The sequence below is a fragment of the Halomicrobium sp. HM KBTZ05 genome, from assembly GCF_041530035.1.
Classification (GTDB): domain Archaea; phylum Halobacteriota; class Halobacteria; order Halobacteriales; family Haloarculaceae; genus Halomicrobium.
Genome location: NZ_CP168057.1, coordinates 551900 through 605205, shown reverse-complemented (window position 1 = coordinate 605205; position 53306 = coordinate 551900). Strand labels below are relative to the sequence as shown.

At 66.2% G+C, this 53306-nt stretch carries 58 protein-coding genes (2 of these 58 running past the window's edge); 25 read left to right on the top strand and 33 right to left on the bottom strand.

Annotated elements, in window-relative coordinates; all coding sequences use genetic code 11:
- The 4 genes from nikR to ACAH01_RS03185 form a co-directional block, all read left to right on the top strand.
- On the top strand, positions 1-209 hold the 3' portion of the coding sequence (nikR, locus tag ACAH01_RS03200; RefSeq protein ID WP_012807829.1) for a nickel-responsive transcriptional regulator NikR. Its footprint begins 202 nt before the window's first position; the window shows 209 of its 411 coding nt (coding positions 203-411); its start codon lies off the left edge, out of view; its stop codon occupies positions 207-209.
- 90 nt (positions 210-299) lie between these two features.
- On the top strand, positions 300-542 hold the full coding sequence (locus ACAH01_RS03195) for a hypothetical protein (RefSeq protein WP_012807830.1): 243 nt from the start codon (positions 300-302) through the stop codon (positions 540-542).
- Positions 543-596: 54 nt separating this feature from the next.
- Positions 597-2483, top strand: a complete 1887-nt coding sequence (locus ACAH01_RS03190) for a PINc/VapC family ATPase (protein WP_372480209.1) — start codon at positions 597-599, stop codon at positions 2481-2483.
- 17 nt (positions 2484-2500) lie between these two features.
- Positions 2501-3217: a hypothetical protein gene (locus ACAH01_RS03185; RefSeq protein ID WP_372480208.1), complete on the top strand. Its 717-nt coding sequence runs from the start codon at positions 2501-2503 to the stop codon at positions 3215-3217.
- Positions 3218-3327: 110 nt separating this feature from the next.
- Here ACAH01_RS03185 and npdG read toward each other — a convergent pair whose 3' ends face one another.
- The 4 genes from npdG to ACAH01_RS03165 form a co-directional block, all read right to left on the bottom strand.
- Positions 3328-3996, bottom strand: a complete 669-nt coding sequence (gene npdG, locus ACAH01_RS03180) for an NADPH-dependent F420 reductase (RefSeq protein ID WP_170092594.1) — start codon at positions 3994-3996, stop codon at positions 3328-3330.
- Between the two features lie 220 nt (positions 3997-4216).
- Complete coding sequence (locus ACAH01_RS03175; RefSeq protein ID WP_372480207.1) at positions 4217-4420, bottom strand: hypothetical protein; 204 nt, start codon at positions 4418-4420, stop codon at positions 4217-4219.
- Positions 4421-4458: 38 nt separating this feature from the next.
- Positions 4459-5340: a TIGR01548 family HAD-type hydrolase gene (locus tag ACAH01_RS03170; protein ID WP_372480206.1), complete on the bottom strand. Its 882-nt coding sequence runs from the start codon at positions 5338-5340 to the stop codon at positions 4459-4461.
- Between the two features lie 28 nt (positions 5341-5368).
- Positions 5369-5776, bottom strand: coding sequence for a UPF0146 family protein (locus ACAH01_RS03165; protein ID WP_170092596.1), 408 nt, complete (start codon positions 5774-5776; stop codon positions 5369-5371).
- Between the two features lie 39 nt (positions 5777-5815).
- Between ACAH01_RS03165 and ACAH01_RS03160 the strand changes: the two genes are divergently transcribed.
- Complete coding sequence (locus ACAH01_RS03160) at positions 5816-6337, top strand: archaemetzincin family Zn-dependent metalloprotease (RefSeq protein ID WP_153554451.1); 522 nt, start codon at positions 5816-5818, stop codon at positions 6335-6337.
- 128 nt (positions 6338-6465) lie between these two features.
- Positions 6466-6678 carry a hypothetical protein gene (locus ACAH01_RS03155; protein WP_018256606.1) on the top strand — a complete coding sequence of 71 codons (213 nt, stop codon included), beginning with the start codon at positions 6466-6468 and terminating at the stop codon, positions 6676-6678.
- 24 nt (positions 6679-6702) lie between these two features.
- Here ACAH01_RS03155 and ACAH01_RS03150 read toward each other — a convergent pair whose 3' ends face one another.
- The 3 genes from ACAH01_RS03150 to ACAH01_RS03140 form a co-directional block, all read right to left on the bottom strand.
- Positions 6703-7059 carry a hypothetical protein gene (locus ACAH01_RS03150; RefSeq protein WP_372480205.1) on the bottom strand — a complete coding sequence of 119 codons (357 nt, stop codon included), beginning with the start codon at positions 7057-7059 and terminating at the stop codon, positions 6703-6705.
- A gap of 113 nt (positions 7060-7172) precedes the next feature.
- Positions 7173-9002, bottom strand: a complete 1830-nt coding sequence (locus ACAH01_RS03145; protein WP_153554454.1) for a ribosome biogenesis/translation initiation ATPase RLI — start codon at positions 9000-9002, stop codon at positions 7173-7175.
- Position 9003: 1 nt separating this feature from the next.
- On the bottom strand, positions 9004-9303 hold the full coding sequence (locus ACAH01_RS03140) for a hypothetical protein (RefSeq protein WP_153554455.1): 300 nt from the start codon (positions 9301-9303) through the stop codon (positions 9004-9006).
- A 202-nt stretch (positions 9304-9505) separates the two neighbouring features.
- Between ACAH01_RS03140 and ACAH01_RS03135 the strand changes: the two genes are divergently transcribed.
- Positions 9506-9772, top strand: coding sequence for a MarR family winged helix-turn-helix transcriptional regulator (locus ACAH01_RS03135; RefSeq protein ID WP_012807841.1), 267 nt, complete (start codon positions 9506-9508; stop codon positions 9770-9772).
- Positions 9773-9819: 47 nt separating this feature from the next.
- Here ACAH01_RS03135 and ACAH01_RS03130 read toward each other — a convergent pair whose 3' ends face one another.
- Positions 9820-10086, bottom strand: coding sequence for a co-chaperone YbbN (locus tag ACAH01_RS03130; protein ID WP_012807842.1), 267 nt, complete (start codon positions 10084-10086; stop codon positions 9820-9822).
- A 117-nt stretch (positions 10087-10203) separates the two neighbouring features.
- Between ACAH01_RS03130 and ACAH01_RS03125 the strand changes: the two genes are divergently transcribed.
- Genes ACAH01_RS03125 through ACAH01_RS03110 form a run of 4 tightly spaced genes read left to right on the top strand, consistent with a single transcriptional unit; the run spans position 10204 to position 12743 of the window.
- Positions 10204-10377: a preprotein translocase subunit Sec61beta gene (locus tag ACAH01_RS03125; RefSeq protein WP_153554456.1), complete on the top strand. Its 174-nt coding sequence runs from the start codon at positions 10204-10206 to the stop codon at positions 10375-10377.
- 37 nt (positions 10378-10414) lie between these two features.
- On the top strand, positions 10415-10789 hold the full coding sequence (locus ACAH01_RS03120) for a hypothetical protein (protein ID WP_372480204.1): 375 nt from the start codon (positions 10415-10417) through the stop codon (positions 10787-10789).
- Positions 10786-12174: a DUF402 domain-containing protein gene (locus ACAH01_RS03115; protein WP_372480203.1), complete on the top strand. Its 1389-nt coding sequence runs from the start codon at positions 10786-10788 to the stop codon at positions 12172-12174. The genes ACAH01_RS03120 and ACAH01_RS03115 overlap by 4 nt, the downstream gene beginning before the upstream one ends.
- 41 nt (positions 12175-12215) lie before the next feature.
- The gene (locus ACAH01_RS03110) at positions 12216-12743 is read left to right on the top strand and encodes a hypothetical protein (RefSeq protein ID WP_372480202.1); all 528 of its coding nucleotides are present in this window, start codon (positions 12216-12218) and stop codon (positions 12741-12743) included.
- Between the two features lie 3 nt (positions 12744-12746).
- On the opposite strand, the gene ACAH01_RS03105 is transcribed toward ACAH01_RS03110, so the two are convergent.
- The gene (locus tag ACAH01_RS03105) at positions 12747-14147 is read right to left on the bottom strand and encodes an LVIVD repeat-containing protein (RefSeq protein WP_372480201.1); all 1401 of its coding nucleotides are present in this window, start codon (positions 14145-14147) and stop codon (positions 12747-12749) included.
- A gap of 214 nt (positions 14148-14361) precedes the next feature.
- Here ACAH01_RS03105 and ACAH01_RS03100 point away from each other — a divergent pair, with 214 nt between their 5' ends.
- Positions 14362-14823: a plastocyanin/azurin family copper-binding protein gene (locus ACAH01_RS03100; RefSeq protein ID WP_206039091.1), complete on the top strand. Its 462-nt coding sequence runs from the start codon at positions 14362-14364 to the stop codon at positions 14821-14823.
- A gap of 214 nt (positions 14824-15037) precedes the next feature.
- Here the strand turns inward: ACAH01_RS03100 and ACAH01_RS03095 are convergent, their stop codons facing one another.
- On the bottom strand, positions 15038-15295 hold the full coding sequence (locus ACAH01_RS03095; RefSeq protein ID WP_372480200.1) for a hypothetical protein: 258 nt from the start codon (positions 15293-15295) through the stop codon (positions 15038-15040).
- Between the two features lie 312 nt (positions 15296-15607).
- Positions 15608-16189 carry an LURP-one-related/scramblase family protein gene (locus tag ACAH01_RS03090; protein ID WP_170092602.1) on the bottom strand — a complete coding sequence of 194 codons (582 nt, stop codon included), beginning with the start codon at positions 16187-16189 and terminating at the stop codon, positions 15608-15610.
- A gap of 114 nt (positions 16190-16303) precedes the next feature.
- Here ACAH01_RS03090 and uvrA point away from each other — a divergent pair, with 114 nt between their 5' ends.
- The 3 genes from uvrA (at position 16304) to ACAH01_RS03075 (ending at position 22425) form a co-directional block, all read left to right on the top strand.
- On the top strand, positions 16304-19324 hold the full coding sequence (uvrA, locus tag ACAH01_RS03085) for an excinuclease ABC subunit UvrA (protein WP_372480199.1): 3021 nt from the start codon (positions 16304-16306) through the stop codon (positions 19322-19324).
- Between the two features lie 142 nt (positions 19325-19466).
- On the top strand, positions 19467-20693 hold the full coding sequence (locus ACAH01_RS03080; protein ID WP_372480198.1) for an MFS transporter: 1227 nt from the start codon (positions 19467-19469) through the stop codon (positions 20691-20693).
- A 910-nt stretch (positions 20694-21603) separates the two neighbouring features.
- The gene (locus ACAH01_RS03075) at positions 21604-22425 is read left to right on the top strand and encodes a sugar phosphate isomerase/epimerase family protein (protein ID WP_372480197.1); all 822 of its coding nucleotides are present in this window, start codon (positions 21604-21606) and stop codon (positions 22423-22425) included.
- Positions 22426-22431: 6 nt separating this feature from the next.
- Here ACAH01_RS03075 and ACAH01_RS03070 read toward each other — a convergent pair whose 3' ends face one another.
- Both ACAH01_RS03070 and ACAH01_RS03065 read right to left on the bottom strand, forming a co-directional pair.
- Positions 22432-23667, bottom strand: coding sequence for a mandelate racemase/muconate lactonizing enzyme family protein (locus ACAH01_RS03070; protein WP_372480196.1), 1236 nt, complete (start codon positions 23665-23667; stop codon positions 22432-22434).
- A 54-nt stretch (positions 23668-23721) separates the two neighbouring features.
- Positions 23722-24804, bottom strand: coding sequence for a Gfo/Idh/MocA family protein (locus ACAH01_RS03065; protein ID WP_372480195.1), 1083 nt, complete (start codon positions 24802-24804; stop codon positions 23722-23724).
- A 230-nt stretch (positions 24805-25034) separates the two neighbouring features.
- Between ACAH01_RS03065 and ACAH01_RS03060 the strand changes: the two genes are divergently transcribed.
- Positions 25035-25826: an HpcH/HpaI aldolase/citrate lyase family protein gene (locus ACAH01_RS03060; protein ID WP_372480787.1), complete on the top strand. Its 792-nt coding sequence runs from the start codon at positions 25035-25037 to the stop codon at positions 25824-25826.
- A 43-nt stretch (positions 25827-25869) separates the two neighbouring features.
- Here the strand turns inward: ACAH01_RS03060 and ACAH01_RS03055 are convergent, their stop codons facing one another.
- From ACAH01_RS03055 to ACAH01_RS03045, 3 genes are all read right to left on the bottom strand, one after another.
- Positions 25870-27366, bottom strand: coding sequence for a CoA-acylating methylmalonate-semialdehyde dehydrogenase (locus ACAH01_RS03055; RefSeq protein WP_372480194.1), 1497 nt, complete (start codon positions 27364-27366; stop codon positions 25870-25872).
- A 73-nt stretch (positions 27367-27439) separates the two neighbouring features.
- Entirely contained in the window at positions 27440-29179 is a 1740-nt protein-coding gene (locus ACAH01_RS03050; RefSeq protein WP_372480193.1) for a thiamine pyrophosphate-binding protein, read from the bottom strand.
- Between the two features lie 63 nt (positions 29180-29242).
- Positions 29243-30220 carry a TIGR03557 family F420-dependent LLM class oxidoreductase gene (locus ACAH01_RS03045; RefSeq protein WP_372480192.1) on the bottom strand — a complete coding sequence of 326 codons (978 nt, stop codon included), beginning with the start codon at positions 30218-30220 and terminating at the stop codon, positions 29243-29245.
- Positions 30221-30390: 170 nt separating this feature from the next.
- Between ACAH01_RS03045 and ACAH01_RS03040 the strand changes: the two genes are divergently transcribed.
- Complete coding sequence (locus ACAH01_RS03040; RefSeq protein WP_170092611.1) at positions 30391-31155, top strand: IclR family transcriptional regulator; 765 nt, start codon at positions 30391-30393, stop codon at positions 31153-31155.
- Positions 31156-31788: 633 nt separating this feature from the next.
- Here the strand turns inward: ACAH01_RS03040 and ACAH01_RS03035 are convergent.
- The 6 genes from ACAH01_RS03035 to ACAH01_RS03010 form a co-directional block, all read right to left on the bottom strand.
- The gene (locus ACAH01_RS03035) at positions 31789-32679 is read right to left on the bottom strand and encodes a glycerophosphodiester phosphodiesterase (RefSeq protein WP_372480191.1); all 891 of its coding nucleotides are present in this window, start codon (positions 32677-32679) and stop codon (positions 31789-31791) included.
- A gap of 4 nt (positions 32680-32683) precedes the next feature.
- Positions 32684-33823 (bottom strand): ABC transporter ATP-binding protein, encoded by a 1140-nt coding sequence (locus ACAH01_RS03030; RefSeq protein WP_372480190.1) that lies wholly within the window; start codon positions 33821-33823, stop codon positions 32684-32686.
- Positions 33824-33828: 5 nt separating this feature from the next.
- Positions 33829-34704: a carbohydrate ABC transporter permease gene (locus tag ACAH01_RS03025; protein WP_170092613.1), complete on the bottom strand. Its 876-nt coding sequence runs from the start codon at positions 34702-34704 to the stop codon at positions 33829-33831.
- Between the two features lie 5 nt (positions 34705-34709).
- Positions 34710-35603: a carbohydrate ABC transporter permease gene (locus ACAH01_RS03020; protein WP_372480189.1), complete on the bottom strand. Its 894-nt coding sequence runs from the start codon at positions 35601-35603 to the stop codon at positions 34710-34712.
- A 29-nt stretch (positions 35604-35632) separates the two neighbouring features.
- Positions 35633-37048, bottom strand: a complete 1416-nt coding sequence (locus tag ACAH01_RS03015) for an ABC transporter substrate-binding protein (RefSeq protein ID WP_372480188.1) — start codon at positions 37046-37048, stop codon at positions 35633-35635.
- Positions 37049-37420: 372 nt separating this feature from the next.
- A complete protein-coding gene (locus ACAH01_RS03010) occupies positions 37421-38734 on the bottom strand; it encodes an MgtC/SapB family protein (protein ID WP_206039094.1) in 1314 nt (437 codons plus the stop codon).
- Positions 38735-39261: 527 nt separating this feature from the next.
- Here ACAH01_RS03010 and ACAH01_RS03005 point away from each other — a divergent pair.
- The 3 genes from ACAH01_RS03005 to ACAH01_RS02995 all read left to right on the top strand — a co-directional run bounded on the left by ACAH01_RS03005 (position 39262) and on the right by ACAH01_RS02995 (position 42450).
- Positions 39262-40503: an AAA family ATPase gene (locus tag ACAH01_RS03005; protein ID WP_372480187.1), complete on the top strand. Its 1242-nt coding sequence runs from the start codon at positions 39262-39264 to the stop codon at positions 40501-40503.
- 24 nt (positions 40504-40527) lie between these two features.
- Entirely contained in the window at positions 40528-40938 is a 411-nt protein-coding gene (locus ACAH01_RS03000; protein WP_153554475.1) for an EamA family transporter, read from the top strand.
- A gap of 624 nt (positions 40939-41562) precedes the next feature.
- Positions 41563-42450, top strand: a complete 888-nt coding sequence (locus ACAH01_RS02995; RefSeq protein WP_372480186.1) for a redoxin domain-containing protein — start codon at positions 41563-41565, stop codon at positions 42448-42450.
- Between the two features lie 9 nt (positions 42451-42459).
- On the opposite strand, the gene ACAH01_RS02990 is transcribed toward ACAH01_RS02995, so the two are convergent.
- Positions 42460-43272, bottom strand: coding sequence for an MOSC domain-containing protein (locus ACAH01_RS02990; RefSeq protein WP_372480185.1), 813 nt, complete (start codon positions 43270-43272; stop codon positions 42460-42462).
- Between the two features lie 86 nt (positions 43273-43358).
- Between ACAH01_RS02990 and ACAH01_RS02985 the strand changes: the two genes are divergently transcribed.
- Complete coding sequence (locus ACAH01_RS02985; protein WP_372480184.1) at positions 43359-44132, top strand: hypothetical protein; 774 nt, start codon at positions 43359-43361, stop codon at positions 44130-44132.
- A 76-nt stretch (positions 44133-44208) separates the two neighbouring features.
- Here ACAH01_RS02985 and ACAH01_RS02980 read toward each other — a convergent pair whose 3' ends face one another.
- Positions 44209-45456, bottom strand: coding sequence for an RNA-guided endonuclease InsQ/TnpB family protein (locus ACAH01_RS02980; protein ID WP_372480183.1), 1248 nt, complete (start codon positions 45454-45456; stop codon positions 44209-44211).
- A 208-nt stretch (positions 45457-45664) separates the two neighbouring features.
- A complete protein-coding gene (locus ACAH01_RS02975; protein WP_153554479.1) occupies positions 45665-45859 on the bottom strand; it encodes a cold-shock protein in 195 nt (64 codons plus the stop codon).
- A 207-nt stretch (positions 45860-46066) separates the two neighbouring features.
- Here ACAH01_RS02975 and ACAH01_RS02970 point away from each other — a divergent pair, with 207 nt between their 5' ends.
- Positions 46067-46264 carry a hypothetical protein gene (locus tag ACAH01_RS02970; protein WP_153554480.1) on the top strand — a complete coding sequence of 66 codons (198 nt, stop codon included), beginning with the start codon at positions 46067-46069 and terminating at the stop codon, positions 46262-46264.
- Here the strand turns inward: ACAH01_RS02970 and ACAH01_RS02965 are convergent.
- The 5 genes from ACAH01_RS02965 to ACAH01_RS02945 form a co-directional block, all read right to left on the bottom strand.
- Entirely contained in the window at positions 46221-47201 is a 981-nt protein-coding gene (locus ACAH01_RS02965) for a 5,10-methylenetetrahydromethanopterin reductase (RefSeq protein ID WP_372480182.1), read from the bottom strand. The genes ACAH01_RS02970 and ACAH01_RS02965 overlap by 44 nt on opposite strands.
- Before the next feature lie 2 nt (positions 47202-47203).
- Positions 47204-47956 carry a coenzyme F420-0:L-glutamate ligase gene (locus ACAH01_RS02960; RefSeq protein ID WP_372480181.1) on the bottom strand — a complete coding sequence of 251 codons (753 nt, stop codon included), beginning with the start codon at positions 47954-47956 and terminating at the stop codon, positions 47204-47206.
- A 90-nt stretch (positions 47957-48046) separates the two neighbouring features.
- Positions 48047-48289 carry a hypothetical protein gene (locus ACAH01_RS02955; protein WP_372480180.1) on the bottom strand — a complete coding sequence of 81 codons (243 nt, stop codon included), beginning with the start codon at positions 48287-48289 and terminating at the stop codon, positions 48047-48049.
- A gap of 163 nt (positions 48290-48452) precedes the next feature.
- Entirely contained in the window at positions 48453-49343 is an 891-nt protein-coding gene (locus ACAH01_RS02950) for a helix-turn-helix transcriptional regulator (RefSeq protein WP_240936918.1), read from the bottom strand.
- Positions 49344-49426: 83 nt separating this feature from the next.
- Positions 49427-49915, bottom strand: coding sequence for a metallophosphoesterase family protein (locus ACAH01_RS02945; protein WP_153554485.1), 489 nt, complete (start codon positions 49913-49915; stop codon positions 49427-49429).
- Between the two features lie 106 nt (positions 49916-50021).
- On the opposite strand from ACAH01_RS02945, the gene ACAH01_RS02940 reads away from it, so the two are divergent.
- The 3 genes from ACAH01_RS02940 (at position 50022) to ACAH01_RS02930 (ending at position 51578) form a co-directional block, all read left to right on the top strand.
- Positions 50022-50327: a hypothetical protein gene (locus ACAH01_RS02940; protein ID WP_372480179.1), complete on the top strand. Its 306-nt coding sequence runs from the start codon at positions 50022-50024 to the stop codon at positions 50325-50327.
- Positions 50328-50436: 109 nt separating this feature from the next.
- The gene (locus ACAH01_RS02935; protein ID WP_372480178.1) at positions 50437-50982 is read left to right on the top strand and encodes a nitrous oxide reductase accessory protein NosL; all 546 of its coding nucleotides are present in this window, start codon (positions 50437-50439) and stop codon (positions 50980-50982) included.
- Positions 50983-51047: 65 nt separating this feature from the next.
- Positions 51048-51578, top strand: coding sequence for a helix-turn-helix domain-containing protein (locus ACAH01_RS02930; RefSeq protein ID WP_170092624.1), 531 nt, complete (start codon positions 51048-51050; stop codon positions 51576-51578).
- A gap of 54 nt (positions 51579-51632) precedes the next feature.
- On the opposite strand, the gene ACAH01_RS02925 is transcribed toward ACAH01_RS02930, so the two are convergent.
- The 3 genes in view from ACAH01_RS02925 to ACAH01_RS02915 are tightly spaced (each overlapping or abutting the next) and all read right to left on the bottom strand, a layout consistent with a single transcriptional unit that may run on beyond the window.
- A complete protein-coding gene (locus ACAH01_RS02925) occupies positions 51633-52463 on the bottom strand; it encodes a hypothetical protein (RefSeq protein WP_372480177.1) in 831 nt (276 codons plus the stop codon).
- Entirely contained in the window at positions 52460-53179 is a 720-nt protein-coding gene (locus tag ACAH01_RS02920; RefSeq protein ID WP_170092626.1) for an ABC transporter ATP-binding protein, read from the bottom strand. The genes ACAH01_RS02925 and ACAH01_RS02920 overlap by 4 nt, the downstream gene beginning before the upstream one ends.
- Positions 53176-53306, bottom strand: the 3' portion of a protein-coding gene (locus tag ACAH01_RS02915) for a NosD domain-containing protein (RefSeq protein ID WP_372480176.1). 1786 nt of this gene lie beyond the right edge of the window; only the last 131 of its 1917 coding nucleotides appear in the window; its start codon lies off the right edge, out of view — the gene reads right to left on this strand; its stop codon occupies positions 53176-53178. The genes ACAH01_RS02920 and ACAH01_RS02915 overlap by 4 nt, the downstream gene beginning before the upstream one ends.

Below are 53306 nucleotides of genomic sequence, written 5' to 3'. Positions count from 1 at the left end.
ACGTCGACGGGATCGCCGACCAGCTTCAGACGATCCAACACGAGATGGCCGACCTGATCACGTCGGTCCAGCACATCCACCTCTCGCACGACACCTGCATGGAGACGCTGGTCGTCGAGGGGGCGGGCACTGCGATCACCGAACTGGCGAACCGCCTGCGGGCGATCGGCGGCGTCAATCAGGTCAAGGTCGTCGTCGTCGGCGACTGATCGCGCCGGGCGTCGGGGAGCGCCGCGTCACCACCGCCCCGAACTGCGAACCCACCAAGCTATTACGACGGCGTGAGCGTCCCGTCGCGTATGCCGGCCAAATCAGGCGCTTCACACTCGACGGGCTATCTCGTCAGCGTCGTCGTCAGCGGACTGTTGATCGAACACATCCTGGCGTTCGCGCCGTCGTTCCGACGCGTGTCCCGGATCGCCGGTGAGCTCCTCACCGCGTACACGAACGTCCCGATCTCCGAGGAGGCCGCCGGAATGTTGCTCGTGACGGCGGTCCTCGTCGGCGTCTGGGGCGTCGGCTACCACCTCTATCGGCACTGAGGGCTGTCGTGCCGCGAGGGACGGGCTTTTTACCACCTGTCCCGAAGGCAGGATATGGATATTGTACCGGACACGAGCGTGGTCATCGACGGCCGCGTGTCCGAGCGGATCGAAGCCGACGCGGATCCCGACTCCGAGGTCGAGGGGACGGGCTTTGCGGGCGCGACCGTCGTCGTCCCCGAAGCGGTCGTGGGCGAACTCGAAGCACAGGCCAACGACGGCCGAGAGACCGGCTGGGAGGGGCTCGAAGAGCTCCAGCGCCTGGTCTCGCTGGACGAGGACGGCACCATCGACGTGGAGTACGTCGGCCGTCGCCCCGACGCCGTCGAGAAGCGCGAGGCCGGCGAAGGCGAGATCGACGCGCTCATCCGGGACGTGGCACAGGACCGCGGGGCGACGCTGGTGACCAGCGACGACGTGCAGGCCGAGGTCGCCAGCGCGAAGGGTATCCCAGTGGAGTTTCTGGATCCGATCGAGCGGACGGTCGATCGCCTGACCATCGAGAACTTCTTCGACGAGGCCACGATGAGCGTCCACCTCAAGGTCGGCGTCGCGCCCTTCGCCAAGCGCGGGTCGATCGGCGACATGGCCTACCAGCCGATCCGAGACGACCCCGCGACCGAGGAGGAGCTGCGATCGTACGCCGCCGACATCGAGGAGGCGGCCCACGCCAGTCCCGAGGGGTTCGTCGAGCTGTCCGAGCCGGGCATGACGATCATCCAGTACCGGGACTTCCGGATCGCCATCGCGCGTCCGCCCTTCTCGGACGCCCTTGAGATCACGGCCGTCAGACCGATCGTCAAGACGGAGCTTGACGACTACGAGCACGCCGACGAGCTGCGCGACCGGCTCACCGACCACCAGCGGGGCGTCCTCATCTCGGGCTCGCCCGGTGCCGGGAAGTCGACGTTCGCCCAGGCCGTCGGGGAGTTCCTCGTCGACGCCGACTACGCCGTCAAGACGATGGAAAAGCCCCGCGACCTCCAGGTCGGCGACGAGATCACCCAGTACACCGAGCTGGGCGGCTCCATGGAGAAGACCGCCGACTCGCTGTTGATGGTCCGGCCGGACTACACCATCTACGACGAGGTGCGCAAGACCGACGACTTCGAGGTCTTCGCCGACATGCGACTGGCCGGCGTCGGGATGATCGGCGTCGTCCACGCGACGCGGGCCATCGACGCCCTGCAACGGCTGATCGGCCGTGTCGAACTCGGGCTGATCCCACAGATCGTCGACACCGTCATCTACATCGAGGCCGGCGAGGTCCACACCGTCTACGACGTGACGACGGAGGTCAAGGTCCCCGACGGCCTGATGGAGGAGGACCTGGCTCGCCCGGTCATCCTCATCCGAGACTTCGAGACCGGCGAGCCCAAGTACGAGATCTACACGTTCAACCGGCAGGTCGTCACGGTGCCACTGGACGACGGGGACGGCGGGCCGGGCACCGACTCGGGCGTCGACCGCATCGCGAAACAGGAGATCGAGCGAGAGATCCGCTCGATCGCACACGGCCACGTCGAGGTCGAACTCAAGAGTCCCGACACCGCCGTCGTCTGGGTCGAAGAGAGCGACATCTCGCAGGTCATCGGCAAGGGCGGCGGGCGCATCACGGACGTGGAGAACCGCCTGGGCATCGACATCGACGTGCGCACGCTGGCCGAGAAGCCGAGCGACTCCTCGGCGTCGAGTACCTCGGGGTCGGGCGCGAACGCGCCGGGCCAGATCGTCACCCCGGAGATCACCTCCCGGCACGTCCAGATCCCGATGGACGGCCACCAGGGCGACACCGTGGAAGTACAGGCCGACGGCGAGTACCTCTTCACCGCGACGGTCTCGCGGGGCGGCGAGATCCAGGTCTCGCGTGGCTCTGCCATCGCCGAAGAACTAGAGCAGGCCATCGACCGCGGCAAGACGATCACCGTCGTTCCGTCCTAGACGAGCGCGGGACACGGATGACGTTCGGAATCGAAACCGCCTACGTCGGCTGTGGCCGAGCCGGTCGGGCGCGGATCCGTGAGGGTCTCGAACGGCGGGCATCGGGCACCGCCGTGACGCCGGACCACGGGGCGAGCCCCGAGCTGCTCGCCCTCGATAGCGGTGCGGACGAGTCGCTGGCGGCGGCGCTCGCGGCGTTCGACGTCGTCGTGGTGACCGGCGAGAGCGCCAGTCGCGACACACGAGCGCAGATGGCGGCGGTCGGACGGGCGTGTCCGGACGACGCGACCTGTGTCGGTGTCGTCACCGGCGCGATGGACCACGGGGTCGAGCGGCTCGGCCGAGCGTGTGACACCGTCGTCCCCGTCGACACCGACGCGCTCGCACGGGAGTTCGCGACCGACCTGTTGACGTGGGCGAGCGAGCCGATGCTGCTGCGAACGGATTCGTCGCAGGTGTACGACGGCCTCGACGGCGGCGGGGTCGCCGCCGTCGACCGTGTGACCGGCGATCGAACGGCACTACGATCCCTCGTCGAGCGGGCGAGCGTCGGCGAGACCACGGACGGCCAGCGGCTCCTCTTTGGCTATCTCGCCTTCGGCGTCGACGTTACCCTGGCCGACGACGAGCGATTCCAGCAGTTCTGTGACCGGCCCGAGGTGGTCACCGGGCGGGCCAGCCTGGCCGAGCCCGACGCGTGTCGGCTGACGGCGGTCCGGCAGGTCTCGGAGTGATGGTCCCAGCGAACCGGCCGCGGCGACTTCCAGAGAGACAATCGAATCAGACGCGGATCGCACGGCCGTGGTCGGAGCGAGCGTGCGTCGACTTGCAACGGCGTCGACGACTACCGGAATCGGACGCCGAGGTCGTGGAGCCCGTCGTTGTGTCGGGCGACGTTGATCAGCAGCGGCGTCAGTCCCTCGATTTCCGCGGCGTTGGCCAGCGGGCCGCCGTCGAGCGCGCGCAGTCCCTCGATCGACTCGGCCAGTTCGATCACGGTGTCTTTGGCGTCGGGCTCGTCGCCGACGACGACGGTGTCCCAGTCGAGGTCGGCGTCGAGGTCGGCGAGTCGGCCGGCCGCGAGGTTGTGGAACGCGCCGACGACGGGTACGTCGTCGGGCGCAGCGTCGGCCGCGAGCTGCGTGACGCTGCCGACGCCGGGCCGGTTGTAGTGGAAGCCATCCTCGTCGCGTTTCATGCCCACCGCGGGGGAGACGAGCACGTCGTCCGGCGAGAGTTCGTCGGCGATGGACTCGACGGTGTCGGTGAGGTGGTAGGCCGGGACGGCAGTGACGATCACGTCCGCGCGCTGGGCAGCCTCGACGTTGCCCAGTCCCTCGACGCTCGCGTCACGGCCGCGCTCGTCGAGTGCCGTCGCGTACTCCGTCGCTTTCGCTGCTGCACGTTCCGGATCGCGCGAGCCGACGAGCACGTCGTGGGCGGAGTCAGCGGCCCACCGCAGTGCCAGTCCCTCGCCGATGTCGCCAGTGCCACCGAGTAGGGCGATTTCCATACCGAAAGGCTGGAGCGAACACCGAATAAGTGTTGTCACACTCCCGCTACTTGCCGATGTCTGGCGCTCGTGTGTCGCCCAGACAGCTGTAGAGAGAGTCGTCGTACGGTCGACCGGGCGAACGGCGACGAGACTCCGTCTCGTACTGCCGGCTGTACCTTCGTGAAGATCTTCGCCACCCGGGGTGGCGAAATCGGTCACAAATGTACAGCCGGTAGTATCAGTCGTCCCCCAGGAGCGGCGGTCCCTGTTCGCCCCGGAGCACGATCAGGTACGCGAGGACGAGCGACAGCACGACCCACTGGACGCCGACGAACAGCTGCGAGGCGGGGTCCGGGGGGACGACGAGTACGCCGAGGACGAGCCCGAACACCGCGAGGGTCACGGTGAGGCCGACGAACCACAGCAGATCCGTTCGATCCATACCGTTCGATCGGTCCCGAACGGGCAAAAAGAGCGACCCTAACGGTCCGTCGACCGCGGGGAGAGCAGGTCGGGGAGGTCGTCGACGCTCTCGACGACGGCGGCCGCGCCGGCACGGCTGAACTTCTGTCGTCCCGTCTCGCCCGTGAGTCCACCGGTGAGGACGCCGATACCGTCGTACACTCGGTCGTCGGCCTCGTTGGCGTTGACGGCCGTTCGCACGTCGTCGAGCGTGTCCCCGGCGAAGGCGATCCGGTCGGCGTCGAAGCGCTCGGCCAGCGTCACCAGCGCGTGGGGGTCGGGCTTGCCGGCCTCCCAGTCGTCCATCGTGAAGCGGTACTCGTCGGCCACGTCGAGGCCGGCCCGTTCCAGCGCGATGTCGGCCTCTGCGGCCGGGCGGCCGGTGACGACGCCCACGTCGTAGTCGGCCTGCAGGGCCGCGATCGTCTCCGGATCGACGATGACCGGCTCGTCGTTGACGAACCCCGGCTCGGCGATGCGGGGCTCGCGGCCCTCGATCTCGCGGTACAGCTCCGCGCCCAGATAGAGCAGCTGGAACACGTCCCGGAGCTGGTCGGGGTCCCAGGCGTCGAAGACGTCCTCGCGGGCGTTTGGCGTCAGCGCCTCCCGGACGATCGCCTCGGCGGCGTCTCGCCCACCGCCCCGCTTGGCGATCCCGTCGGTGAAGGTCTCGACCGTCTGGTCGAGCCCCTCGCGGCTCGCGAGCACGTACAGCGCCCCGGCGTGTGTCAGCTCCCAGTCGTTGTTGAACCCGCCAGCGTCCTTGAACGACTGGATCGCCGACCGGTCGATCGTCTCGCCATACAGCCGCTCGATGGACTCGACGATGGCCCGTCGGTAGGAGTCGGCCACGTCGACGAGCACGCCGTCGATGTCCAGGACGACCGCATCCACGTGCATACCAGCCGGAAGGTGGCCGCCGGTCATTTCACTTGTCTTTCGGACCGTCCTCGCGGACGCGGTACAGCGTCTCGCCGCCGGGCAGTTGCTCGCGGTCGACCGCGACGGCGGGCGGGTCGCCGCCGAGCGTCGTGAAGGAACACGCCAGACCGTGCTCGCGGGCGAGGGCGCGCAGCGGACGGTGCAGTTCGGGCGGGCAGTTCAGCGCGTAGACGGCCTCGGCGTCGTCGTAGACGCCCGGTGCTGGATCGGTCACGTCGTCCAGGACGAAGGTGAGCCCCCGCGGCACGTCTCGCCGAACCACGTCCGTGACGGTCACGTCGACGCCCCGCTGGGCGAGTCGTCGTGCCACGTCCGGCCGTCGGCCGACGCCGACCTCGACGACGCGCTCGAAGTCGGCCAATCGAGCGACGAGAGCGCTGCGTGGGTCGTTCACGGCGGGATGTTTATGTCACATCGGCACATATGGCTTCGCATGCACGTTGACGTCGTGCCGGTGGGAGACGTCTCGGCACGGGTCAAGCGCGAGGCCTCCAAGGGACTGCGGACCGTCTACGACTGCGAGGTCTCGATGCACGAACCCCAGCCGATCCCCACCGGTGCGTACGACGGCAACCGGGACCAGTACCGGGCCGAGGAGTTCATCGATCTCGCCCAGCGGATCGGGAGCGGCGAGAAGAACATCGCGATCACGCCACAGGACCTGTACTACCGGCGGCGCAACTACGTCTTCGGCCTGGCCTACCTCAGTGGCAGCGGGAGCGTCATCTCGACACACCGGCTCCAGACCTCCTCCGACGGCGGCTTCTCGAATCGGTCGGCGAGCGACATCTTCGGCGACCGGGTCCGGAAGGAGGTCGTCCACGAGATCGGCCACACGCTGGGCCTGGAACACTGTGACAACGAACGCTGCGTGATGAAGTTCTCCCCCACGGTCCGCGAGGTCGACGTCAAAGAGCAGTCGCTGTGTGGCTCCTGTGCGACACAGGTGACGTAGTCGCTCTCCTGGGTGCGGTCTCGTCGCTGACTCCCGTCGACGAGCAGCCGCTGACGACGACGAGAGGCGATGGTGCCAACTCAGTTAGGTATCGTCGTTATTGTGCATGTTAACTTATGGCATGGTGTATGAGCAAGACACAGGAGTCCGCCCGTATCGACGAACTCGGAGACATCTTCGTGTCGGTCACCGGTGACGACGCCGTGACCGAGTCACAGGACCGGGCGGCCAAGCGCAGCGACCGCGAGCTCCCAGACGACGGCGGCGGCGTCGACATTGAGGACGGACTGGACGACGCCGTCGACGGGGCAGAGGTCGGAGAACCGGATCCCGTGTCCTAGAGCCGCGGGTCTCTCGATCACCACTTACTCGGCCGGATCGAACCCACTGAGCCCCAGCGCGGTCCCGGCGGTGCTACAGAGATAGCCAAGCACCGTGAGCGGTCGGTTCGGTTCCCCGAAGCACGTGTATCCCAGCTGCGTCTCCTGGGGCCATCCGAAGTAGAAGACGTTTGCACCCCAGTCGTACGCGAACTGCCAAGTCGCGTCCTCCCGGAGCAGCGGCTGTCGACACGCGCCACCGGCGACGCCGATCCAGAACACGAGCACGCCAGCGAACAAGAACGCGGCCGGACGACGGTACCGCCGGAAGCGCGCCAGCGCCGACACACCGAGCGGGAGCGCCGAGAGCAGGACGACCGCGCGGAAGAACTGGCGGCCCACCCCCACTCCGTCCCGAACGTGACGAACAGCGACCCACCGAGCAGGACCGCTGTGAGGACGAACGATAGGAGCAGACGGGCGGGGCGAACGTCACTCGCTTCGCCCGGAATCATCTACGGCGCGTAGTAGTACTCACCGTCGCGTTTCTGCTGGCGGTCGAGCTGCGATCCCGGTTTGTTGATCCGGGGCCGGGAGGTCCGTTCGTCCCGGCGGAAGGTCACGTCGAGGTTCGAGAGGAACTGGTTCATCCCCTCGCGCATCTCGACGGGCGGGCTGGCGTGGCCCTGCTTTGCCGGCTCGCCGTCGAAGACCAGCAGTCGATCCGAGAGGAGATCGATCATGTAGATGTCGTGATCGATGACCATCGCCGTCGCGTCGTGGTTCTCGGCGTAGCGCCGGATGGCGCTGGTCGCGAGCACGCGCTGTTCCACGTCGAGGTGGGCCGAGGGCTCGTCCAGCAGGTAGAGGTCGGCGTCCTCCGAGAGACACGCCGCGATGGCGACCCGCTGGCGCTCCCCGCCAGAGAGATCGGTGAGTTGCTGCTCCATCACCGCGTCGAGCTGGAGGGGCTGGGCGATCTCGGTGTTCCAGTACGACGAGCCAAAGTCGTCCGTGATCGAGGACAGGAAGGCGTCGACCCGCATCGGCTGGTCGATCTCGATGTACTGGGGCTTGTACGCGATGTCGAGGTCGGCGTCGACGGTTCCCGCGTCGGGTTCGAGCCGTCCGGCCAGCAGCTTCGCGAACGTCGACTTCCCGATCCCGTTCGGGCCGACGACGCCCAGCACCTCGCTCTCGCGGATCTGGCCGGCCTCGACGTCCAGCGAGAACTCGCCGTCGCCGTAGGACTTCGTGAGGTCGGGGTACTCGGCGACCACGTCGCCCGTCGAGACCGAGCGTGGGGCGTGTTCCTCGAACTCGATCTCCTGCTGGCGAAATCGCATGTTCTCGTTGTCGAGATAGCCAGAGAGGTACTCGTTGATGCCGTTTTTCGTCGACTTCGGGCTGGTGATGATACCGTACGCGCCGGGCTCACCGTAGGCGACGTGGAGCGCGTCGGCCAGCAGGTCCAGGATCGCCAGGTCGTGCTCGACGACCAGCATCGACCGGTCCTCGTCCTCGGCCAGCTCCTGGATCAGCTGGGCGGCGGTCATCCGCTGTCCGATGTCCAGGTACGGCGTGATCTCGTCGAGGAAGTAGAAGTCCGCGTCGCGAGCGAGCGTCGCGACCAGCGCGACCCGCTGGAGCTCCCCGCCAGAGAGGTCGTCGATGTGGTTGTCGACGACCGGGGCGATCCCCGTCCGCTCGATCAGGTCGTCCAGCGCACCGCGTTCGTCCGTGCGTTCGAGCAGTTCGCTGGCTGTCCCGTCGAACTGATCGGGGATCTGGTCGACGTACTGGGGCTTGCGTGCGACGGTCATGTCGCCGTCCCGCAGATCTTCGAGGTAGTCCTGCAGTTCGGTGCCCCGATACTCGTCGATGACGGCCTCCCAGGCCGGCTCCTCGTCGAACCGACCGAGGTTCGGCGTCATCTCGTCGGCGAGGATGTGGACGGCCGTCGTCTTCCCGATCCCGTTCGGGCCGAGGATCCCAGTGACCCGACCCTCCTGAGGGGCGGGCAGTCCGTACAGCGCAAAGGAGTTCTCGCCGTAGCGGTGGACCGGCTCGTCGCCGAGTTCCTGTGGGAGGTTGATGATCTCGATGGCGTCGAAGGGACACTTCTCGACGCAGATCCCACAGGACTCGCCCAGACAGATCTCCTCGGAGATCCACACCTGGTCGTCGCTGCCGGCGTAGTTGTCGTCCTCGTCGTACGCGTCGCCGCGCTTGACGATGCACTCCTTGCCCGTCCGGTTGGGCGGGCAGAAGTTCATGCACTCGTAGTTACAGCGGTCGGGCTGACATCGGTCGAGGTCGACGACCGCAATGCTATCGTCGGCCATGTTAGAGTGTCGCCGTTGTCAGGAGGATTCCCCACGAGACGAACCAGAGCGAGAACGTCATGAACGCGACGAACAGGTAGTCCTTCGCGGAGAAGTCGTCGATGTCGACGCCCAGTACACTCAGGATCGGGAACTGAACGACGATCGCTGCGATCAGCACGGCGACCGCGAGTCGATCACCCGCGCCGGCCGCTATCTCGTTGGCCGCGACACCGGCGGCTAACCCAGAGAGGGCCGCCAGTGTCGTGACAGTGAGTCCGCGCAAGTGCGAACTCATGCCCTCGACCGTGTCCGTTGCCATACGCCATGGTCCGCCGTCGGGGACCAAAAGCCGCCCGGTTCGGGCACGCTCGATGGCGCGGTCACAACGGGTCGGCGTCGAGCACGGTCGCGAGTCGAGCCCCACCCAGAACGCCCGCGATACGGAGCAGTACGGGCAGCACAGTTCGTTGCTCGGCCCAACTCCTCAATCTTTATGGAGCCCGCGCCACTCGTGACAGGTGATGACCGAAACCGACGGGGAGGCCATCGCGGACCTTCCACCGAGCGCGAAGCTCGTGTACAAGGTTCTGGAGTACGACGGTCCACTCACCCAGAAGGGGATCGTCGAGGAGTCGATGCTCTCGGCGCGGACCGTCCGCTACGCGCTCGAACGCCTCGACGAGGTCGGCGTCATCGAGGAAGACGTCTACTTCGCAGACGCGAGACAGAACCTCTACGAGATCACTGACTCCGGAGCCGAACAGGCCGACGCAGCCGTCTCTGACTGACTCGTTTTCGCGGCCGGACGTGTACGTGAACGGTGAGAACGGGGAGACTACGCCGAAGCCTGCTGGAGGGCGTCTTCGAGATCTTCGCGCTGGGTGACGCCGACGAACCGTTCGACGATGCCGTCGTCGTTCTCGACGATCAGCGTCGGCAGCGAGCGGACCTGATACTCGTTGGCCACGTCCTGCTCTTCGTCGACGTTGATCTTCTCGAAGCTCACGTCGCCCCAGTCGGCTTCCAGTTCTTCGAGGATCGGATCCTGCGTCTTGCACGGACCACACCAGTCTGCGTAGAAGTCCTTGAGCGTGACTGTCATCGGTACTCGTTGGAGGTAGCCGGTGGGCCCAGATAAGGATTGTCACCACGACGGATCCTGCCCGTGGCGAGGGACGAAAGGGAAAGGCTTACTCGGCGGGACCGACGACGGTTCTGTATGAGCAGCAGCGACAGCGGCGGACTGATGTCCAGTGCCGGACTCGTCCGGTACTTCGACGCGGAAGACAACAACACGATCCGAATGGATCCCCGGTCGGTCGTGGCATTCGGCGTCCTCTTTGGCGTGTTGATCCTCATGCTCAACGCGCTGTTCATGCTGGGCGCAGTGTAACAGCGGGCTTTTCATCGCTCCGTCGCAACGGCCGTCCATGCACTTCAGCCAGCGCGAGCAGCAGGCACTGGCCGAGGCCGGCCTCTCGACCGACGAGATCGCCGCCGCCTCGGAGGCCGTCGTCGCGGCCACCGACGAAGCCGCAACGGCTCTAGAGGCGTTTTTCGCCGACCGAGAGACGATCTACTCCGACATGGAGATGGCACACAGCGCCAGCGACGTGCAGGAACACGCCCTGGCGTATCTCGACCTCTTTACCCACGCCGACGACATTCGGGGCTACCTCCGCTTTGACTCGTGGGGCGTCCCGGTCGAGGGCGGACGCGTCCTGGGCGAGGACGTGGTCGAACTGACGCTCGGTCCGACCGTCGACGACCGCGTGCGCTTCGCGCACGACGACGACGCGCTATGACCGTCCGGATCAGGGGGATCTACACGACCGCACTGACCGAGTTGTTCCGGGACGAACCCGGCGTCGTCCAGCCCTCGCCGCCGATCGTCGACCGGTTCGACGCCGAGTTTACCCACGAACCGGCGACGGCGACAGTCGAGACGACAGCCGACCGGCAGGGCGTTCGCGTGACCGGCGAGCCCGACGCCGTCGAGACGGTCTCCGAGCGCCTGGCGGACGTGGGTCGGGACGCGCTGGTCTGGCCGGATCCGACCCCCCGCGGCGCGGTCTACGACGGAGCGGTGACCGAGACGCTGGGCGGGGGCGCGATCGTGTCCCTCGGAGACGGCGAGGGGTACCTGCCCTACGGCGAGACCGATCACCGGATCGAGGACGGCGATCGGCTCCGCGTCCAGGTCGACGAGCCGAGCCCGCCCTGGAGCGGCGACCGCGCGACGCTGTCCACGACGATCCGGGCCCACGGCTCGCTGGTGACGCTCGTCCGCGGCGAGACGATCGAGCACACCGGCCCGGAACTTGCCGACATCCTCCCGGCCGATCCCGTCGACGGCTGGGGAAGCTCCTGGCACCGCCACAGCGACGACGCCGGCCTCGACGCGCTGGGCGATGCGCTGGAACGGGCCAACGACCGCGCGGCGGCGCTGGACGACGCCCACGCCGACGCGCCGGCACCGGCCGACGACGCACCGCAGCGCCACGCCGCCCCCGAGTCGACGGCGTGGGTCTGGTTCGGCCGCGAGAGTCGCTTCGCACTGGACGACGCGCGGGACGCGGTGACGGCGACGATGCCGGGCCACCACCGGATCAAGGCGGGCTCGCGGAGCGCCTCGGCCGGCGTCGACCTGGCCGAAGCGGTCGCCGACGGCTTTCGGACCGGCGAGCAGGACTTTCCCTTCACCGCGGTCGCGAGCCAGTTCGGCCCCGCGGCCGGCGACACGGTCCGCCTCGATCACGGCAAGCCCGACGGTCGGCTGTACACGCTGGGCGACGCGGCGGTCCAGTCCGTCGAGCCCGACGGCACGGTGACCGTCGAGCGGGAGATGTCGCCGGGGGGCACCTACGACGCGCTCGGCGTCGACCGCCAGGCCGGCGACGTGGCGACGACGAAGGTCAAGGAGGGACGCTGGTGGTATCCGACCGTCTACGAGGGCGCGGACGGGACCAAACGAGGCACCTACGTCAACGTCTGTACGCCCGTCGAGGTGTTCCCCGACGCGGTCCGCTACGTCGACCTCCACGTCGACGTGGTCAAGCACGCCGACGGCCGCGTCGAACGGGTCGACGACGACGAACTCGACGCCGCGGTCGAGGCGGGCCACCTCTCTGAGGCACTGGCCGAGAAGGCTCGCAGCGTCGCGAAGGCCGTCAAACACGGCCTATCGTAGCTGGCGATACGCTTTTTCCCGAGACAGTCGAAGCGCCGTCTGTGCCCTCCACCGATCGCTTCGAAACGAAGCGCGGCGAGTGTCGGATCGAAAACGAGGAACTGGTACTAGACGAATCACGGCTCAAATACCTCGAGAGCCTGTACAGCGGCTACTGGCAGGCCGACGAATGGTGGCGGAAAATCGTGTTTGTCGGGATCATACTCGCGGTCCCGACTGGCGTCGCGAGCATCGTCCTGTCCGCACTGGATGGATCACTGGACACCCGGACGGTGGCAGTCGGTCTCGCAGTGATCGTTGGCCTCGTCGCAGCGCTCCAGTGCTATCAGCGCTGGGTCCGAGGATTCACGAGTCGGTCGACGATTCCGCTGGACGCGATCACCACCGTCTCGTTCGAACGGGGAACGCTCGGTCTCACCCGCCCACGGTTCGTCGTCCGCTACGAGACGGCCGACGGAGAGAGTCGGCGGTACATCTTGCTCCCGTCGCTATCGATGCCACACGGAGAAGATGTCGTGGCACGAGCACAGAGGGTGTTAGAAGACCACGGAATCGAGATCGAGTCCTAGCGCCTACTCCGAGCGGCGTCGGTACCACGCACCGGCACCGAGCAGTCCGAGCAGGCCCGCGCCGACACCAGCGCCGGCCCCCGTCTCGCTGGTGGGCGTCGACGCCTGTCCCGACGGGGTGTCGGTCGTCGGCGCGGCGTCGGTCGGGCGCTGGTCCGGAAACGCGAACAGCGCCGACTCCAGGGGCGAGTCGTCGTCGGTGTTGACCCCGAACGCGCCGATGCTGGCCCCCAGGAAGAACTCGCCCGGCGCGGCAAGCTGTGCGGTCCAGAACTTCCCGCGGCCGGCGTCGCGCCAGTGGAACCGCTCGATGGGCTCTGTCGCGTCGGTCACGTCGTGGACGGTGACCCCGCCCTGGTACCAGGCGGCGTAGCAGCGCCCGTCGACGAGGTCGAAGTTGTGGGCGGTCGTCCAGACGCCTCCGCGGGTGGGATCGGGCGTCGGCGGCGGGTCGATCGCCCCCAGCCGCCTGGGCGCTGCCGGGTCGCTCACGTCGTAGAACGCGATCCCACCCGGACCGGTCGAGCCCGAGGCCGCCGCCCAGGACTCGGTCCCGATCCCCAGCAGGTCGCCGGTCTCGTCGACGGTGACGAAGTGGTCGTTGCCCGGCGGCTCCGTGCGCTCGCGTCGCCTGTTGGCAACGTCGAGCAACGCTTCGAGCGGGCGGCCACGCACCCGCGAGACGAGCGTCGGCTCGTCGGGATCGGACACGTCGAGACACCACGTGCCGGCGTCCCAGTAGGCCAGATACGCGCGGTCGTCGTGGACCCACACGTCGTGGAGGTTCACCATCCCGAAGGGCAACTCGCCCCAGCGGTCGTCGACGTCGACGACGCTCCAGCGGGCCAGTTCCGTCCCGCTCTCGGGATCGACGACGACCAGGGGCGAGCCGTCGATCCCGCCGCCGGTGAAGTAGCCGACGCCGTCCGCGAGCACGCAGTTGTGGGTGTAGAACTCGACCTCGTGTTCGGCGAGGACCTCGGGATCGGCGGGATCGGACACGTCGACGTAGCCAAAACCACGGACCGAGTCGCGCCCACCGTTTGCCGGGCCGGCCACGAGCAGCCGGTCGCCGTCACAGTGCAGGTCCCAGATCCCCGACAGCGGCCCGTCGGCGTGGTCGGCCAGGAGCTGCTCGCGAGCCAGCACCCGCATCTCGGTCGGGTCGGCGACGTCGACGACGGTGAAGCCGTCGACGGTGGCGACGTAGGCGACCGTCCCGTCGGGGCTCAGGACCATCTCGCGGACGTTCTCGATCGAGACCGTCCCGAGGGGCTGGCTGTCCGGCGTCTCGGTGGGCGGCGTCCCGTCGCTGGTGGCAGTCGGGTGGGCGCTCGCGAGGCCGGCACACGCCCCGAGTGTCCAGCCAGTGCCGGCTGTTCGGAGGAACGTCCGACGGTGCATACATTCGCTAGAGAGTGCGACAGCAGAAAGGTTGTGTTGGTTCTATCGACGTTGTCAGGGAGTCATAGAAGACAGTCCGAAAGATGTCGAGTAATCCATCAAGACCGAATCGAGGGACACAGCGAAGACGCTCAACTGAAGCAATCACCCCTGGACGGCACGAGCATCACGGTATGCGAAGAGTTCTAATGGTATCCCACCCGACACGACACATATGATACGGCGACGGCGTTTCCTGACAGCAGTCGCAGGCGGGACCGTTGTGGGCCTGGCGGGCTGTAACTCGGGAACATTCGGACCGAACGAACGCCAACTGGACGCTCAACGGACGGAGCTACAGGAACGAAACGACGCCGTCGTCGGAATGAAAACACCCGACAACGCGTTTGCGCCGACGACAGTGACAATCGGCGTCGGCGAGCGCGTCGGCTGGATAAACGACTCTGAGTGGAGCCATACCGTCACGGCCTACGAGGACGGTCTCCCTGACGAAGCTGCATTTTTTACCACCGGAGCGTACGACACGGAACAGGCGGCACGAGATGCGTGGCCGGACGGCGATCTCGAAGTCGGCGAAACATACGAACACACGTTCGAGGTTGCCGGCGAGTACGACTACTTCTGTGTCCCACACGAGGACGAGATGGTCGGCACAGTGATTGTCAAGGACGAGTGATAGTCCGGCGTTCGTGAACCGGGCCATCTGAGGCCAGAGCGAGCGCTGGTTGGCGACCACACCAGCGGAGAGTGTGACCCGAGTGTCGGGTTCGAAACCGCAATCAGACTAGTACCATCAAATCGCCGCAAAGTCGGATCCAAAGCCACTGGCCGCTGGCTATGATTTGGACAGTGAAGTCCCTCGCTCTTCGTCGTCGGTCGATCTCGCAGTGTTATGTGGCCCCCTGCGACCCGTTCGGGGAATCGAAATAGCCACGCGCACCACCCGTCACGAGTACCACGACGAGATCGAACACGAGCGTCACGACGACACCGAACACAACGAGTACCACGAGTCCCAAAACGATTCCAGCACCGGCGAGGAGAGCCCTGAAACCGACTTGCAGCCCCTCGAAAGAACGAAACACGGAGTAACCGACGCCAATCTGAATGAAGAGTAGTACGATCGCAAACAAGGAGAAGGCGGCCATACGGACCGTGGAGATTCACAGACTAAATTTTTGTGTAGTAGCCTTATCTTCAAGATACAGGAAAGCAGTTAAAATATCGAACGGCCATCTTTTCATCGCTACGGTTGCTCGACACTGTCCGGTGACGAGCGATCCGAGAGAGGCTTGAAACAGCTGTTTGGGAGTATATGTAGCTCTTCCAACCCAGATCGTTTTGAGGTCACCCGACCGCTGTTCGTGGATTAGGTAGCCTCATACTGTCGGCTGTACATCTGTAAACGACTTTGCCACCCCGCGGTGGCGACTATCGTCACGACGTTACAGCCAACAGTGTCAGTTCCCCTGGATCGCGTCGATGACCATCGCAGCGGCGATGACGGCCTCCTTGGGGACGTTGCTGGCGTTGTCGATGGTGATCTCGTAGCGGTCCCGCAGCGAGAACTGTCCCTCGATGGAGCCGACGTGGTTGCCGTCGACGTCGGTGATCTCGTACTTGTGGGGAATGATCTCGCCGAACGGGAGGAGGTTGCGCGCGAGCGTCACCGCGGCACCCCGAGAGTCGATCTTCGCGATGGCGCGCTCGTCGCCCGCGTCGCGGATCGTCCAGGTGTCCTGCATGATCGAGTAGTCGTTGTCGAGGACAACGAGGTCCTCGCCGGTCTGGGCGTCCGAGAGCACGTAGTTGCCGGCCACGTCGATGATGCCGCCGGCCTTGACCGTGAAGACCTCGTTGCCGTCCCCGTCCGTGAAGGGGAACTCCTCTTTCATCTTGAGCATCTTCTGCTTGCCGCGGACGACGACGTTGCCGGCGGCGTCCATCGCCTTGTACTTGTTGCGGACCAGCGACTGTTCGACGGTGTAGCTGTTGTCGGTCAGATCCAGTCCCTGGATGTCGTACTTCGAGAGGGCACTCATGTCCGGACGCTCACGCGATTTCGCCATTAATTTTGTGTCTGATGGTGACAGAGCCAACGAGTGCCAGCGACGGACCGACAGCGTTTCACGCCCCCAGACCTCAGGGGGCCGTAGATGACACGAGAGTACATCGAGGTCCGCGGTGCGGAGGAACACAACCTCAAGGACATCGATGTTGAGATCCCGCGAGAGGAGCTGACGGTCGTGACGGGGCTGTCGGGATCGGGCAAGTCCTCGCTGGCCTTCGAGACGGTGTACGCCGAGGGACAGCGCCGCTACATCGAGTCGCTGTCGGCCTACGCCAGGAACTTCCTGGGCCAGATGGACAAGCCACAGGTCGAGACTGTCGAGGGCCTCTCCCCGGCCATCTCGATCGACCAGAAGAACGCCGCCAACAACCCCCGCTCGACGGTCGGGACCGTCACCGAACTCCACGACTACCTGCGCCTGCTGTACGCCCGCATCGGGACGCCACACTGTCCGGAGTGTGGCCGCGAGGTCGGCGAGCAGTCCGCACAGAACATGGTCCGTCGGATGCTGGCCCTGCCCGAGGGGACCCGCGCGAAGATCGCCGCACCGGTCGTACGCGACCAGAAGGGAGCCTTCGAGGAGCTGTTCGAGGAGCTGGTCGGCGAGGGGTACGCCCGCGTCGAGGTCGACGGCGAGCCCTACGACCTGACGATCGACGACCCCGAACTCGACGAGAACTACGACCACACGATCGACGTGATCGTCGACCGCGTGAGCGTCAGCGCGGACGCCCGCTCTCGGATCACCGACTCCGTCGAGACGGCCCTCGAAGAAGGGGAGGGCATCACGAAGGTGATCCTCCCGGACCCGCCGGAAGGCGTGTCCCTCGGCGGGGCGACGGCGCGCTCGACGGGCGATCTCGCGGGGACCGGCGACAGCGAGGACCACAGCGACCGCGACCGCCTCGTCGTCGAGTTCTCCGAGGACCTCGCGTGTACCCACTGCGGGATCGACATCTCCGAGATCGAGACTCGCTCGTTCTCGTTCAACAGCCCTCACGGGGCCTGCCCGGAGTGTGAGGGACTCGGCGAGACCAAGGAGGTCAGCGAGGAACTCGTCATTCAGGACCGCTCGAAGCCGCTCAAGCACGTCTTCGAACCCTGGAGCTACGATCGTACCTACTACTCCCGGCAGCTGGACAACGTCGCGGACCACTTCGGCGTCTCCCTGGAGACGCCCTTCGAGGAGCTTGACGAGTCGATCCAGCGCCAGTTCCTCTACGGAACGGACTCACTCGTCCACTTCGAGTGGCAGACGAAGAACGGCACCCGCGAGAAGACCGAGCGCTTCGAGGGCGTGATCCCGAACCTGGAACGTCGCCACGTCGAGACCGACAGCGACCGCGCCCGCGAACACATCGAGGAGTTCATGGCCGTCACCACCTGTCCCGAGTGTGAGGGCACCCGCCTGAAAGCGGAGTCCCGGCACGTCCTCGTCGGCGGGGGTTCCGCGAGCGATGCGAGCGGAACGTCGTCGGAGGTTTCCTCCGACGGTACGTCGATCACCGAGGTCAACCGGATGTCGATCGGCGACGCGCTGGAACACTTCGACGGGCTGGAAGCGTCGCTGGACGAACGCGACACGAAGATCGCCGAAGAGATCCTCAAAGAGATCCGCGCTCGGCTCGGGTTCATGGAGGAAGTCGGCCTGGAATATCTCACCCTCGACCGAGAGGCGTCGACGCTGTCCGGCGGCGAGAGCCAGCGCATCCGGCTGGCGACCCAGATCGGGTCCGGACTGGTCGGCGTGTTGTACGTGCTCGACGAGCCCTCGATCGGACTCCACCAGCGGGACAACGACCGACTGCTGAACACGCTGGCGGAGCTGCGCGACCTCGGCAACACGCTCCTCGTGGTCGAACACGACACCGAGACGATGCGCCGGGCCGACAACATCATCGACATGGGCCCCGGTCCGGGCAAACGGGGCGGCGAGGTCGTCGTCAACGGCTCGATGGACGACGTGATCGAGAGCGACGACAGCGTCACCGGCGAGTACCTTTCGGGCGAGCGGACGATCCCCGTTCCCGACGACCGCCGAGCGTCGGACACCCACCTCACGATCGAGGGGGCACGCCAGCACAACCTCGCAGATCTGGACGTGGACCTGCCGATCGGCTGTTTCACCGCGATCACGGGCGTCTCTGGGTCGGGCAAGTCGACACTGATGCACGACGTGCTGTACAAGGGCCTCGTCCGGCGGATGAACGACACCGACGTGAACCCCGGCGATCACGACGACATCGAGGGGATCGACGAGATCGAGACCGTCCGTCTCATCGACCAGTCGCCCATCGGTCGCACGCCGCGCTCGAACCCCGCGACCTACACAAACGTCTTCGATCACATCCGCGAGCTGTTCGCCGAGACGAACCTCGCGAAGCAGCGAGGCTACGAGAAGGGCCGTTTCTCGTTCAACGTCAAAGGCGGTCGCTGTGAGGCCTGTGGCGGCCAGGGCAACGTCAAAATCGAGATGAACTTCCTCTCTGACGTGTACGTCCCCTGCGAGGAGTGCGACGGGGCGCGGTACAACGACGAGACGCTGGACGTCACCTACAAGGACGCCACCATCTCCGACGTGCTGGACATGAGCGTCGCAGAGGCCTACGACTTCTTCGAGGGCCACACCGGCATCCGCCGCCGCCTGAAGCTCCTGAAAGACGTGGGCCTGGACTACATGCGGCTGGGCCAGCCCTCGACGACGCTCTCGGGCGGGGAGGCCCAGCGGATCAAGCTCGCAGAGGAACTGGGGAAGAAAGACTCCGGCGAGACGCTGTACCTGCTCGACGAACCGACGACCGGGCTCCACCCCGAGGACGAGCGCAAGCTGATCGACGTGCTCCACCGCCTCACCGACGAGGGCAACACCGTCGTCGTCATCGAGCACGAACTCGATCTGGTGAAAAACGCCGACCACATCGTCGACCTCGGCCCGGAAGGCGGCGAGAACGGCGGCCGAATCGTCGCCGAAGGGACGCCGGAGACCGTCGCCCGCACGGACGACTCCTACACCGGCCAGTACCTCCGTGACCTGCTCCCGAAGGTCGATCTGGAGGGGCCACGCGCCGACCGAGACGTGGCCCAGCCCGCCGCGGACGACGACTGATACTGTCGGCTGTCCGTCTGTGACCGAGTTCGCCACTCCGAGGTAGCGACTCTCTGCACGGCGTTCCAGCCAACAGGATGGCTCGGGTCGCCAGCGAGCGAGCCGACACGTATTTCCGTCAGAGCGGGCCACTGCCCGTATCGTGACCCTCGCCGCGCGCCTCCGCGGGCTGGCTCGCTTCGACGCGCTGGTCCTGACGGCGTCGCTGTGGTTCTTCGGGAAGTTCCTCCGCTATGCCTTTCCGCCGCTGTTCGGAACCCTGGGTGAGAGCTACGGCGTCTCGCGGACCGTGCTGGGGACAACCTTCACCGGATTCATGCTGGTCTACGCGGCGATGCAGTTTCCCTCGGGGGCACTGGCCGACCGGCTGGGGTCGGTTCGAGTGCTGGTCGCCGGCACGGGCGTCGCGGCGGTCGGTGCGCTGGTGCTCGTCGTCGACGCCCCGCTGTGGGTGCTCGTGGCCGCGATGCTCCTGATGGGGGCCGGGACGGGCGCGTACAAGACCGTCGGCGTGCGCCTCCTCTCCGGGATCTACCCGTCGCGGACCGGGCGGGCGCTGGGGGTGTTCGACACCTTCGGGACCTTCGGCGGCGTCGCGGCACCGGCGGCGGTCGTCGCCGTCACCGGCCACGACGCGGTCGGCGGTGCCGGCTGGCGGACGGTGTTTCTCGCGGGCGGGCTAGCGACGGTCGGCCTGGCCGTCGCCTTCGGCAGGCGAGTCCCGCGCCGGCTCGCGTCGTCGAGTACCGCCTCGACCGGGAGCGGCCGCGGCGACGTGACCGCCTCGCCGGGCAGTTACCTCACGATGTTTCGCGAGTGGCAGTTCACCGGCTTCGTGCTCGTGACGATCTGCTTTTCGTTCGCCTACAACGGCGCGGTCGCCTTCCTCCCGCTGTATCTCGCCAGCGAGACCGCGCTGTCCAGCGCGACCGCGAACCTGCTGTTTTCGGCCCTGTTCGTCGTCAGCCTCGTCCAGCTGGTCACCGGCGAGGTGAGCGATCGGATCGGGACCGCCCCCGTCCTGCTAGTGACACTCGCCGTCGCCACCGCGGGACTGCTCGCGATCCTGACGCTCGCGCCGACCGGCGGGCCGCTCGCGCTGGGCGGAGCCGTCGTCGCGCTCGGCCTGGGAGCGCACGGATATCGGCCGGTCCGGGGTGCGTATCTGATGGCGGTCGTCCCCGAGGACGTGGCCGGCGGGAGCCTCGGCGTCGTCCGGACGCTGCTGATGGGGGCCGGCGCGGTCGCCCCGGCGATCGTCGGCTGGCTCTCGGACGTGACGAACTTCCGGGTCGCGTTCGGGCTGCTGGCGGCGGCACTGGTCGGCGCGACCGGGCTCACGGCGGCGCTGTGGCTGTTCGACCGCTGAGCGGGGAGACTGTCGCGAGCGGAGCGGACAGCGGTACCTGGCCGACTCGACGGAACGGAGATCACGGCAGGAGAGAGTGGATCGAGATTTGTCTTTCAAGCCAGCCATTCGACACACGTTCCCCACAATATCGACAGTGTATTCGATTTTCTAATCTCATCTGTACCCTACTTTAGACTTTTTAGACATAGATGAGAACAAATACTGTCGAGTGTAGACAATCTTGACAAATAGAGACGTGGACCAGATATTAAGAATATAGGATATTCGAAGGTGCGCCGAGACCGTCGTAAGCACATGCGTTTGGATCCACCGAACGAAAAACTGAGACAGAGCAGAACGTAATCGCCCAGTACGAGCCCGAAACGCTGGCGTCGACCGGCCGTCGGACGTTTTCGGAGATCGTTGGAAAACGTCCTTCGATCGATACCGTTCGGCCAGGCCGAACGGAAGAGATTGCCAGAGGTTCCGCGAACCGACGCCTGAAGCGCGCTTCCAGCCGAGGAGCGGGACCGACGACCCGTTCGGAGAACGCGGTAGCGGACCACTCGTCGACGGCGCTTCAATAACAACAATACGATCGTTACGCACCCGGTCAGTGGGCCGCGCCGCCAGAGAGGAGGGGACGCCCATATTGTTCGTCTTTCACGAACACTGCTATCGTGAGGGGAACAGCGCGAACGCCCGCAGTACGGAGCTACGAGTCCGGAATCCGGTGTAGACGGCCAGCAGCGCGTTAAAGTCGTTCGCCGCCTCCGAACAACAGCGAGAGCGACAGACCGTCGTCTCATACTGTCGGCTGTACGTCTGTGAAGCATATCGCGACCTCGTGGTCGCGAGGTCTCGAAACAGTGACAGCCAGCAGTATCAGTCGGAAGCTATTTTTCGGCGAGTCGTGATAGCCCGACACATGGGTACCGGATACACGGCGATGATGTACGACCCGACAGACGTCGAGACCGCGATCAGCGACATCGGTGCCTGTCGGTACGACGGGATCGAGATCGGCCTCGGGAAGGTCCGGGACAACGACACCGCGACGCTGAAGCGGTGGCTCGCCGACGCGGACGTCGAGCTGTACTGCGTGATGAGCGAGTGGATCGAGAGCGATGAGGCGGTCGAGCGGATCGTCGAGGACGTGCCGACGATCGCCGATCTCGGTGCCGAGTTCCTCGGCTTGCTCCCGCCACAGCGAGGGCGATACGACGAAGCGACGGTCGAGACGTGGTTGAGTCGGGTCAGCGACGCGGCGCTGGACGCCGGCCTGCGTCCGGTCGTCCACCACCACGGCGCGACGGCGGTCGAACGGCCGTCGGAGATCCGTCACTACCTCGACGCCGTCGAGGGGCTGGAACTGCTCTTCGATACGGCACACTACTACCCGTACGGCGACCACTTTCCCGAGGGCGACGTGACCGACGCCGTCGAGCGGTTCGGTGACGACATCGCGTACGTCCACCTCAAGGACGTGGCTCCCGGTCAGGGGTTCGCCGACAACCGGGACGCGCTCACCGACGGGGACTTCCACCTGGACAACGTGATCAACTACTTCCGGTCGTTCACGGACCTCGGCGACGGCGTCCTGGAGTTCGGGGCGCTCGCGGACGCCCTCGACGCGGCGGGGTACGAGGGCCACTACACGATCGAGATCGAGAACCAGACCGAAAAGCGACTCGTCCACGCCAAGGAGAACATCGACCGCTGGAACGAGCTGTCTGTCGACGGGCGATAGCGCCGATCAGTGCTTGCGGTGGTCCTCGACGGCGTCCCAGTCGAGTTCGACGCCGAGGCCCGGTCCGTCGGGCACCTGAATGCGGCCGTCGCTGATGAACGGCTCGTCGCGGACGAGCAGGTCGTCCCACCACGAGACCTCGCGAGCGTGGTACTCCAGGGCCACGAAGTTGGGGACCGTCGCACCGACGTGGACCGTCGCCGCCGTCGCGACGGGGCTGCCGATGTTGTGGGGGACGAGCGCCTGGTAGTAGGTCTCGGCCAGCTCGGCGATCTTCTTGGTCTCGGCGATGCCGCCGGTCTTCGGAACGTCCGGGGCGAGGAAGTCGACGGCCTGCTCGGCGACCAGGTCGCGGAAGCCGTGGCGGCCGTAGCGGTTCTCGCCGGTCAACAGCGTCACGTCGACCCGGCGTTTCAGTTCCCGCATCGCGTCCGTGTTCTCGGGCGGGAGCGGGTCCTCGATCCAGGCCAGGTCGTACGGTTCGATCGCACGGCAGAGTCGCTCTGCCGTCTCGGGGCTGAAGTTCCAGTGGAGGTCGACCGCGACCTCGGCGTCGTGGCCGATCTCGTCGGTGACGGCCTCGACGACGCGGCGCTTGTGTTCGATCTCCGGCGGGTCGAAGTGCCGCGAGAGCGTGTCGATCTCCCGGCCCGAGGGCACGTCGAGGTCGAACTTCACGATGTCGAACCCGTCGTCGACGGCCCCCCGGGCCGCCTGCGCGTACGCTTGCGGGTCGTACGTCGAACTCTCCTGTCCTTCCTTGGCGGATTCGACCATCGCCTCGCCAGCGTGACAGTCCGCGTAGACGGCGACCGATTCGCGCAGCTTGCCGCCCAGAAGCTGGTAGATCGGCTGATCGAGGAGTTTCCCCGCAGCGTCCCACAGCGCGATCTCGACGCCGCTGATCGCGATCGTTCCGATCCCCTGCTGTGAGCCGCGTCCGGAGAGACTCTCGCGCATGAGGTTGTACAGTCGCTCGACGTCGGTCGGGTTCTCGCCGACCAGCACCGGCCGGAGGTAGTCGGTGATGACCTCGTGGACGCCCGGCGACGGGTAACACTCCCCGATCCCGGTGACCCCCTCGCTGGTCTCGACGGTGACGATCGTCCACGGGAAGTTGCCGTCGACGACCACCGTCTGTACGTCGGTGATCTCGCCCGGCGGACCGTCCGCCCGGCGGGGCTGTTCGTCGAAGTCGGCCCACATAGTCGCTGCGAGCGTCGATGCGAAGTCTTCGTACATGTGTTGTCGTGTATCGACGTGTGGTTTCGCTTAGTGGTTTCGGTCCGGCTCGCGTCAGTAATCGCCCAGCAGCGGCGCTCCCTGGGTCTGTCGGAACAGATCGGCGATCAGGCGCACGTCGGCCCGTCCCTCTTCGAAGGGGGTCCGGACCTCGGCATCGCCGCGGATACAGGCGACGAAGTGCTCGACCTCTCGCTTGAAGCTCTCCTCGTAGGAGGGCGTTCGGGTCTCGTCGGCGATCTCGTCGGTGCCGCGCTTGACCCGTACCGACGGCGGCGAATTCCGGATAAAGGGGTCGTCGAAGGACAGTTCGATCATCCCCGTCGGCGAGTCGACGCGGACGAACTCCTCGAACCACTTGCGGTCCGAGAGCCCGGAGTCGAGCGTACACCGCCGGCCGCCCTCGTAGACGAGGTTCGCAGTCGCGTACCGTCCGTCGGCGTACAGGTCGACGTGGTCGATCGACTCGACGCCGCCGAACAGCCCCCGAAGGAGGTTCACGTCGTGACAGATGTGTTCGAGGTGCCAGTGGTAGTCGTCAGCCAGTTCGTCGTCGTCGCTGTCGATCACCTGCTTGCTGTCGGCGAGTTGCTTCTCGCGGGTCGTCTCGATGACCGACTCGGGGACCGCTCCGTCGACGAGGTCGTACACCTCGTCGATGTTGCGTCCGTGGTTCGGGTCCACGTCGTAGGCGGTGATCTTGTCGACCCGATCGAGTGCCGCGATCTCCTCGCGAGCGGCCTCGACGGCGGGCGCGTAGCGCTTGTTGTAGGCGACCATCGCGGTCGCGTCGGCCGCCTCGGCCGCCGAGACCATCCGATCGGCGTCCGCGACGGAGACCGAGAGCGGTTTCTCGACGAGCGTGTCGATCTCCGCGCCCAGCGTCGTCTCGACCACGTCGGCGTGCTGGCTCGGCGGCGTCAACACGATCACGGCGTCGAGTTCTTCGCCGCGTTCGGCGATCATCTCGTCCGCCGACTCGTACCGGTGGGGGACGTTGTACCGCTCGCCCAGCGTCGTGACCCGCTCGGTAGCGGGATCGGCAAGCGCGTACAGCTCCAGGTCGGGCAGTTCCGTCACGTACGGGATGTGCATGATCTGCGCGATCGTGCCACACCCGATGATACCGAATCGCATATACGCCGTATTCGGACAGTCGGTGTTATAACTTCCGATAGACGGGGTGGCCGATGTCCGCGGTCGTGTTTGGTGAAGCGAATGCGACCGTTGCTACCCAAAATCTGCTAACTAAACACGACCGTGTCCGCGACCCCGTGATTTATTTGCACTGGCGTCCCAGAGAGGAGACGAAGACATACGGCACAGCGACCGGCGAGTGCCCAGGAGTCGCTGTGTCATCCCCACAAATGACACACGTCAAAGACGCAATCGAGGCCGGAGAGTCGCCCCTCGGGACGTGGATCTCCGTCGGCCATCCCACGATCGCAGAGGCGGTAGCACAGCTCGATATCGACTTCCTCCTCGTCGACATGGAGCACACGACGATGGGGTTAGAGACCGTCGAGAGCATCGCGCGGAGCGTCGACGCCGCCGACGGCGAGACGGAGACGGTCGTCCGGGTCCCGTGGAACGATCCCGTCCGACTGAAGCGCGTGGTCGATATCGGCGTCGCTGGCGTCATGGTCCCGATGGTCGGGACGGCCGAAGAAGCCCGCGAACTCGTCCGTGCAGTGCGGTACCCGCCTGACGGCATCAGGGGAATCGCGAGCAGCCGGGCAACAGAGTACGGCCGGAACTTCGAGGAGTACGTCGCGAACGCCAACGGGACGATCCTCACGATCGCACAGATCGAGACCGAGGCGGGACTGGAAAACGCCGCCGAGATCGCCGCCGTCGACGGCGTCGACGCCCTGTTCGTCGGCCCCGCGGACCTCTCGGGTGCGCTGGGGAAGTTCGCGGAGTGGGACTCCCAGTCGCTCACGACCGCCATGGCGTCGGTCATCGAGGCCGGGAACGACGCGGACGTTCCGGTCGGGACGCTGGTCACCGACCTCGACGACATCGACACACGGGTACAGCAGGGCCACGACTTCCTCATCGCCGGGAAAGACGTCGCACTGCTGATGGACGGCGTCGACGAAGCCATCGACCGGTACGACGCCGCTTTCGAGGAGACGACCCCCGCCGAGCAGGACTGACGATCGGCGCGCTCGGTCGGCGTTCGAGGCGGACAGCGTCGGACTAGCTGTACCAGCGCTCGATCTCGATCGTCTTGTCCGTGTAGAAGGCGACGGCGTCCTCGCCCTGCGCGTGGAGGTCACCGAAGAACGACTCCTTGGTGCCACCGAAGTGGAAGAATCCCATCGGCGCGCAGACGCCGACGTTGACGCCGATGTTGCCGGCGTCGACCTCGTATCGGTACTGGCGTGCCTCGCTGCCGTCCTCGGTGAAGATCGAGGAGGCGTTGCCGTACTCCGTACCGTCGACCATCTCGATGGCGTCGTCGAGTGACGGCTGTGCGGCGAGACACAGCACTGGGCCGAAGATCTCGGTCTGGGCGATCTCCATGTCGGCCGTGACGCCCGCCAACAGCGTCGGCCCCAGGAAGTTGCCGTCGGGATAGTCGGGGTGTTCGAAGCCGCGTCCGTCGACGACGACCTCCGCGCCCTCCTCGACGGCCTCGGCGATCAGTTCCGTGACCCGTTCGCGAGACGCGCCGGTGATGAGCGGGCCGACGTCGGTGTCTTCCTCGAGGCCACGTCCGACGGTCAGGTCCTCGACCGCGTCGACGAGAGCGCCACGCAGTTCGTCGTACACGTCACCGACGGCGACGACCACGTCGTTGGCCAGGCAGCGCTGCCCGGCGTTGGCGTAGCCCGAGCCGACGATGTTTGGCACCGACTGGTCGAGTTCGGCCGACGGCGTGACGACCGCGAAGTTCTTCGCGCCGCCCTGGGCCTGGACGCGCTTGCCGTGCTGGGCGGCGGTCTCGTAGACGTGTCGAGCGACCGGCGTCGAACCGACGAACGAGACGCCCTCGATGCCGTCGTGTTCCAGCAGCGCGTCGACCGTCTCGACGCCGCCGTTGACGAGATTGACGACGCCGTCGGGGAACTCGACGGCTTCGATCGCCTCGAAGATGAGCTGTGCGGTGAGGGGCACCTTCTCGCTGGGCTTGAGGACGAAGGTGTTCCCCGTCGCGACCGCGTAGGGGAGGAACCACAGCGGGATCATCGACGGGAAGTTGAACGGCGTGACGGCGGCGAAGGTCCCCAGTGGCTGGCGGACGGCCGTCTCGTCCATCCCAGGGGCGACGTCTTCGACGGTCCCGCTGGCCTCGCGGAGCATGTTCGGGATGCCGGTGGCGACTTCGACGTTCTCGATCCCGCGGCGGATCTCCCCGCGGGCCTCCGCGACGGTCTTGCCGTGCTCCCGAGAGAGCGCGTGCGCGATCTGTGCTTCCCGCGCTTCCAGTTCGTGTTTCAGGTCGAAGAGGTACTGGACCCGCTCGACGGGTGGCGTTCGCCGCCACTCCTCGAAGGCGTCGTTGGCCGTCTGGACTGCGTCGTCGACGTCGTCGGCGCTGGAAAACGGTACGTCGGCGAGGGACTCTCCGGTGGCCGGATCGACGACCGGCTGGCCGTCCGCCGACCCGGACGCCCACTCGCCGCCGACGTAGTTCCGGACGGCGTCGGGGATCGCAGTCGCTGCTGGGGGCTGCTCGTGCTTGCGTGTCATGCGTTGATGGAGTCAGGACGAGACCACATAGATGTTACGACAGCCGGGACCGCCGGCAGCGCGCGGCCGAGGCTTACTCCTGGAGGTCCGCGAGATCCCACTCGCCGGTGACGATCGCGCCGGAGTCGGGGTTGTCGGGCTCGACGACCGCCTCGACCATCGCGGGCCCGTCGTGGGCGACCGCGTCTTCGAGGGCGGCGTCGAGGTTCTCGGGCTTGACGACGCGCTCGGCGTAGTCGAGGTTGAACGAGTCGGCCATCGCCATGTAGTCGACCCCGGCGTCCTCGTCGAACTCCGTGTTGAGGACGCGGTCCCAGCCGTACTTGTCGACCTGGAGGTTCCGGATCGACTTCCAGCCGCGGTTGTTGAGGACCAGGTAGGTCACGTCGACGCCGTGTTCGACGGCCGCGGCCACCTCCTGGTTACACATCAGGAAGCTCCCGTCGCCCTCGATGTCGACGACGGGGCTGCCGGGCTTGCCGAGTTTGGCACCGATCGCCGCCGAGACGCCAAAGCCCATCGTCGAGAAGCCGCCACAGGAGACGTTCGTCCGGGGCTCGTACACCGGGAACTCGGGGTTGACCGTCTCCTGGGGCTGGCCGGCACTGGAGACGACGACGCCGTCTCTGGGCAACACCTCGCGCAGCGACGCCAGCACGCGGGAGATGCTCATCGGGACGCTGTCGTCGTCCCAGCGTTCCCGGACCATCGCCGCCCACTCGTCCCACAGCTCCTGGATCTCCGCGTAGTAGTCGTTGTCGTCGGTCGAGACCGGCTCCATCCGCTCGCGCAGTTGCTCGGTGAGCTGGCGAGTGACCACCTTCGCGTCGCCCTGGATGCCGACCTCGATGGGGTAGTTCTTCCCGATCTCCTGGGGGTCGATGTCGACGTGGATCAGCTTGCTCGGCGGGATCTCGAAGCTGACGCCCGCCTCGAACGACGAGGTGTGCATATCGGTGAAGCGACAGCCGACGGCGAGGATCGTGTCGGCGTTGGACGCGAGTTCGTTCCCGGCCGTCGAGCCGATCCACCCCGCGTAGCCGACGAACAGGTCGTGGTCCTCGGGGATGATCCCCTTGGCCTGGAACGTCGGGACGACGGGTGCCTGGAGGTGTTCGGCCAGCGCTTGCACCTCGTCCCAGGCCTCCGCGAGCATCGTCCCGCCGCCGGGAACGATCACCGGCCGATCGGCCTCGGCCAGCAGCGTCGCGGCCTCCGAGACCGTCTCCGGATCGCCGCCGGGCCGGCTGTGAGGCCGGTGCTGGGTGGGTTCGGGCAGCGTCACGTCGGCGGCAGCGCCCTGTACGTCCATCGGCACGTCGACGTGAACCGGACCCGGACGGCCGGAGCGGGCGATCTGGAAGGCCCGCCGGAGCACGCGTGGGAGCTGCTCGACGGAGCTGACCTCGAAGCTCTGTTTCGTGACCGGCTCCATGACGCTCGGGAAGTCGCCGGGCTTCTGGCGTTCGATCTCCTGGAGGATCCCCTGGCCGTACTCGTGGGTCTGTGGCGCGCCGGTGAAGACGACCATCGGGATCGAGTCGACGTAGGCCGTCGCGACGCCGGTGACCGTGTTGGTCGCGCCGGGGCCGATCGAGGTGAAGACGGCCAGTGGCTCGCCGGTCACGCGGGCGTACCCGTCTGCGAGGTGAGCGGCACCTTGCTCGTGACGCGGTTGGACGACCGATACGTCGGAGTCGTTGAAGGCGTCGAGCAGGTTCGTGCTCCCGTGGCCGGGAATCCCGACGAGGTACTCGACGCCCTCCTTCTCCAGATACGTGGCGATAATCTCGCCACCGTTCATTCGAGACATCTCGTGCGTACCGACGGAACCCCAATTATTAAACGTACCTCAAAGCGGCCGGCCCGATGACGCTCACAGCGACGGGATGACCTCGTCGCCCATCACCTCGAAGAACCGTTCCGGCTCCGGACTGGTGTTGCCGAGCGCGATCCGGTCGAAGCCCATCTCCGCGTACGCTTCGAGCTGGCCGGCGATCTCGGCCGGGTCGTCGGCGATGAGGAACTTCGCCTCGACCTGTTCGCGCGTGGCCTTCTCCCCCTCGCGCTCGATCGCCTTCGGGTTCGCCAGCGCGCGGTCGAAGACGTCCTGTGTGGTCGCCCACCACGGTCGGGTCGATTCGCGTGCCCGCTCGCGGTCCTCGTCGTAGGACGCGATCACGAGCAGCGTCGTCTCGATCTGGTCGGGGTCTCGGCCGGCGTCTGTCGCGTACCGCCTGATCGCCGGGTACATCCGTTCCGTGTACTCCTCGCCGGTCTTGACCGTGATGAACCCGTCCCCGTACTCGCCGGTCAGCGACGCCGTGCTGGGACCGTTGGCCGCGATCTGTACCTCGGGTCGTTCGTCGGGCATCGTGTAGAGGCGGGCGTCGTCGACCTCGTAGTGCTCGCCCTCGTAGCTGTAGAAGCCGTCGTTCTCCCAGAGCCCGTGGACGATCTCCAGCGTCTCTTCGAGGCGGTTGCGCCGGACGTCGTAGTCGGGCCACTCGTGTCCGAGCGGTTTCTCGTTCATCGCCTCGCCGGTCGACAGCCCGAGGACGACCCGCTCGTCGTGCATCGACTGGAGCGTGGCGAAGGCCTGGGCGACCAGCGCTGGGTGGTAGTGTTCGCCTGCCGGCGTCACGCACGTCCCGACCGGGAGGTCGACGCGCTCGATCGCCGCCCCGAGCCACGACCACGCGAACCCCGCCTCTGCGTCCGTGTGAAACCAGGGGTGGAAGTGGTCCGAGGTCCAGACGAAGTCAAAGCCGTTCGCCGCAGCGAGCTCGGAGAATTCCAGTAGCTCCGACGGACTGTACTGCTCCTGGTGGGCCATGTAATCGACTGCGACCATCGTATCCCGGGATTTCGGCGAGAACCGTATAGCCTTTTCCCTGTGGGACAGAACGCCGTGGTGTCGCGTCGAGCGTCGCCGCCACTCGACGGTCCGTTCGGATACCACGAACGTACCACACCGTTCGCACTAGCCGAACGACTATGTATCAGTAGCCTGTACGGCCGGGCATGGCCAGCGAGCACCAGTCCCGAACGGTGGACGCGGTACAGACGAGCCTGAACATCATCGAGTTCCTCCAGTCGGTCGAGAGCGCCGGGATCACGGAGATCGCCGACGCGGTGAACCGATCGAAAGGGACGGTCCACGGACACATGGCGACGCTCGTCGACAACGAATACGTCGTGAACGACGACGGCACGTACCGGCTGAGCCTCCAGTATCTCGACCTCGCAGAGACGGTCAAAGACCGCCTCCAGATCTACGACGTGGTGCGCAAGGAACTGGACGATCTGGCAGAGGAGTGTGGAGAGCTCGCGCAGTTCGCCACCGAGGAGCACGGAAAGGCGGTGTACATCTACAAGACCGAGGGCGAAGACGCCGTCCAGACCGCGTCGTCGGTCGGCAACCGGGCGCATCTCCACTGTCTCTCGCTGGGCAAGGCGATGCTCGCACGGATGGACGAGAGCCGGGTGGAAGCGATCGTCGACGAGCACGGACTGCCGGCGTTCACCGACGCGACGATCACCACCCGGCCGGAGCTGTTCGACGAACTCGAAGCGATACGCGAGCGCGGCTACGCCTTCGACCGCGAAGAGCGCATCGAGGGGCTTCGCTGTGTCGCCGCTCCGATCACGATGAACGACGAAGTGATGGGCGCGATCAGCATCTCCGGGCCGGCCAGTCGCTTCAGCGGACCGCTGTACGAAGACGAACTCCCGAACCTGGTGACGCGGTCGGCCAACGTCATCGAGATCAACGCGCAGTTCTCCTGATACCGTCGGCCCTACGTCTGTACGATAGTGCCGCATCGAGGACCAGACCGGCCAGCCGTCGAGCGGTGGCGAAGGTCGTTCGTCTCTCGCAAACAATTTGCCGTCGCTCAGCGACCGGCGGTCGTCTCAGCGACGCCACACAGAGTTTATCAGGAATAATCACGGTGTTTCGACAATAGAATAACACGAGTACCGTTGATACGGGATTGTTTCAGCCCCGTCGATTCGCAGAGAACTCGTCGAGCGCCATCTCGTTTGGGAGTGCCGAACGTCCGCGATGTCGTGACGCCGAGGGCGGTGTGGAGAGACAGCGAGCGTTTCCTCCAGCGTCCCGCAGCACGACCGTCGAGACCCCAGATATCGGGCACCGTCTCGGCGCGGCTCGCGATCGATCAGCCGCGGGCTCTCGACGCAACCGGCGGGGCAACTGTCAACAGAACGGGACTCTCACGACGTTTTTGTTCGATCTTCCCGAACAGCGCTCGACGACTCGACGCCGGTTTCGGACGGTGCAGGGCGTTGTAGAACAGGGACGGCAGACGGTTCGCGGTCGTGGTTCGGACGGTGAGCGATCGTACGAGGTTCGCGACTCGGGCCGGGGCGTCGTCGTGGCCGTTCAGCCGACCGTCTCGATCACTCCGTCAGGAGGTCCCACCGATCGACGAACAGTCCGTCGACGCCCGCGTCGACGAGTCGTCTGGCGGTCTCCGAGTCGTCGACGGTCCACGTGTTCACCTCGAACCCCTCGGCGTGTGCCCGCTCGACGAAGTCGGTGTCGAGAGCGAGGTCGACGCCGGGGTTGACTGCCACGCAGTCCATCTCGTCGGCGAAAGAGAGGCTCCGTTCCGGCGCGTCACTGACGAGGAAGGCGAGTGCCGCGTCGTCGTCGCGCTCGCGAATCTCCCGGAGCGCGTCCGGCGAGAACGACGAGAAGAGAACCTCGTTGTCGCACTCGTCGGCGGCGGCAACGACCTCCTCGGCCATGCCGTCGTGCTTGAGCTCGATGTTGACTGCCGTGTCCGACGGGACCGCCGACAGGAACGCCGAGAGTCGCGGGATAGTCTCCTCGGAGTCGAGGATCGTGAGCTCGCGCAGCTTCGCCCAGTCGGTCGTCGCGACCGATCCCGTCGCGTCGGTCAGCCGGTCGAGTTCGTCGTCGTGGAACACGACGAGTTCCCCGGAGCCACACCGCTGTACGTCGAACTCGATCATGTCGACGTGTGGCGCGGACTGCTCGACGGCGAGGATCGTGTTCTCTGGGTACTGGTCGGCACAGCCGCGGTGACCGATGAGCCGAACGTCGTCCTCCCGAGTGCTCGAACCCGTCTCGGTTCCGGGACCCGAGCCCCCGGTACAGCCCGCGAGGAACGTGGCGAGACCTCCGAGGCCCGACTGGACGAGTCCGCGCCGTCCCATCGGGAGCGAGAGCGGGCGAGTCGGACTCGCGCCGTCGTGCCAGGCTGCGGTGAGAGAGGCTGCCGGCGCGTCCGCACACGCGACACCGTTCGCGAATGGTTGCCACATCGTGTTACTCCGTGACCACCGCTTCGGACTTCGTCGCTTCGGGAGCCGTCGAGTGATACAGCGCGTCGCCCGACCGGGCGTCGAAGAGGTGGAGACGATCCGGATCGAATCCGACCTCGATCGTCTCGCCCGGCTGGATCTCGCTGCGTGGCTCGACTTTGACGTGGATCTCGTCGTCGCCGAGCTGGCAGTGCAGCAACAACAACTCGCCGAGCGGTTCCCTGACCGTGGTCTCGACCGTGAACGTCTCCGCGTCGTCGGGCAGGTTCGAGGCCAGCGAGATGTCCTCCGGTCGAACGCCCATCGACACCGAGGAGTCGCTCGCGGCGTCGAGGCCCTCGCCGTCGGGGAGCGGGATGGTGAAGCCGGCGTGGTCGGCGACGTAGTGTCCGTTGCGCTCGTGGACGTCCACGGAGAACACGTTCATCGCCGGCTCGCCGATGAACTCCGCGACGAACCGGTTGGCCGGGAAGTCGTACAGCTCCTGGGGTGGCGCGACCTGCTGTAGTTCGCCCGCGTCGAGGACGGCGACGCGGTCGCCGAGCGTCATCGCCTCGGTCTGGTCGTGGGTGACGTAGACCGTCGAGGAGTCGAGTTCCTCGTGGAGCCTGAGCAGTTCGGCGCGCATCTGGACCCGGAGCTTGGCGTCGAGATTCGAGAGGGGCTCGTCGAGCAGGAACACCTCCGGCTCGCGGACGATCGCGCGGCCGATGGCGACGCGCTGGCGCTCCCCACCGGAGAGCTCCTTTGGCTTGCGCTCGAGGAGGTCGGCGATGTCGAGTGTCTCGGCGGCCTCCTCGACGCGCTGGTCGATCTCCTCGGTGGAGAAGTCGCTGACCGACTTCATGCCGAACTTCATGTTCTCGGCGGCGGTCATGTGGGGGTACAGCGCGTAGTTCTGGAACATCATCGCGATGTCCCGGTCTTTCGGCGGTACGTCGTTGACGACCTCGTCGTCGATCCGCAGGGTCCCGGCCGTGATGTCTTCGAGCCCCGCGATCATCCGCAGCGTCGTCGACTTGCCACACCCCGACGGACCGACCAGGACGAGGAACTCCCCGTCCTGTGCTTCCAGATCGATACCCTTGACTGCGAGTACGTCGTCGTACTGTTTCTCGAGATCTGTGAGTTGTATCCTTGCCATAGTAATCACTTCCGTTGGACAGCGAACGTCTGCAGGAGCGGTCGGTGAAGCACGATCAAGACGACCAGCGGCGGCAGCAGGGCGATACAGGCACCTGCCATGATCAGGCCCCAGGGCGTCAGTCCGGCCTGTGCCGAACCCTGGAGGTAGCTGATCCCGACCTGAACCACCTGCGAACTCTTGTCGTTGACCGCGACGAGCGGCCAGAGGAACTGGTTCCACGAGTAGATGTAGGTGATGACACAGACGCCAGCGATCATCCCCTTCGACATCGGGATCAGGACCTTGAACAGGAATTTGGCCGGTCCGATCCCGGTCATCCGGGCCGTCTCGACCAGCGAACTCGGGATCGACATGAAGTGCTGGCGGAACAGGAACACGGCGGTCGCGCTGGCGATGTACGGTCCCGTCAGTGCGAGCATCGTGTTCGTCCACCCCAGGTCCGCCATCAACTGGAACAGCGGGACGATACGGACCGGCACCGGCAACAGCAGCGTCAGGAGGATGAACATGAACACCGCACGCTCGTAGGGGAGTTCGTAGTAGACCAGCGCCAGCGCCGCCAGCAGCGAGATACCGACCTTGCCGACGACGATGATGATGCTCATCACGAACGAGTTGAGCAGGTACGTGGTGAACTGGTACTCCGAGAGGACCGTCTGGTAGTTCGACAGCCCCTGACTCCCCAGGCCGAGGTTCGTCACCTCGTACACCTCGGAGGTCGTCTGCGTGCTCATGATGATCGCGAGCAAGAGCGGGGCCGCCATCGCGACGATCGAGAGGATGATCCCGACGTGCATCGCCAGGTTGTCGGGCAGTCGCTGGCTGATCGTCCGTGATTCGTCGACGGGCGTTGAGTCTGTTTCCGTTGTAGTTGCCATCGTAGTCACGCTCCGTACTGTGCGTGGCCCTCGGTGGCCCTGAGCTGGATGTACATCAGGATCGCCACGAGGACGAACAGGATAACGGACTCGGCAGACGCCAGCCCGTAGTTACTGAACTCGAACGCGTCACGGTACAGCTTGAAGATCAGCAGATTCGTCGCCCCGCTCGGGCCACCGCTGGTCATCAGATCGACCAGCGGGAACGTCGAGAAGAACGAGTAGATCGTGTTCATCACGACGAGGAAGATCAGCGTCGGCGAGATCAGCGGCACGTACACCTTGTACAGCATCTTGAGCCGGCCGACCCCGTCGAGCTGAGCGCTCTCGGTCAGCGTCTCCGGGATGTTGTTGAGCGCGGCGACCATGAAGATGATGTTGTACCCCAACTGCTTCCAGATGGCGACGATCGCCAGCACGGCGAAGGCCTGTGGCCCGCTGTTGAACCAGTCCAGCGTCCAGGGAGTCAACAGTTCGAGGTAGTGGGTGAAGATCCCGAGGTTCGGGTGGAGCAGGAAGTTCAGCAGGATCGCCGCCACTGCGGGCGGGAGCGCGTACGGCCAGATCGCCGCGACGAGGTACGACGACGAGCCGAGGTCGACGTCGAACAGCATGTAGCTGATCAACAGCGACAACACCAGCGTCCCGATCACGACGACGCCCGCGAACAGGACAGAGACCACGAAGCTGTTCCGGTAGGTCGACGACGTGGCCAGTTCCACGAAGTTGTTGATGCCCGTCCACCTGAGATCCTGTCCGAGGAACGCCGACTCGTACAGGCTCAGCCGAAACGTCTCCAGTGACGGGTAGTACAGGAACGCGACGAGCACGACGACCGTCGGCAGTAGCAGCGCCGCTGCCTGGAGCTTTGAATCGAATGGTTTCGTCTGTTCTGCCATAGTTGAGCAATAAAAGTTCGCGCTCGCGGTTACTCCTCTCCGCTGTAGTTGCCGGAGTAGCTCGACAGGGTCTCCTGGACTTGGGTGTCCATCTTCGAGAGTCCCTCCTCGACGCCGACGTTCCCGTTGAGGATGCTGACCGAGATCTCCGTGTTGATACTACGCGCTTCCGGGAAGACGCCCATCACCGCACCACGCGTCGCGGGCGAGTCCTTGGTGTCCTGCAACTGATCGAAGGCCGTACGGAAGTCGGGGTTCTCCTCGAACCAGCCGTCGCTCTCGAGTTGGTCGACGGCACTCTGGCTCACCGGGAAGTACCCGCTGTTGCGGTGCCAGCGAGCCTGCTGTTCGGGCTGGACCATGTAGGCGATGAACTTGCCGGCGGCCTCTTTCTTCTCGTCGGCGAGGGCGTCGGGCACCCACAGCGAGCCGCCGCCGATGACGACGCCGTTGTTGGCACCGTCCGGTGCGGGCAGGTACGCCGATCCGAGTTCGAAGCCGTTCTCCTCTGCACCGGCCTTCATCGAGACCATGTTCGACGTGGAGTCCCACAGCATCGGGACCTGGCCCGTGAGGAACGCCTGTCGTGCCTCGGACCACGCCTCGATGCCCGGGTTCAGGTACAGGTCGTCGTCGGCCATGCCCTTCCACCACTCGTAGACGTTGCGACCGGCCTCGCTGTTGTAGTAGGTCTTGTCGGCACGGCCGGCACGACCGTTCTCCTTGTTGAGCAGCACCTGGTCTTGCTTCGCGAACTGCTGTTCGATCTGCATCCAGGAGTGGTTCGGCCAGGAGATGCCGGCCTCCATGTCGGTCTGGTCGACGATCGTCTCTGCGGCGCTGCGCACGCCGGAGAGGCTCCGTGGCGGATCCTCCGGATCCAGTCCCGCCTCCTCGAACGCCGTCTTGTTGTACAGCATGATCGTGTTCGAGGAGTTGAACGGCATCGAATTGAGTTCGCCGTCGATGCGGTAGTAGCTCGACACCGACGGGAGGAGATCGTCGAAGTCGACCGCACCGTCGGGGATGACCTGCTCGATCGGCGTGAAGGCCCCGCTGTCGAGACACAGCTGTGTCCCAACCTCGAAGATCTGGGCGATGCCCGGCGGGTCGCCGGCGCGCGAGGCCTGCAGGGACTGGTTGAGGTTCTGGCGGTAGCCGTCTTTGCTAACCGCGTTGACCGTCACGCCGTCGTTCTGTTCGGAGAACTCCTGAGCGAACTGGCTCAGCGTCTCGCCGAGTTCGTCGCCGTGGATGTGCCAGAAGTCGAACGTCAGGTCGCTGCTCCCGCCGCTGTCGCCGGTGGAAGCGCCGTCGCTGCCGCCGTCGCCGCCGTCACCGCCGTCGCTACCACCGTCGCCGCCGTCTCCGGAACAGCCCGCGAGTCCGACAATTGTTGCTGCACCGATTCCTCTAACGTAGTCTCTGCGAGTCGGTTTCTTCATCTCCACCCCCAGAGTTGTAGTAATAGAATATAATTCTTTGGTAGGTTTGTCATTCATGTTCGATCGTTTAGGTCCCAATTACCCCGCTGGCTACCAGTTATCGGGCCAGTGGCGGGGAGTCCCATCGACGATGCCGCCGGGCCGAACCGGGACAGAGAGCATTTGTTCGTTGTCACGAACCGATCACGTCCGCGAACTCGGGCGACTCGATGCGACGGCGAACGCCGACGATGCTGTCATCACCCGAGAGTGGTCGGGATGGTCGTAAATGGATTTATAATAGGAGTCCCCAATCTGCGTGGCGATTCCGTCGGGGAACGAACCGATACGTTCGGTTATTGTTGGGTATAGATCGTCCAGAGGGGCGGACCGCTACAGGAACAGGATCACGATGCCGCCGAAGACGACCCCGACAGCAATGAGGACGACGTTCCAGATCATCACCGGCCGAACCAGGTCCCAGTCGATCGTCGCAGCGAAGACGACTTTCACCAGGATGCTCGCCAGCGTCCCGGCGATGACGCCCGCGACCGCGAGGTCGCTGCTGATCTGGTCGGTCGCGACGAGCGTCACTGCCGTGGCCGTCGCGGTGCCACTGGAGATCAGGCCGGCGAGGAACGAAGTGGTGAGGAATCCGTTCGCGCCGAAGGTGGCCTCGGCCCCCGCAGACACCACGAGCACGGCCAGGAACAGGCCACCGAACACCAGCGCGTTCCGCAGGCTGAAGGGTGAGGTGAGCTGGGCCTCGAAGTCCTGGTCCAGGTCGCTGACGAACAGCGACAGCCCGATACCGGTGACGGTGATCGCACCGAGTGGAACGCCGACGATGATCGCCGACTCGGGCATGAACGGGACGACGACGAGTGCGTTGCGAAACGCCATCGCGGCGTTGCTGATGAGGATCGCGCCGACGGCGAGGTTGCGCAGCGACGGCTGCTGTTTCGCTCGCTGGGCCATCTCGGCGATCACCGCGGTCGAGTTGACGAGGCCGCCGAAAAAGCCCGTCGCGATGAACCCCCGACCGCGGTAGCGCTTGACCAGCACGTAGTTGACCAGCCCGATCCCGCTGACCGCGATGACGAGCAGCCAGACCGTTCTGGGTTCGATGGCGTTCCACGGACCAAAGGCCTCGTCTGGCAACAGGGGGTAGACGACGAACGCGAGGATCGCGAACTCGGTGGCGCTCTGCATCTCCTCTTTGGACAGGCCCCACGCGAACTCGTGGAGCTCTCGCTTGAGCACGAGCAACAGCGACGAGAGGACGGCGATCGTCACGCTTTCGATGAGGAATCCCTGGGTGACGAGGATCCCCACGCCGTAGGCGACGAACATCGAGGCCGACGTGGTCAACGAGAGACTGGCTTCGGACGCGGAGCTGAGGAGGCTCTGGACGGCCAGCAGGACGCTCATCGTGATCACGAGCAACGCGCCGGCCACGAGCAAGAGCGGTTCGCCGGTGATCGAGAGGATCGCGCCAAGAAGCGTCAGGAGCGCGAACGTCCGGATCCCGGCGTTCTTCTCAGACCACTCGCGTTCGAGCCCGAGGAACATCCCCAGCAGAACCGCGAGGCCCAACTGGACGACTTCGGGACTGATCTGTTCGAAGGCGAAGCTCTGGCCGTCGAGACCGCCGATCTGCAGGACGGACAGCACGGCTCCGGCGGCGTCTGTCAGTGGTTCCAACATGGTCCCTATCCGCGATCACTCCGGCTTGGAGACGCCCGATCGTCGTTCGACCGTTCGATCCAGAGTGGCGTGTCGGCTTCCGAACGTCGCAAAGAACGCCGTCGGAGCCCCCAGTTTCGGGGGGACCCCGGCAGTAAAGCTGCTCGGCGGCGGCATTTTTGACTCATACACTGCCGCTATCAGTATGGATATATATTAACCTTTGTCTATGTTTGTCTCGGGAGACCAATATACCAGTCACCCGACGCACACGTCCGCCCCGATCGGCAGATCCCGCCACCGGGCCGACGGAGACGGTCGCGACGGCGGTGAGCGACGGCAGCGGGCGGACAGCGAGCCGCGACAGAGACCGAACTACGCATGACAGACCACACGAGACGACAGACAGACGCGAGCAGGGAACAGCCGACGGCTCCGCCCCGGCATCGCAGCCGTCGTGGACAGCGCAGAGAGCCACAGCGGTCGCCACCGCGGCCCGCGTCGTCCCGGAGCGACGGCGACCGGCCGCCAAAGCGTGGCAACGACCGATGAACTTCGAAGACCGCATCCAGCGGCGGTATCGCAGTCGGGCGGGGACCGAGCGCGTCGTCGACCGGGCAGTGCTGTCGCCGACGACCCACCTGGCGGAGCCGACCGGCCGTGGCCCACTGCTGGAGCTCGTCCTCGACCAGCTCGACCCGATCTTCGCCGGTGAGCTCCCCCAGGACACGTACGTGTGGGGAGAGCGGGGGACGGGCAAGTCCGCCATCTTGGCGGCGCTGGTTCACCACCTCGACAGACACCCGCGCCCGCTGGGCCAGCTGATTCGGACGACCGCAGGGACCCACTCGCCACCGGTCCCCGAACTCGTCTACGTCGATACCCACCGGACCACGAGCGGGTTCGAGTTCTACGCGACAGTGCTCGACCGCCTCACAGACGAGCCGGCACCACAGCGGGGCGTCGGCATCGAGGCGGTCCGAGACGAACTCGACGCGGTGCTGGCGGAGCGACCGGTCGTCCCGATCGTCGATCACCTCACGGCGTCCAGACACGTGACCCCGGAGCGGGTGGCGACGCTGTTCGACCGGTTGGCCGCAGATGTCGGCTGGGTCGGTGTCGGTCGGTCGCCGCCAGCGGCCCTCGAGTGGACGCCGCCGGCCACGATCGAGTTCACGCCGTACGAGACGAGCTCGCTGGTCGACGTTCTCATGACACGTGCCGACGACGCACTCGGCCAGCACGCGCTGGGCCACGAGCACGCCCAGCGTCTCGCCGAGTGGGCCGACGGCGACGCGAACGACGCGCTCGCGGCGCTGTTCGTCGCCGCCGACGCCGCCCTGCGGGCAGAAAGCGAGCAGATCGAGGACGCACACGTCACCACCGGCATCGCGGACGTTCCCACCCAGGCGGTCTCACTCACCCGCGTGTTCGCGCTGTCGGCGGACTGCCAGTCGGTCCTGCGAGAACTCGTCGCGCTCGACCCCGACCGCCATCCGACCGTCGACGCGGCGGCGGCAGCGATCACCGACCGGGACCCGATCGACCTCTCGACGAGGACAGTACGGCGGTTCCTCCGAGAGCTGGCGACGGACGGCGTGCTCGAACGGACGCGCAGCTCGGGCGGGAACCGGGGAACTCCCCCCGAGCTACTCGAACCGCGCTTCTCTCCGATTCTGTTCAAGCGGCTGTACGACCACACGCGATCGCCCGACGAGACGACCGCGGTGTCCCACTCTGTCAGGTCGATCACCGCGACAGCACCGTCCCGAACAGAGAGTGAGCGTTAAGTAACGGGATTACAACATCCGAGTATGTCTCTCGATTCGACCGGCTACGCCGCTGTCGCGATGGTCTCGTGGGGCCTGTGGGCGGTGTTCGTCGAGCTCGCGATGTCGCGGTCGAGCCACCGTCCGGTCCTGTTGCTCTCGTATGGCTTCGCCGCCGTCCTCGTCGTCGGCTACTCGGCGACGACCGGAGCGGGGTTCGACATCTCGGCGTCGGTGGTGGCGTTGAGCCTCGCGGGCGGCCTGTTTGCCGGCGGTGGGACGCTCGCGTACTATCTCGCACTGGAGCACGGCGGCGTGGGAACGGCGACGACGATCACCGCACTCTACTTCGTCGTCGCGGCCATCATCGGCGTGACGTTGCTCGACGAACCGCTGTCGGCCTCGAAGGTGGTGGGCATCGGACTGGCGGTCGCGAGCGTGGTCCTGATCTCCTGATACTACCGGCTGTAAATCTGTGACCGATTTCGCCACCCCGGGGTGGCGAAGATCTTCACGAAGGTACAGCCGGCAGTATGACACGGAGTCCCGTCGTCGTGTTCTCGGTCGGCCGAACGCCGTCGTGTGGTCGATCCGGGACAGCCGACAGTACTCCGGATGGGCCAGATTGGGGCAGATATCGCAGTCGAGCGCGCAATTTCACACACTCGACCGCGAAGCCGGCTGTGATGCCCCAGCGACAGACAGAGTGCAGCGAAGAGAGCCCATCTGCGTGTGGGTTCGCGTCGTTCGGCACAGAAGCCATCGACGTAGTCATCGTTCCACATCTCCGGTTACACAGACCATATTTTGTACGTAGAATACTGCTAGTATAGACGCATCTCATTATATATCTATGAATTACACCATTCGTCAGTGGACAGCCATCACACGATCTTTTCTCTCGAAATCCGCGTGTGTTCTCTCGGGCCGTCCAGAACCGCGAGCGCCCTCGATGTCAGCGTGGCGACGTAAACAGCGAATGTGGTCACTGTGTTCTGGGGAACTGGTGTAAATGCGAGCGCGGCCGGAAGAAAAACATTCGTAGAATTTAACCTGTTGCCGCGAATTAGGTGAAACGATATGGGTGGTCAACAGTTCGTAACGGAGTTCTCGCTGCCGGGGGTCGTCGACGGTGGGATCGAACGGGTGAACGTCGGCTCGTGGATCGGTGATTCGATCGTCGTCCTCGTGTTCTATCCCTCCGACTTCGGACCGCGGTCCGGGCAGAGCGCCGCGCTGTTGCGCGCGGTCGACGAGCTAACGAGCGAGGTCGACGCCAGAGCGGTCGGGATCGCGCCCGACTCGGTGTACAGCCACCGGCGGTTCGCCGCCGAGGCAGACGTGGACGTGCCCCTGGCCAGCGACGCCGACGGATCGGTCACAGAGGCCTACGGGGTGGCCTCGACCGGCGAGGCCGGCCAGGTCGTCGCCGAGCGGTCGCTGTTCGTCGTCGACTATCGCGGTGTCGTCGTCCACGAGTGGGAGGCCTCGGACACCGGCGCGATGCCGGAGTTCGAGCGACTGCGGACGCAACTGCGCTCGATCACGCCCGACGGGTCCGCACAGGGGTGCTATCGCACCGGCTACGCCCGGTACCGCGAGGGGCGGCGCTACCTCTCTAGCGGGCTCGAACACTGCGAGGCTGGCGACTGGGGGCTCGCCGCCTCCGCGTTCGACGGGGCCAGCGAAGAGTTCGGGGACGCGACCAACCGCTTCACCAAGGGGCAGGGACTGGCCGACGGTGACGACATCCACGAGTACAACAGCCGGGGGCGGGTCGTCGCCACGAAGTACTGGGAGGCCGCCGAGTGGCTGGCCGGTTTCGCCACCGCCGCGAGCAAGGACAACGTCGAGAGCCGCGAAGAGAATCGCGAGGCTGCCGAGCAGGCCCTACAGGAGGTCCGAGACGTGACGCTCCCCGAACCGGACGCGGCGTCGAAGACCGCCACCGGGAAACACCACGCGTAGTCGCCCCCGCTACTCGACGATCGACACCTCGTCGCCGACGCGGAGCCGTCCGCCCCGGTCGCGTTCGGGGACCCGCGAGAGCACCATGAGCGTGTAGTAGTGATCGAAGGCGTCGGGGTCCGCCCAGTCGGGGAACGTCGCCTCGCGGCGTTCGACGAATCGCTCGCGGAACTCGGGGGTCGGCTCGCCCGTCTCGGGGTCGCGCTCCGGGACGACACAGCGGCCACACGGCGTCACGCCCTCGAACCGGACGCCGTCTGCCGGCCCCGAATCCGTCTCCGTGTCGCCGGTCTCGCGACTGCCGACCGCGAACGCGGGCGCATCCGCGCCGACGAAGCGGTCCTCCCAGAAGGGCGGGACGCCACTGATCTCGATGTTGGCCCGGAGCCGGCGGCGCGCGCCCTCGACGGTCACGTCGTCGAACCACGAGGCGACCGTCCGCAGCGTCGCCGTCGAGACGATCGAGGGGCCCATGTCGCGTCGGTCGACGTACCCTAGTTCCCGGTCGCGTTCGAGCGTGAACTCGGCGTCGAACACCGACGAGAACCATCGGCTGGCGCGCTCTGGCTCCTCGTCGAGCGCGAACCGCTCGCGCTCCCCGTCGAGTTCGACCGCGAGTTCGGTACGCGCTACGTCGAACTCCGTCTCGACGTCGTGGATCCGGGCGGTCCGCTTGCCGTTGAGCACGTCGCCCGCCTCGTCGAACAGCGCGAACTCCCGGTCGTATCTGAGAGTGCCCCCCGGCGTCACGGTCGCCTCCTTTCGGGTGACACCGTCGAGTCCCTTCACCGGATAGACGGTGAGACGCTGGATCTGTGCCATGAGTGTGTGGTCGGTGACGATCCTCTTGTACGCTTTGTCCCGTCGTGGCAGTCAGCTTTTTGTGAGACTCCACACATCACCCGGCCATGGCACAGACGACAGCCGACACACCCGAGTGGGGGATCGGTGGACTCGCGACACAGGCAAACACCGCGTTCGCGGCGGGCGCGGTCGTCGTCCCGCTGGCGGCGCTGGCGGCCGCGCTGGCGAGCAACGACGTGCGGGCGTTGACCTACGTCCACGTGATGGCCGGCGTCCTCTGGACGGGCATCGACATGTTCATGGGTGCGGTGTTGGGTCCGGTCGTCGGCGGTCTCGACCCGAAACAGCGGGCGGACTTCTTCGGGCGGTTCACCCCGAAGATGACGTTTCTGATGCCGGCGCTGGCGGTCGTGACGATCACCGGCGGGATCGTGCTGGCCCTGCAGGTCACGGCCTTCGCCTACGCCGACCAGTGGCTCGCGGTGTTTACCGCCGTCAACACGGTGCCGATCGTCCTCCTGTTGGCCTATCAGTTCGACGCACTCGGCGACCGGCGTGCCCTCGCCGTCCTCGGGGTCGCGGTCGTCGGTTCGGGTGCGTACCTCGCGACGACGCTGCCGGGAACGTCGCTGGTCGCGATGGTCACGACGACCTCGCCGTGGCTGCTCGCGGCGCTTGGCATCGTCACGATCCTCGGCCTCCAGGGCTTCGGGGTCATTCTACCCGGCGAGATCCGGATTTACCGACAGATCGCGTCCGAGGAGCCCGACACCGAACTCATCGGCGAGATCGGCATGCGAAACGCGAAGCTCGGCGGCGTCCAGGGCGTGTTGCAGCTCTCGATCGTCTTCGTGATGGTCGGGCTGCGATATCTGTAAACTACCCCACCCTACTCCCTCGGCGCATACGCACCTCGGTCCTTGAGGGTGGGGCTTTGATGTGGACTCCCGGCAATCAGTCGCCAGCAATAGGCCGGTGACTCTCGCCGTTCAACGTCCCACCATTCACACGCACGTCTACTGGTGCGTCTCCGCTCCCCGACTTGGGCGAGGACCGGAGTCTGTGTTTTCGTTTTCGAGCATACCGTAGCCCGATATTCTTCGCGCCGTTGTAATCCGCGTTCACCTCGTAGCCGCATTTCTGGCACTCGAAGTGTTCGCCGTGGCGGTTATCGTCGTGCGTGAACCCACAGTCCGTCCGAGAACAGCGTTGTGACGTGTGGTTCGGCTCGACTTGCTCCACGGAGACGCCCTGTTCGGGAGCTTTGTAATCGACGTACTCGGAAAGGCGTCGGAACGCCCAGATGTGGTGCCACTTCGCCTGTGGAAGCCGCTTGCGGATGTCCGTTAGATCTTCGAACACGATCACGTCGCATCCGTTCTCGACGGCTTCCGAAACGATCTCGTTTGCGACGATGTGGATGTACTGTTTCCGCCAAGCTTCCTCGCGCTTGCCGAGGCGAAGCAGGGCATTGTGCGCGGCTTGCGTGCCGCGCTGTTGCATCTCACCACGCCGCTTCTCGAACTCGCGGCACCAGTGGTCGTAGTCGTCACCTTGCCAGAACGTGCCGGTCGAAGACACCGCGAGACTGTTGACGCCGAGGTCGATACCGAGGACCGTTTGGTCGGGGTGCTCAGTATCTTCCGAAACCTCGTCGTCGCTGTCAATCCGCCGCGTCGAGATGTTGAGGTAGAACTCGTCGGTTGCCGTGTCGTACCGAAGCGTACTTTCGCGGAACTCGTGGTCCTCTGAGAGTACGTACCGCTCGTAGGGCGTCGGACTGTCCGCCGGGAGAACAAACGAGGGTTCGACCCTCCCTTCGACAGTTGCTAGCGACACCTTGTTGCGGTAGAAGGTCGCGCTCCGCGTGTCGTAGTCCAGCGTTTCAGCGGTGAACGTGGGGCAAGAGACGCGCTGTCCCTTCTTCCAGCGTTCGACACACGCTTTGACGGCTTCGACGGCGCGTTTGATGGCGGCTTGAACGAGTTGTGCCTGTAGGTCCGTCTCCTCTCGAAGTTCGGAGTAGAGCGCGTCTCGAACCTGCCGTTTGTTGGTCTTGCACTCGGTGTAGGAGGTGCTGGACCAGCAGTAGTCTGCGGTTCGATTTGCGCAGTCCAGGTATTGGTCAGCGGTTCGGTGGAGTGCGTCGCGTTGCTCGTCGGAAACAGCGAGTTTCACGACGGCGGTTCGACGCACAGCCATACTTCAGAGAAGTGGCGACGGTAGTTATACGTTCGGGAGTCAGTCGGTCGTAGTATGCCGGTTGTGTCGTGCCAAGTCGGTTTCCTCTACGGCCTACTCGCTCCCTCCGCTACGCTTCGGTCGCTCCTTGAGGCCGGAGGCTCCACCTTGAATTACGCTGATCGGCGTGAGTCCGTAAAAATCGGTGTCGCTACAGAACGGCGGCCGCTCAGTTGCGGACGACGTTGGTCGCGCGGGGGCCTTTGTCGGCCTGTTCGATGTCGAATTCGACGTCAGTACCTTCTTCGAGGTCAGGGCCGCCCACGTCTTCCATGTGGAAGAAAACGTCGTCGTCCGCGTCCTCAGTCTCGATGAATCCGTAGCCGCCTGTGTCGTTGAAGAAATCAACCGTACCGTTTGCCATTACGAATAGAGAGAGGGGCGGGGGAGGGATAACGCTTGCGAGAGTCGTGGTACCACGACCGTCGGAGTGCGAGATCGACGAGTCGCTTCCCAGACGCGTCCAGAAGCGACCGTCCCGCGAGCTGACCGTGGCACCACGTGCGTACAGAGACGACGATACAGACCGCGAGCCGGCAGTGTAAAGTACATCCCGACGAAACGGCGGCGTATGCAAGCGACAGTCGGCGAACTCGTCTCCAACCTCCTGACTCACTTCACGAACGATCCGCTCGCACTGCTGATGGCGCTGGCCGGCGCGGCGTTCGTCGGCGGCGCGTCGCTGTTTTTCGGCTACCTGACACTCGGCGCGGTGGCAGATTTCATCACACCAGACGTGTCGAACGAGCCGCCGAGCCGAGCAAACTGATGGCCGTCTCCAGTTCCGGCCCCAGCGGGGACGCGAAGACGACGCTGTCGGCGTAGTCAAGCAGGGCGTCGGTTCGCTCGGCCACCGTCTCGGGCGTGCCCGCGATGCAGAACGCGTCGATCATGGCTTCGCTGACGGCGTCGCCGGCCGCCCGGAACTCGCCGGCCGCGATCGCGTCGCCGACTTCGCGTGCTCGCTCGGCGTCGAGCCCGTGGCGTTCGAACACTGGCGGCGGGGAGCCGGCGGCGATGAAGGCGACGGGGATCCGCGCGGCCTCTCGAGCGGTCGAGCCGTCCTCGGCGACTGAGACGCTGGCGTAGGCCGCCAGGTCGAACTCGCCGCGCGTGTCGGGCCGGTCGGCCGCACCCTTGGCCACTTGCTCGCTGGCCCATTCGAGGTCGCGGGGGTGTGCGCCGTTGTACAGCGCGCCGTCGGCGTGCTTGGCTGCCATCCGGGTCATGTGTGGGCCCTGGGCACCGACGTACACCGGGATCTCGCCCACGTCGTAGTTCAGGCCGGCGTCGCGGGCCTGGAAGGTCCCGTCGTGGTCGACGCGCTCGCCGTCCCACAGTCGCTGTGCCACCTTGAACGTCTCCAGGACCCGACGGAGCGGCCGGTCGTGGTCGAAGCCGAGGTTCGACAGCGTCGCCTCGTCGCCGGGACCGACGCCGAACAGCGCCCGGCCGCCGCTCACCTCAGAGAGCGTCGCGACCCGCGAGGCGAGCGTCACCGGGTGGGTCTCGTAGGGGTTCGCGATGCCGGGACCGACCAGGAGTTCGTCGGTCGCCTGGGCCATCGAGGACAGCGCCACGAACTGGTCGCGGTTGTTGTAGTGGTGGCTGGCGAGGACGGCGTCGAAGCCCTCCTGTTCGGCCTCGACGGCGAGTTCGGTCAACGTCTCGACTGGCTGTTCTGGGGTGAGTTCGATTGCGTACATAGCTAGTAGTCCCACGCTCGGAGCGCCTGGCGCACGAAGTCGGTCTCTGGGTCGCGAAACAGTTCGTCGCTGCCGGCGTGCTCGCCGAAGGTGAAGTCACGGACGACGGCGACCGGCGTCCCGCCCGCGCCTTCGCCGGTGACGAGGTTGGCGGCCCCGGCGAGTTCGTCGACAACTGACTGGACGGTGACGCCCAGTTCCCGGCCGTCGCGGTCGTGTTCGCCCCGCCAGTCTCGGGAGGCGGGGATGCCGGCCCAGCCGAGTGCCACGCCGCGCTGGCCGTGGCGAAACGGCCGGCCCGAGGTGTCGGTGACGACGACGGCCGGGTCCGCTTCGAGCCCGGCACGGAGCCGTTCGGCGCTGGCAGTCGGGTCTTCCGGCAGGAGCAACAGGTCAGCGTCGGGGACGTTCGAGCGGTCGATGCCGGCGTTGACCGTCGTGTGGCCGAACCGCGTCACGGCCAGCAGGAACGGCGCTTCGAGGACGAGCTCCTCGCTCTCTTCGAGGACGGCCTGGGCGAAGCGTGGATCCTTCTGCTCGTCGGTCTCGTCGGCGATTCGCTCGGCGATGTCGCGTGCCCGGTCGCTCGCCGGGAACGCTGTCAGGTCTGCCTGCCGGCCCTCGGCCTTCGAGACGACCGTGCTGGCGACACAGACCACGTCGTCGTCACCGATATCCGTGTTGGCGTCGATCAGCGCTGCCAGGTCGTCACCGGGCCGGATCTCGGGCAGCCCGTCGACCGCGAAGACCTCCATACACTGTCTGTGTGGGGAACCGGAAAAAGCACCGCGATAGGGGACGACTCTGCCAACGTCGGCAATCGTTGCCGCTGTCAGATCGAAGCGCTACCTGGTCGTGCCGGAGACGAACCTCGTCCGGCGACGCGATCTCGTCGCGGGCCGGCGTGGACGGGCGGCCCTGGCGAGGAGCGCGACGATCAGGACTACCAGTGTGAGGGCGATGCCGGTCAGCGGGGCCGTCGCGATCGCGAGGAGAGCGGCCATGACGGCCAGATAACCGAGGAGACCGGCAGCTGTCAGTGACTGTCCGGGATCGGGGCGTCGTTCGTAGGGTGAGTGAGACTCCATTGTATCTAGACGGAGGGGCCACACCGACATAATAGTAACCAGAATGATATTTCTGTAACGGCGATTACTGAAAATCTCTACACTGACACGTGTCCACAGAGGTCAGTCGACGCGGAGCTCGTCGTTGTGGACCGATGAGTGCCGTCCCGGACGTGGCCCGCAGTCAGCCGTCCCGCTCGACGGCGACCACGTCGAGTGTCCCGTCGACGACGAGGGTGAGCGTCGCGTCCCCGGCGGTGTACGTCATCGACGCGCGCACGGGGTCGCGCTCGCGGAACCGCGACTGCTCCCGTCCGACGGCGGTAAACGCCCAGAACGGGCGTTCGCGAACGTCGATCCCGTGCTCGTAGAAGAAGCCGCCGACGACGGGATGGTTCAACAGCGCGCCACCCAGATCCGACGTGATCTCGGAGCCACAGCGCCCACAGTCGTAGCGGGCCATCGGCAGTTCCTCGAACGTCGTCGGGAGGTCGTCGCGAGCGGCACGCGTCTCGGTGACCGGCACCACGGTCGCCGTGATCGGTCCCTCGCAGTGCCAGCAAAAGCCCTCGCCGACGTGTGCGAGTATCGTCCGGAAGTAGCGGCTCGCGACCGCGGGGATCTCCGAGCGCTCGTGGTCGGCGAACACGCCCGGCGGGACGCCAGAGGTCGAGGTGCTCGGACAGTCCCCACACTCGATGCGGACGGTCTCGTCCTCGTAGTACAGCGTCCGCTCGCCGCCACAGGCCCGACAGGGCTCTGCGAGCGGGATCGGCTCGATCGACCCCTCCATGGTGTAGGCACCGACCTGGATCGCGCCGACGATCTGCTCGCCGGCCAGCGTCAGCGTGTAGCCGTCGTCGGTCTGTCTGACGAACCGGTCTCTGAGCTTGTCGAGGTGATAGTTGAACTGTCCGGAGTCGGCCATCCCCACCTCCTCGCGCAGGTCCGAGAACGTCGCGGATCGGTCGTCCGCGTCCCACAGCGCGAGCAGAATGTCGACACGTGTCCCATCAGAGAGCGCACCGAACACCGTCTCCGGGTCGGCGGTCTCGACCAGTCCGGGCTCGCTCATGTCCGGGAGATTGAGGGGCACGGTCATAGGCGTGGTGGGGCCAGTGGGCCGACACCGCCACACCAGCGCCCTTCGAGAGAGTGTCAGCGTTCGTGTCGACGGACAGTGAGGTCGCCGTCCGTCGCGGTGGCGGTCAGCATCGTCGCCCGAGTGGCCGGCGACGCCGCCGTCGCAGAGCCCGGATTCAGCAGGCGAACGCCCCCGCGAGTCGTGTCCAACAGCTCGTGTGTGTGGCCCGAGATCCCCACGGCGTCGGTCCCGCCGTGTTCGCGGACGAGACGAGCGACGCGGTCCTCGTACCCCCGTTTCGAGCCGGTGCCGTGCGTGACGACGAACGAGACCCCGCCCAGTTCGACCGTCGCGACCTCCGGCAGCCCGACGGCCGGGTCGGTGTTGCCACGGACGGCCGTCAGCGTGTCCGCGAGGTCCTGTACGTCGGCGACCGTGCTCTCGGCGTCGAAGTCGCCCGCGTGGACGACGTGGTCTGCCGCGCGTATTCGCTCGCGGAACGGATCGGGAATCCGCCTGGCGCGGGAGGGGATGTGCGTGTCGCTGACGATTGCGATCTCCATACGCGGGCTTGTCGGCGAGCGGCCGAAAAGCCAGTGGTCGCCGGCCCGACGCCCGACCGCGGCCGAAAACGATACACCGGCGACGTGCGAACGACCACCACGAGAGATGGTCTCTGCCGTCGGTCCGTGGCTCAACACCGGCGAGGCAGCGGTGCTGTTCGCCGCCCTCGCACTGGCGACACTGGGGACGATCGCGCTCTTTCTGGTGGCGTGTACAGCCGCCTGGCGGCGTCGAACGACGACGTACCTGCTGGTGACGGCCGCGATCGGACTGCTGGTGTTGCGGTCGCTCGTCGGCTTCGGGACGGCGCTGGGCGCAGTGGCGATGCCGGCCCACCACATCGTCGAACACACCTTCGACTTCCTCATCGCGCTGTTCGTGCTGGGGGCCGCCTACGCCGTCGGCGAGTGAGGCGCGTTGGCCGTCGCGGCCCACGGTCGCGTCCACCGTCGTCGTGGCTAGCGAGCGTTTCGAGAAACGCACCACGAGCGACTTGGTGGGCAGACGCGTACGGCGACGTATGGACGCAATCCTATCACGACGCGAGCTGCTCGGCGCGACGGCGCTGGGACTGCTCGCCGGCTGCCAGCGCCAGACGACGCCCGAGCCAGTGACACTGGACGGACCGGAGAGTTGCGACCAGTGTGGCATGGTGATCGGGCAGCAGTCGGGACCGGTCGGCGAGACGTACTACGAGGACAACAGCCCGGCGGGCCACGACCCACCGGCTCGGTTCTGTAGTAGCAGCTGTACCTACCGCCACCGCTTCCAGACCGAACAGCGTGGGTGGACGCCGACCGTCACGTATCTGACCGACTACAGCAGCGTCGACAGCGATGTCCGCGAGACGGACGGCACCGCCGTCCTCACCCAGCACCTCGACGCGTCGGCCTTCGCGCCGACGAGCGACCTGACCGTCGTCGTCGGGGCCGACGTGGAAGGCGCGATGGGGCCGGCGCTGGTCCCGTTCGGCGAGGCCGACGACGCCACCGCGTTCGCCGAGGAACACGGCGGCCAGACGGTCGCCGCGACGGACCTCTCCAGGGAGGCAGTCGAGCGGGAGTGATCCCACGAACTGAGAACCGACGACAGGCAATTTATGGGCCGAGGCGTACGACGGGACGACACCGAATGTCGACAGTCAGAGAGCAGGTGCGCGAGTCCGTCTCCGCGAACCCCGGAATCCACTTCAACGAACTGACCCGCCGCCTCGACATCGCGACGGGGCAGGCCCAGTATCACCTCCGGAAGCTCGTCCGGGCCGGCGACATCGACGCCGAGGAGGTCCGGGGTCGAACGCACTACTTCGACCGGGAGTACGATCCCTGGGAACGGCGCGCGATCGCGCTGGTCCGCCGGGAGACGACGCGATCGATCGTCGGACACCTGCTGGAAGACGGCCCGCTGGCGTCGGTCGAACTGGTCGACCGCCTCGACGTGGCCCGCAGCACCGTCTCCTGGCACGTCGAGTCGCTGATCGAGGCCGGCGTCGCCGAGAAGTCCTACGGCCAGCGCGGCCAGGCGGTCGTCGCTCTGACGCGGCCGGCCGAGACCCGACGGCTGTTGCGGACCGTCGAGCCCTCGCTGGCCGACCGGCTGGTCGATCGGTTCAGCCGACTCGTCGACGACAGCCTCGGTCGGAACGGACATAGTAACAATTGAAACGATTTACACACCGATCGCACTGCCGTCGTGCGATCGGGTGTGCATTGATTTTCAATGGCTACTATAGCGAAACCCCGCCCACAGCGCCGCCAGCGAGAGGCCACTGGCCCACCAGCACAGCGACGCGACGAGGGCGAGCCCGGTCGGGACGAAGCCGGAACGCCCCTCGAAGGCCACAGAGAGGACGTGTTCGAACACCAGCCCGCGGTACGCCCCCGAGGGCGTCAGGGCGAGGACGGCCCCGAGCGCGGACTCGTCGAGGAGACCGCCCCCGAGAGCGGTGAGGACGGTCACGTCGGTGCCGGCGACGACGAGGAGGAGCCCGAACAGGCCGAGCAAGATTGCCCGGCGGCGGGAGTTCGCGACCGCCGACAGCGCGAGCGCGACGGCGAGTGTGACCAGCCCCAGCAGCGCCGTCAGCGCGACGAAGCGGACGTACAGCGCCACCGAGTCGACGCCGCGGTGGGTCGCCAGCACCGTCGTCTCCGGACCCGCGGTCGTCGCGACGTGGGCTCCGAGAGCCAACAGCGGGACGACGACCACCGCGAGCAGCGCGACCACTCGGCCCGCGTACACGCCCGCGACGTAGGTCCACGGCGAGAGCGGGTAGGTTTCCAGCACCGCCGGCTCGCCGCGGGCCGTCGCGTCGGCGAGGGCGCGATAGCCGATCGCGAAGGCGGCGGCGGGGACGAGCAGTTCGACGACGACCAGCAGGTCGACGACCGTCGTCACGTACCCGCCCGAGGGGCCGCCGCCAGCGCGGGCGACGCCGAACGCGAGCGCGGCGACGACGACCCCGAGGACGAACACGACCCGCGTCCGAACCAGTCCCCGGACCTCGCGGCCGAAGACGGTCCAGAAGCGATCGAGCGGGCGGGTCACGACTCGCCACCCCCGCCGACCGCGGCCGTCGGCTCCGACAGCAGGTCGACAAACGTCTCGTGGAGCGGGCCGCCGGTCCGTTCGCACAGCGCGGCCGGCGACCCCCTCGTCGCGACGCCACCAGCTTCGACGACGACGACGTGGTCTGCCGTCCGCTCGACCAGCGAGAGCGCATGCGAGGTGAGCAACACGGCCCGCCCGTCCGCCGCCAGCGAGTCGACCACGCGGAAGATCCGATCGCTCACGGCCGGATCGAGTCCGCTGGCGGGTTCGTCGAGCGCGAGGATCGGTGGATCGCCGGCGAGTGCCTGTGCGATCCCGAGCAGTCGCGTCATGCCACCGGAGAGCGCCGAGACCCGCCGGTCCGGGACGGTGTCGAGTCCGACGCGTTCGAGCAATCGGTCCGGGTCGTCCTCGACCAGCGCGGCGTAGAACGCGATCGTCTCCCTGACCGTGTCGTCGGGCCGGAACGTCGGGCGCTGCGGGAGATAGCCCACCCGTCGGCCGGCGTCGGACTCGGCGTAGTCGACGGTGCCCGCGTCGGGCCGTTCGATCCCCAGCAACACCTCCAGCAGCGTCGTCTTCCCGGAGCCGTTCGGGCCGATCAGCGCCGTCACGCTGTCGGTTGGCACGTCGATTGACACGCCGTCGAGAGCCGTCACGTCACCGTAGCTGCGACGGAGGTCCGTCGCCGTGAGCGCAACGTCGTCGGTCACGGCGAGACACCCCCGTCGGTCGTCTCGTTGGTCGCCGTCGCCAGGAGTCTCGGGTTGGCCGGCTCGGTCAGGGGAGCCGTGTCGACGATACTGGCCGACCTGAATCCGGGCGTCGTCCCGCGGAGAG

What these genes read in the sequence shown, in the direction of transcription:
- ACAH01_RS03195 (WP_012807830.1), top strand. Translation starts at nt 300, where the DNA reads ATGCCGGCCAAATCAGGCGCTTCACACTCGACGGGCTATCTCGTCAGC.
- ACAH01_RS03190 (WP_372480209.1), top strand. Translation starts at nt 597, where the DNA reads ATGGATATTGTACCGGACACGAGCGTGGTCATCGACGGCCGCGTGTCC.
- ACAH01_RS03185 (WP_372480208.1), top strand. Translation starts at nt 2,501, where the DNA reads ATGACGTTCGGAATCGAAACCGCCTACGTCGGCTGTGGCCGAGCCGGT.
- npdG (WP_170092594.1), bottom strand. Translation starts at nt 3,996, where the DNA reads ATGGAAATCGCCCTACTCGGTGGCACTGGCGACATCGGCGAGGGACTG.
- ACAH01_RS03175 (WP_372480207.1), bottom strand. Translation starts at nt 4,420, where the DNA reads ATGGATCGAACGGATCTGCTGTGGTTCGTCGGCCTCACCGTGACCCTC.
- ACAH01_RS03170 (WP_372480206.1), bottom strand. Translation starts at nt 5,340, where the DNA reads ATGCACGTGGATGCGGTCGTCCTGGACATCGACGGCGTGCTCGTCGAC.
- ACAH01_RS03160 (WP_153554451.1), top strand. Translation starts at nt 5,816, where the DNA reads ATGCACGTTGACGTCGTGCCGGTGGGAGACGTCTCGGCACGGGTCAAG.
- ACAH01_RS03155 (WP_018256606.1), top strand. Translation starts at nt 6,466, where the DNA reads ATGAGCAAGACACAGGAGTCCGCCCGTATCGACGAACTCGGAGACATC.
- ACAH01_RS03145 (WP_153554454.1), bottom strand. Translation starts at nt 9,002, where the DNA reads ATGGCCGACGATAGCATTGCGGTCGTCGACCTCGACCGATGTCAGCCC.
- ACAH01_RS03140 (WP_153554455.1), bottom strand. Translation starts at nt 9,303, where the DNA reads ATGGCAACGGACACGGTCGAGGGCATGAGTTCGCACTTGCGCGGACTC.
- ACAH01_RS03135 (WP_012807841.1), top strand. Translation starts at nt 9,506, where the DNA reads ATGACCGAAACCGACGGGGAGGCCATCGCGGACCTTCCACCGAGCGCG.
- ACAH01_RS03130 (WP_012807842.1), bottom strand. Translation starts at nt 10,086, where the DNA reads ATGACAGTCACGCTCAAGGACTTCTACGCAGACTGGTGTGGTCCGTGC.
- ACAH01_RS03125 (WP_153554456.1), top strand. Translation starts at nt 10,204, where the DNA reads ATGAGCAGCAGCGACAGCGGCGGACTGATGTCCAGTGCCGGACTCGTC.
- ACAH01_RS03120 (WP_372480204.1), top strand. Translation starts at nt 10,415, where the DNA reads ATGCACTTCAGCCAGCGCGAGCAGCAGGCACTGGCCGAGGCCGGCCTC.
- ACAH01_RS03115 (WP_372480203.1), top strand. Translation starts at nt 10,786, where the DNA reads ATGACCGTCCGGATCAGGGGGATCTACACGACCGCACTGACCGAGTTG.
- ACAH01_RS03105 (WP_372480201.1), bottom strand. Translation starts at nt 14,147, where the DNA reads ATGCACCGTCGGACGTTCCTCCGAACAGCCGGCACTGGCTGGACACTC.
- ACAH01_RS03100 (WP_206039091.1), top strand. Translation starts at nt 14,362, where the DNA reads ATGATACGGCGACGGCGTTTCCTGACAGCAGTCGCAGGCGGGACCGTT.
- ACAH01_RS03095 (WP_372480200.1), bottom strand. Translation starts at nt 15,295, where the DNA reads ATGGCCGCCTTCTCCTTGTTTGCGATCGTACTACTCTTCATTCAGATT.
- ACAH01_RS03090 (WP_170092602.1), bottom strand. Translation starts at nt 16,189, where the DNA reads ATGAGTGCCCTCTCGAAGTACGACATCCAGGGACTGGATCTGACCGAC.
- uvrA (WP_372480199.1), top strand. Translation starts at nt 16,304, where the DNA reads ATGACACGAGAGTACATCGAGGTCCGCGGTGCGGAGGAACACAACCTC.
- ACAH01_RS03075 (WP_372480197.1), top strand. Translation starts at nt 21,604, where the DNA reads ATGGGTACCGGATACACGGCGATGATGTACGACCCGACAGACGTCGAG.
- ACAH01_RS03070 (WP_372480196.1), bottom strand. Translation starts at nt 23,667, where the DNA reads ATGTACGAAGACTTCGCATCGACGCTCGCAGCGACTATGTGGGCCGAC.
- ACAH01_RS03065 (WP_372480195.1), bottom strand. Translation starts at nt 24,804, where the DNA reads ATGCGATTCGGTATCATCGGGTGTGGCACGATCGCGCAGATCATGCAC.
- ACAH01_RS03060 (WP_372480787.1), top strand. Translation starts at nt 25,035, where the DNA reads ATGACACACGTCAAAGACGCAATCGAGGCCGGAGAGTCGCCCCTCGGG.
- ACAH01_RS03055 (WP_372480194.1), bottom strand. Translation starts at nt 27,366, where the DNA reads ATGACACGCAAGCACGAGCAGCCCCCAGCAGCGACTGCGATCCCCGAC.
- ACAH01_RS03050 (WP_372480193.1), bottom strand. Translation starts at nt 29,179, where the DNA reads ATGTCTCGAATGAACGGTGGCGAGATTATCGCCACGTATCTGGAGAAG.
- ACAH01_RS03045 (WP_372480192.1), bottom strand. Translation starts at nt 30,220, where the DNA reads ATGGTCGCAGTCGATTACATGGCCCACCAGGAGCAGTACAGTCCGTCG.
- ACAH01_RS03040 (WP_170092611.1), top strand. Translation starts at nt 30,391, where the DNA reads ATGGCCAGCGAGCACCAGTCCCGAACGGTGGACGCGGTACAGACGAGC.
- ACAH01_RS03035 (WP_372480191.1), bottom strand. Translation starts at nt 32,679, where the DNA reads ATGTGGCAACCATTCGCGAACGGTGTCGCGTGTGCGGACGCGCCGGCA.
- ACAH01_RS03030 (WP_372480190.1), bottom strand. Translation starts at nt 33,823, where the DNA reads ATGGCAAGGATACAACTCACAGATCTCGAGAAACAGTACGACGACGTA.
- ACAH01_RS03025 (WP_170092613.1), bottom strand. Translation starts at nt 34,704, where the DNA reads ATGGCAACTACAACGGAAACAGACTCAACGCCCGTCGACGAATCACGG.
- ACAH01_RS03020 (WP_372480189.1), bottom strand. Translation starts at nt 35,603, where the DNA reads ATGGCAGAACAGACGAAACCATTCGATTCAAAGCTCCAGGCAGCGGCG.
- ACAH01_RS03015 (WP_372480188.1), bottom strand. Translation starts at nt 37,048, where the DNA reads ATGAAGAAACCGACTCGCAGAGACTACGTTAGAGGAATCGGTGCAGCA.
- ACAH01_RS03010 (WP_206039094.1), bottom strand. Translation starts at nt 38,734, where the DNA reads ATGTTGGAACCACTGACAGACGCCGCCGGAGCCGTGCTGTCCGTCCTG.
- ACAH01_RS03005 (WP_372480187.1), top strand. Translation starts at nt 39,262, where the DNA reads ATGAACTTCGAAGACCGCATCCAGCGGCGGTATCGCAGTCGGGCGGGG.
- ACAH01_RS03000 (WP_153554475.1), top strand. Translation starts at nt 40,528, where the DNA reads ATGTCTCTCGATTCGACCGGCTACGCCGCTGTCGCGATGGTCTCGTGG.
- ACAH01_RS02995 (WP_372480186.1), top strand. Translation starts at nt 41,563, where the DNA reads ATGGGTGGTCAACAGTTCGTAACGGAGTTCTCGCTGCCGGGGGTCGTC.
- ACAH01_RS02990 (WP_372480185.1), bottom strand. Translation starts at nt 43,272, where the DNA reads ATGGCACAGATCCAGCGTCTCACCGTCTATCCGGTGAAGGGACTCGAC.
- ACAH01_RS02985 (WP_372480184.1), top strand. Translation starts at nt 43,359, where the DNA reads ATGGCACAGACGACAGCCGACACACCCGAGTGGGGGATCGGTGGACTC.
- ACAH01_RS02980 (WP_372480183.1), bottom strand. Translation starts at nt 45,456, where the DNA reads ATGGCTGTGCGTCGAACCGCCGTCGTGAAACTCGCTGTTTCCGACGAG.
- ACAH01_RS02975 (WP_153554479.1), bottom strand. Translation starts at nt 45,859, where the DNA reads ATGGCAAACGGTACGGTTGATTTCTTCAACGACACAGGCGGCTACGGA.
- ACAH01_RS02970 (WP_153554480.1), top strand. Translation starts at nt 46,067, where the DNA reads ATGCAAGCGACAGTCGGCGAACTCGTCTCCAACCTCCTGACTCACTTC.
- ACAH01_RS02965 (WP_372480182.1), bottom strand. Translation starts at nt 47,201, where the DNA reads ATGTACGCAATCGAACTCACCCCAGAACAGCCAGTCGAGACGTTGACC.
- ACAH01_RS02960 (WP_372480181.1), bottom strand. Translation starts at nt 47,956, where the DNA reads ATGGAGGTCTTCGCGGTCGACGGGCTGCCCGAGATCCGGCCCGGTGAC.
- ACAH01_RS02955 (WP_372480180.1), bottom strand. Translation starts at nt 48,289, where the DNA reads ATGGAGTCTCACTCACCCTACGAACGACGCCCCGATCCCGGACAGTCA.
- ACAH01_RS02950 (WP_240936918.1), bottom strand. Translation starts at nt 49,343, where the DNA reads ATGAGCGAGCCCGGACTGGTCGAGACCGCCGACCCGGAGACGGTGTTC.
- ACAH01_RS02945 (WP_153554485.1), bottom strand. Translation starts at nt 49,915, where the DNA reads ATGGAGATCGCAATCGTCAGCGACACGCACATCCCCTCCCGCGCCAGG.
- ACAH01_RS02940 (WP_372480179.1), top strand. Translation starts at nt 50,022, where the DNA reads ATGGTCTCTGCCGTCGGTCCGTGGCTCAACACCGGCGAGGCAGCGGTG.
- ACAH01_RS02935 (WP_372480178.1), top strand. Translation starts at nt 50,437, where the DNA reads ATGGACGCAATCCTATCACGACGCGAGCTGCTCGGCGCGACGGCGCTG.
- ACAH01_RS02930 (WP_170092624.1), top strand. Translation starts at nt 51,048, where the DNA reads ATGTCGACAGTCAGAGAGCAGGTGCGCGAGTCCGTCTCCGCGAACCCC.